This is a genomic window from Pleomorphomonas carboxyditropha (assembly GCF_002770725.1).
In the GTDB taxonomy this organism is placed as follows: Bacteria; Pseudomonadota; Alphaproteobacteria; order Rhizobiales; family Pleomorphomonadaceae; genus Pleomorphomonas; species Pleomorphomonas carboxyditropha.
In genome coordinates, this window is the sequence record NZ_NQVN01000001.1 from 114,543 (window position 1) to 169,303 (window position 54,761).

A 54,761-nucleotide genomic window follows, 5' to 3' on the forward strand; every position below is an offset into this window, starting at 1 on the left:
AGGCGTCAAGGCCAGGATGGAGGAGCTGAAGGCCCGCTTCCCGGCCGGCATCGCCTACGCCATCCACTACGACACCACGACCTTCGTGCAGGCGTCGATGGACGACGTGTTGAAGACGCTCGGCGAGGCGCTGGTGCTGGTCATCGCCGTGGTGTTCATCTTCCTGCAGAGCTGGCGCACCACCGTCATTCCCGCCATCGCCATTCCGGTGTCGCTGGTCGGCACGCTGGTGGTGATGGAGCTCCTGGGTTTCTCGCTCAACATGCTGAGCCTCCTCGGCATGGTGCTGGCGATCGGCCTCGTCGTCGACGACGCCATCGTGGTGGTGGAGAACGTCGAGCGGCAGATCGAGGCCGGCCTCAAGCCGCTCGAAGCCACCCGCAAGGCGATGAGCGAGGTGACCGGGCCGATCATCGCCACCACGGCGGTGCTGATGGCGGTGTTCATCCCCGTCGCCTTCATCCCCGGCGTCACCGGCCAGCTCTACAACCAGTTCGCGCTGACGGTGGCGATCTCCGTCGGCATCTCCGCCTTCAATTCGCTGACGCTGAGCCCGGCGCTGTCGGCCGCCTTCCTGCGCCACCAGGGGGCGACGCGTTTTGCGCCGTTCCGCTGGTTCAACGCCGGATTCCATGTGATGTCGCACGCCTATGCCGCCAGCGTCGGCCTGCTGGTGAAGCTGCGCTACGTGGTGCTGGCGCTGTTCGTCGTCGCGCTCGGCGCCACCTATTGGCTCTGGAACCGCATTCCCTCCACCTTCCTGCCGGTCGAGGACCAGGGCTATTTCTTCGTGGTGGTGCAACTGCCCGACGGCGCCTCGCTGGAACGCACCAACAAGGTGGCCGAACAGGTGCGCGACATCCTGGAAAAGACGCCGGGCGTCGAGATCGTCGGCGCCATCTCCGGCCTCAACTTCCTGACCTCGGCGGCGCAGTCCAACTCGGCCGTTGAGTTCGCCATCCTGAAGCCGTGGGAGGAGCGCGGGCCGGAGCAGAACGCCTCACGCATCGTCGAGGAGGTCCGTCCCAAGCTGATGGCCATCCCCGACGCCTTCGCGCTCTCCTTCGATCCGCCGTCGATCCCCGGCCTCGGCGCCACCGGCGGCTTCGAATTCCAGGTGAAGGACCTGACCGGCCGCGGCAGCCAGGCGCTGAACGACGCGACGCAGGCGCTGCTCGCCGCCGCCCGCCAGCAGCCCGAGCTCAACGCCCAGCAGATGTTCACGAGCTTCGGCACCTCGACGCCGCAATTCGTCTACGATCTCGACCGCAACAAGGCCAAGCTCCTCGGCCTCAGCCTGCCGGACATCTTCAACACGCTGCAGATCTATCTCGGCTCGCTCTACGTCAACGACTTCAACCTGTTCGGCCGCACCTTCCGCGTCACCTTGCAGGCCGACGAGGCGGCGCGCTCGACGCCCACCGACCTGACGCGCCTCTACGTGAGGAATGCCAGCGGCGGCATGGTGCCGCTCTCCACCCTCGGCGAACTCAGGCCGACGGTGGGGCCGGAGACGGTGCCGCACTACAACTCCAACGCCTCGGCGCTGATCAATGGCGGCCCGGCGCCCGGCTTCTCGTCGGGGCAGGCGATCGCCGCCATGGAGCGGGTGGCGCAGGAGAGCCTGCCGCGCGACTTCGGCTACGAGTGGACCGGCATCACCTTCCAGGAGCTGAAGGCGGGGTCGGTGGCGACGGCGGTGTTCGTGCTGGCGCTGGTGTTCGTGTTCCTGATCCTGGCCGCGCAATACGAGAGCTGGACCATGCCCTTCGTGGTGCTGCTCACCGTGCCCCTGGCGCTGTTCGGCGCGCTCGGCGCCATAGAGCTGCGCGGCATGCAGATCGACGTCTACTCGCAGATCGGCTTCGTCATGCTGATCGGCCTCGCCGCCAAGAACGCCATCCTGATCGTCGAGTTCGCCCGCCGGCGGCGCGACGACGGGCTCGGCGTCGTCGAGGCGGCGACCGAGGCGGCCCGGCTGCGCCTCAGGCCCATCCTGATGACGGCGCTGGCCTTCATCCTCGGCGCGGTGCCGCTGATGATCGCCACCGGCGCCGGCGCCGCCAGCCGGCAGTCGCTCGGCACGGCGGTGGTCGGCGGCATGCTGGCGGCGACGCTGCTGACGATGGTGTTCACGCCGGTGTTCTACGTGATGATCGAGCGCCTCAGGGAGCGCATGAACCCCGCCGCCGTCAATCACGGCGATTCCCATCAGTCCCCCGATTCCCATCAGGCCCAGGCGGCCGAATGAACGGAGTTTTTCCGCCATGCGTTTCCTGAAGAGACGACCCATCAGTTCGCTCCTGAGCGTCGCCGTGGTCGGCGCCGGCGCCAGCCTGCTGCATCCGGAGGTGCGGGACTACCTGCACTTGTCGAGTCTTGCCGCCGAGCCGGCGGCCGAGACCGCTCAGGCCGCGCCGCCGGCCATGCCGGTTCCGGTGGAGCGGGTGAGCCGGCGCACGCTGCCGGTCTATCTCGACTACCCCGCCCGCACCGAGGCGATCCGCTCGGTGTCCTTGCAGGCCAAGGTCACCGGCTATCTCGAGGAGCAGACCGTCGCCGACGGCGCCGACGTCAAGGCGGGCGACGTGCTCTACGCCCTCGACGGCCGCGACTTCGAGACGGCGCTCGATCAGGCGAAGGCGCAGCTCCAGCGCGACAATGCCCAGGTCGACTATCTGCGCTCCAACCTCGCCCGCGGCGAGGCGCTGTCGCAGAAGGGCTTCCTCGCCAAGGACGGCTTCGACCAGCGGACCAGCGCGCTGCGCCAGGCCGAGGCGGCGGTGGCCATCTCCAGCGCGGCGGTGCAGGCGGCCGAGCTCGACATCGAGCGCTCTGTCCTCCGCGCGCCGTTCGCCGGCCGGGTGGGCCGCAGCGCCGCCTCGGTCGGCACGCTGGTCACCTCGGGCAATACCGTGCTCAACACGCTGGTGCAGCTCGACCCGATCTACGTGACGTTCAACCCGAGCGAGAAGGAACTCGCTTCCATCAAGGCGGCGCTCGCCAAGGGCGAGGTGACGGCCGAAATCAGCCTGCCCGGCGCCGAGGGGAGCGATAACGACAGGCATTATGCCGGCAAGCTGACCTTCGTCGACAACCGGCTCGACCCGTCGACCGGCACGGTGGCCGCACGCGCCACCATCGGCAACGGCACCTTCGACCTGCTGCCGGGCCAATACGTCCACCTCCGCCTCAGCGTCGGCGACGAGCCCAATGTGCTGATGGCGCCGCAGGTGGCGCTCGGCTCCAGCCAACTGGGAAAATTCCTCTACGTGGTCGGCAAGGACGGCAAGGTCGAGCAGCGCATGGTGGAGATCGGCCGCACCGACGGCGATCAGGTGGCGGTGCTCTCCGGCCTTGCCGAAAACGATCTCATCATCTCCGGCAACCTGCAGAAGATCTGGCCGGGCGTGCCGGTCGAGCCGCTGCCGGTGAAGGTTGCCTCGCGGTAATCCGCCGACACCCGCGAGCGACATCCCCGCCGCCACCTCGCGAGAGGCTGGCGGCGGTGGTGTTTTGGGGAATCGAATGAGTTGCACACGCCCCTCCTCAGGCGATCGCCCTCTCGCCGTCGCCCTGCCACCTCAGAGATGTGTGCATGCCATGGCGTCTTCGCGGGAATGAGAGCATGATGGCAGCGATCGCGAGCGATCAGCCACGTACTCCATATCTATCATTTACCCCTTCTCGCTGACGTGCAGCCCGAAGCCCGACATTCCCGCGCCCAGCCCCTCCCGCAGCTCCATCGTCGGTATCTCATAATCCCCGCCGTTCTGGCGTCGGTAGGCGATGGGCGTTGTCGTTTCCAGCGTCCGCATCCGCTCGCGCAAGCCCTCGGCCGCCGCCTCGAAGCGGGCTGCGTCGAAGCGGTCGGCGCTGTAGGTGACGAAGGGCGGCAGCACGTCGTAGCCGGGGTAATAGAGAATGCCGTGGTTGATCGGGAACAACAGGTCGTCGATCGGGCCGTTGACGCCGCGCGGACCGTAGTGCTCCCGCCAGCCGCCGGCCGTCACGATCAGCATGGCGCGCTTGCCGGCCATCCTGCCCTCGCCGTAGCGGTCGCCCCAGCGCCTGTCGCTGTGCTCGCCGACGCCGTAGGCGAAACCATAGGCGAACACCCTATCCACCCAGCCTTTCAGGATGGCGGGCATGGTGAACCACCAGAGCGGGAATTGCAGGATCAGCGCATCGGCTGAGATGAGCTTGTCGATTTCGGCCTTCACGTCCGCCGTCAGCGTGTCGGTCGCATAGGCCTGCCTGGAGGCCGCGACCGGCAACAGTCGTTCGTCTGGTGCGAGCGCCGGGAAGTCCGCCCGGTCGATCTCCGATTTCCAGCCCATAGCGTAGAGGTCGGACAGCAGAACCTCATGGCCATCGGCCTCAAGCTGGGCGATCGCCACGTCGCGCAGCGAGGCGGTGAGCGATTGCGGTTCGGGGTGGGCGAAGACGAGAAGAACCTTCATGGCAGGACATCCGGTTGCCGTTGTTGCTGACCGGCAAGCTAGCCCCGCCGCGAATGATCCGGTATATAGCGGCAGTGAATAGGATATTGCCGAATAATGGATAAATCGGACGTCACGCTCGAACGCATGCGCACCTTCGTCCGCGTCGCCGAGCGCGGCAATCTCACGGCCGTGGCGCGGGAGCTCGGCACGGGCCAGTCGACCGTCACCCGCCACCTCAGCGAGCTGGAAGAGGCGGTCGGTGCGCCGCTCCTCAGCCGCACCACCCGTCGCGTCGCCATGACCGAGGAAGGCAGCCGCTACTACGATCAGTGCGTCCAGATTCTCCGGCTGGTCGAGCAGGCGGGCGAGGAACTGCGCGACACGCGCGGCGCCCCCGCCGGCACCATCCGCGTTTCCTGCACCGCCGCGCTCGGCGTTCTGCACATCACGCGGCTGCTCCTGGCCTTTCAGGCGCGCTACCCCGATATCCGCATCGACCTCAGCCTGACCGACGAACGGATCGACCTCGTCAAGGAGGGCGTCGACATCGCGATCCGCCTGGGGCCGCTCACCGACAGTTCGATGAAACTGCATCCCCTCGGCGAAAGCACCCGGCTGCTGGTGGCCGCGCCGGCCTATCTCGCCGCGTACGGCCGGCCGGAAAAGCCCGGCGACCTCGCCGGATACAACGTCATCCGCATGTCGAACGTCGCCGGCAGCGAAACCCTGACGCTCATGGGGCCGGACGGCAGGACGCACGCCGTTCCGGTGACGGGAAATCTCCGCGTCGATCACGGGCTGGCCGCGCGGGAAGCCTTCCGGGCCGGCCGCGGCATCGGCCCCACCCATCGCTGGCTGGTCGACGACCTCCTCGAGAGCGGCGAGCTGGAGCCGCTGTTGCCGGACCATGCGCTCACGCCGACGCCGCTCAACATGCTGATCGTGCCGGAACGCGCCAAAGTGGCCCGCGTCCGCCTGTTGATCGATTATCTGGCGCAGGAGGCATCGGCTCTGCCGGGGATCGATTGAACGCCCGGTTGGCGAATAAGCTCACATGCCCAAGGGCGCCCTATATTCCCCTCTCGCCCTTTTCGGCCCGAGGTCCTGCGCCTGCGCGCAGGATGACGCCTTATTCTTTTGTTTTCATTATATAAATCTGTCATCCCCGCGAAGGCGGGGACCTCGGGCAGGATAGGGCGATCGGCCGATATCGACCTCCCCCCCTCCGTCTTTGCCATGCCTTCAGTCGGTCGGGCGGTTCACCAGGGCGATGTCGATGTCGCGCTCGGGGTAGAAGTCGTCGGCGGTCAGCTCGAAGGTGGTGGGGCCGGTCTTCTCGACGCCGTCGCCGCAGAAGGACACCAGCGTGTCGGGATCGCCCTTGTCGACCGTCAGGTGGAAGCGGCCGATGGTGCCGCCCCAGTTGGCGCCGGTGGTCAGCACGTAGGAAATCCAGCTTTCCTGGAGGTAGGAATCCGCGGCCCTGGCGGCGTCGAGGCGGCTTGCCACCGCCTTGATGAAATCGTCGTCGAAGCAATAGCGCCGCTGCTCCCGCTCGAAGTCCTCGCCGGTAAACGGGGCATTTTCATCGGAGCCGATGAAGTTGAGGCCGGCGGTGGAGCCGACGCTCGGCGTGTAGCGGTGGGCGACGCGAATGTCGCGGCCGGCCGGGAAGGTGGTGCGCCACCAGTAGGTGGTCTTGAGCTTCCACACCGGCACGTAGTCGGTCTTCCAGCCGCTGCCGTCGTCATAGTCCATGGGAATGACGATGCCGCGGCTGATCCAGTCGGCGATCAGGTCCTTCGGCAGGGCGGCGAGCGCGTTGCCGGTGGCGTCGCCGAACGGCAGCAGCGGAACGCCGTGGTCCTGAAGCTCCCCGGTGACATCGACGTCGACGGCGAAGGCGTGGCGGTCGACTTCCGGCGTCACCGGCCGGCCGTCGACGGCCACCGAGAAGTTCATGAAGTTGTCGGAGTCCGGGTCGGGGACCGACACGATGAAATCGCCGCTGCCCTCGACGTCCGGCATGGGGAAGGCGACCACGGTGGTGCGGTCATGGTCGCCGCCGTTGTGGAAGACGTAATCGACGCGCACCTCTTTCGGCGAGATGTAGAGATCCTCGCTCTGCATGGTGACGTCGTCGGCGGTGACGAAGGTCAGGCCGCCGGCCGCCAGCTCCGCCATGGTGTCGTTGGCGTCGGCGAAAGTGGGCATGCCGGTCAGCAGAACGGCGATCCCGGCGGCGGGCAGTCTCATCACACGGCGACCTCGGCCTTGATGTGCGGATGCGGATCATAGCCCTCGATCGTGACGTGCTCGAATCGGAAATCGCGGACGTCGGTTATCCCTTCGGCGAGCTTCAGCCGGGGCAGGGGGCGCGGCGCCCGCGTCAATTGCAGGCGGGCCTGGTCGAGGTGGTTGCTGTAGAGATGGGCGTCGCCCAGCGTATGCACGAAGTCGCCCGGCCGAAGGCCGGTCGCCCGCGCCATCATGGCGGTGAGCAGCGCGTAGGAGGCGATGTTGAACGGCACGCCGAGGAATACGTCGGCCGAGCGCTGGTACATCTGGCAGGACAGGCGGCCGTTGGCGACATAGAACTGGATCAGCAGGTGGCAGGGTGGCAGCGCCATCTTCGGCACGTCGGCCGGGTTCCAGGCGGCGACGATCATCCGCCGGGAATCGGGATTGCGGCGGATCGTCTCCTGCACCTCGGCGATCTGGTCGATGGTGCCGCCGTCCGGCGTCGGCAAGGAGCGCCACTGGTGACCGTAGACGGGGCCGAGGTCGCCGCGCTCGTCGGCCCACTCGTCCCAGATGGAAACGCCGTTGTCCTTCAGGTACCGGATGTTGGTGTCGCCCTGCAGGAACCAGATCAGCTCGTGGACGATCGACTTGATGTGCAGCTTCTTGGTGGTGAGAAGCGGGAAGCCGTCGGCGAGGTCGAAGCGCATCTGATGGCCGAACACCGACAGCGTGCCGGTGCCGGTGCGGTCCTCCTTGGGCGTGCCGGTGTCGAGGATGAGCTTCAGGAGATCGAGATACTGCTGCATGACGGTCCGCCATCGTGACAGGGGCCGAAAGATTAGCCCGAGTCGGCCGGCGAGTCAGCCTTGGCCGGTGCGGCGAAGTTGCGGGCGAGGGCGTGATAGACGCCCTCCGGCGCGATCAGGCTGGAAATCTTGCCGGCGATCAGCGCCACCAGCATCAGCGGCAGCAGCATGGCGTGGTTGAGCGTCATCTCCTGGACGATCACCACCGAGGTCAGCGGCGCCTGCACCACCCCGGCGAGATAGGCGCACATGCCGAGCAGCGCGATGGCCGGGGCCGCGTCGACGTCGAGGAGGTGGGCGACGTCGAGCCCGAGGCCGGCGCCGATCGACAGCGACGGCGAGAAGATGCCGCCGGGAATGCCCGACAGCGTCGAGGCCAGCGTGGCGATGAGCTTGGCCGGGCCGTACCACAGGCCGACGTCGGCCGGCGTCTGGTGGATGGCGGCGCGCGCCGTCTCGTAGCCGGTGCCGCTGACGTCGCTGCCCGAGGCAAAGCCGAGGAGGGCGACCACAAGGCCGAGCAGGGCGGCGGTCACCACCGGACGGCGGCGGACGAAGGCGCCGGCCCGGCCCGGCAGGCCGCGCGACCAGGCGACGTTGAGGCGGTTGAACAGGCCGCCGAGCGCGCCGCCGACCACGGCGACCATGGGAACGGCGATCCAGGCGATGCCCGGCGCCAGCGTCACGTAGGACGAGCCGAAATAGGTGTAGTCGCCGAGCAGCATCTGGGCGGTCAGGCCGGCCAGCATCACCGTCATGATGACGATGCCGCTCGCCTTGCTGTCGAACGACCGGCTCAGTTCCTCGATGGCGAAGACGATGCCGGCGAGCGGCGTGTTGAAGGCGGCGGCGACGCCGGCCGCGCCGCCGGCCAGCAGCAGCGACGAGCGGCGGATGGACGCGACGCGGCCGGCCGCCTGCATGATGGCGGCGCCGACCTGCACGGTCGGTCCCTCGCGGCCGAGCGCCCCGCCGCTGAGGAGGCCGAGCAGCATCAGCAGGATCTTGCCGCCGGCGATCCGGAGCGAGACGAGGTGCTCCGACGGCTCGGCGGGTTGCAGCTTGCGGGCGGCGATCACCTGGGGAATGCCGCTGCCCTGCGAGCCGGGAAACAGCCGGCGGGCGAGAAAGCAGGAGAGCGCGAAGCCGGCCGGCGTGACGATCAGCGGCAGCCAGGGCAGCGCCGCGACACCCGCGCGGAAGGCGGCCTGGGCGAGGTCGGCGGCGCGGGCCATCAATACGGCGGCGATGCCGACGCCGATGCCGCCGGCCAGGAACAGCATCTGGCGGCGGAGGTGGGCCGCCTCGGCGCGCGAATAGCGGGCATAGACTTTCGGGCGATGCAGTCGCGGCATGGGGGCTCGCCGGTTCGGTGCGTTTCAGGCGCTTCTATCGGCCCCGGAGCGGCGTCCGGTCAAGGCGGCGGGGCGCATGGCGGCGTCCCGCGATGGGGACGGATCGTTTGCCGCCTCTTCACAGGCGGGCCGCTTCACCCTATATGTCTTCCTGCCGGAGCAATCCGGCTATGGTGATAAACGGACTGCGTAATAAACCATTCGGACCCGGGGGCGGTACCCGGCGCCTCCACCCAAGGCCTTGCGAGCCACCTTGTGGGCAAGGCCTTCGGCGGGGGCGAAATAGGATCGACGGGGGCGTAAAGGCGGCTCTTTCACTCGGCATTGTACCACCGTTATCGGGCTAAACCTATAGTTGCGAATGACAACTATGCTCCGGTGGCCGTCGCCGCGTAATGCGGCGCCCAAACTGGGAATCAAGCCCTGAGGGGTAGCACCTTCAGGCGGGGTTCGGAGGCACCTGGCAACAGAAGCCTCCACTCAATCCTTTTCCATAAGATATTGATCTTGCTGCGAAGGCACTTCGCGGTGTTGGGCCTTTCGCGTCGGCTCAGATCCTCTTGATCACTAAAAAATCGTCTCTCGGCACGTACCACCAGCGTGCGCGAGGCTTTGCATCCGGAAACCGAAGCCGGAACTGTCCGGCGAAGCGGTGACGCCTCGGGACCATCTCGACGCGGTGGATCTGGTGGAAATCGGCACTCCATTGCCTGAGGCGGATCTCGTAGAGGCCGGGACCGTCATATTCGATGACCGGCGGTTCGGACGACGAGGCCCGGGAAAAGATCAGGAAGCCGAAAACGCCGCATGGATCTTTGCCGGGGACCGACGGAAACGGACAGAAGTCGAATTCGGGAAAACTGGCGGCGGCGAGGCGCTGCGCCTCGGCAAGAAGGCAATGAAGCCGCTCGAAGCGAGAGGGGGCGGCCGAGGAGGCCACCGTTTCGGGGCCGAGAGGCGCATGAGGCAGCGCAAGTGCGGGCGTGACGGCGCCGGCCAGCTTGCCGATGAAGGCCCGACGGGAAAGCGGCGACAGGCCATGATCAAGTCTCCGTCGGATGACGTCGGGCATGGCTCCGCCTTTCACGCAAACGCATATTCATGGCGCACTCTGTGTGCTAGAAGTGGATCAGGCGATAGGAAACCTATCACTCAATGTCGATCGCGTCAATATCGGATCAGGTGATATGAATACGATCACTGGCGCCCAGCTAAGAGCTGGCAGGGCGCTTATTCGCTGGTCCGCAAACGACCTTGCAAAGGCGGCAAACGTTGGGGTTGCGACCATTCGACGAGCCGAAGCAACCGACGGCGCTGTTACAATGGTGCCTAACAATCTAGTGGCAATCCGCGCTGCGCTCGAAGCTGCCGGCGTCATCTTCGTCGATGCGAACGGCGAAGGGCCGGGCGTTCGATTGAAGAAAGTCCATGGCTGATGGCGATTCAATATCCCGTCAGTCCCGGAACCGTGCTTTTGTGCGACTATTCCAAAGGTGGCTTCCTTGAACCGGAAATGGTCAAGCGTCGTCCCGCCGTCGTAGTGTCGCCCCGGCTTCCCTACCGGGACAAGTTGTGCACCGTCGTGCCGCTGTCGGGTAGCGAACCGGAACGACCCGTTTCCTATGTCGCCCGGATCGATCTGGCGAGCCCGCTGCCGGCGCCATTCGAGCACAATGTCTGGTGGGCGAAGTGCGACATGCTGGCGACGGTGAGCTTCGACCGCCTCGATCTGTTCAGGACGGCCAGAGACCAGACCGGCAAGCGCAAGTATCTCCAACCGAAGCTGCCGGAGCCTGCGTTCCGCGCCATTCAGGAGGCGATTTTGGCGGCGCTCGGCATCCACAGGACTTGACTTTTGAACGGAAGGACTCACTTTAGAAGCGATTGCTCGTGACCTCGGTCATTGAGCCTCAAGACCCTGCAAGGGGCAGCCCCGCCACGGCGATTCCAAGCCTGGCGGGGTTCTTGTTTCGGGAGCGCACGGTCTCGCATATCGGCGCCCTCCGTCTTCGCCGCCGTGATCCGTGCCATGCCAGCGCCGCCATGCCGGCGATGCGCCGCCGCCGTCCATCCGCCGGGCTTGCGATTGCCGTCGGTTCGGGCCTGCCAAGCCGTTTACACCCTTGCGCCCGATGCTTTAGACTGTCGGGCGACGACGCGGCCGGATCGGTCGCCCCGCGGTTTTCCTCAAGGCGGAGCCTCAATGCCCAAGGACATGATCCGTTACGACGTTCTGGCTCAGGAGGCTTTCCGCGGCCTGGTGAAGAAGGTGCTGGCGGAAGTGGCGCACGCCGGCCTGCCGGGCGAGCATCATTTCTACATTATCTTCGATACCCGGGCGCCGGGCGTGCGCATTTCCGCCCGCCTCAAGGAGCGCTACCCGGACGAGATGACCATCGTCATCCAGCACCAGTATTGGGAGCTGGTGGTGGGCGAGACCAGCTTCGAGATCGGCCTTTCCTTCTCCGGCGTGCCGGAAAAGCTGGTGGTGCCGTTCGCGGCGATCCGCGGCTTCTTCGACCCGTCGGTGGAATTCGCGGTGCAGTTCCCGCTGGTCGACGAGAGCGGCAACGCCGCCGACATGCCCGGCGAGGGCCCACTCAAGGCGATCGGTCCGGCGGGCGGCGAGCCCAAGGTGGCGCCGCGCCCGGCCAGGGCGCCGGCCGCCAAGGCGCCGGCCAAGCCGGCGAAGCCGGCCGCCGAGACGGCCAAGGCGCCGGAAGAAGCCAAGCCGGAAGAGAAGCCGGACGACGAGCCCAAGGGCCCGACGGTGGTCTCGCTCGACGCCTTCCGCAAGAAGCCCTGAGGCGGCGATGGGCGACCTCGTCAACCTCCGCCGGGCGCGCAAGGACCGCGATCGCCGCCGCCGCGAGGACGAGGCGGCGGAGAATCGCGTCAAGTTCGGCCGGACCAAAGTGGAGAAGCTGACGGCCAGGGCGCAGGACGAGCTGGAGGCGCGCCGGCTCGACGGTCATCGCCTCGCTTCCCCCGCCGATCCGGAGCCGTCGCCGGATTCCTCGACATGAACGTCAAGCGGTCGCTGTCGCTGGCCGGCCACCGGACCAGCCTGGCGCTGGAGCCGGAGTTCTGGACGGCGGCCGAAAGCCTCGCCGGGCAGCGCGGCCAGAGCCTTGCCGCCTTCGTGCTCGACATCGACCGGACGCGCGGCGCCCGCAACCTGGCGAGCGCCGTCCGCGTGGCCGTGCTCGCCGACCTCACGGCGCCGCAACGCGCCGTTTCCTCCTCCTGAATGGGCGCATCTTGGTCGATCTCTCCCTGCATCTTCTGACGGCGCTGTTCTTCGCCGCCCTGCTCGCCGGCTTCATCGACTCGATCGCCGGCGGTGGCGGCCTGATCACCGTGCCGGCGCTGATGCTGGCCGGCTTCTCGCCGATCCAGTCGCTCGGCACCAACAAGCTGCAATCGCTGTTCGGCTCGGCGTCGGCGACGCTGGCCTATACGCGGGCGGGGCAGGTCGACCTCAGATCGCAGTTGCCGATGGCGCTGATGTCCGGCGGCGGCGCCGTGCTGGGGGCATTGCTCGCCACCGTGCTGCCGGGCGACTGGCTGCGCGTCGTGCTGCCGGTGATGCTGATCGCCATCGCCGTCTATTTCGCCTTGAGGCGCGGCCTCAACGACCAGGATCGCCACGCCCGGCTGACGCCCTTGCTGTTCACCCTGACCTTCGTGCCGGTGATCGGCTGCTACGACGGCCTGTTCGGGCCGGGCACCGGCTCGTTCTTCATGCTGGGCTTCGTGTCGCTGGCCGGCTTCGGTCTCCTGAAGGCGACGGCGCATACCAAGCTGTTGAACTTCGCCAGCAACGTCGGCGGCTTCCTGGTGTTCCTGGCGTCCGGCGTGGTGTTCTGGAAGCCCGGCCTCGTCATGGGCGTCGGCCAGTTCCTCGGCGCCCAGATCGGCTCGCGGCTGGCCGTCCGGGGCGGCGCCAGGATCATCCGGCCGCTGCTGGTGATCACCTGCATCGGCCTCGCCATCCGCCTGCTCGCCGATCCCGCCAATCCTGTGCGGATGTGGGTGATGGGGCTTTAGGCGAGCCCTATATTCGCGTTGTGCCTCTTTCTGCCTGAGGTCCCCGCCTGCGCGGGGATGACAATCTATATATTTGTTTTATTTATATAAATCTGTCATCCCCGCGCAGGCGGGGACCTCAGGCAGGATAGAACGAGAGGCTGATATAGGTCGCTCTTGTGGCCGAAGAAGCCTACACCGTCGCGAAGTCCTCGCGGGCAAAGCCTTGCAGGTAGAGCACGGCGGTGAGGTCGGCGTGGCGGATCGACACCTGGGCCGCCTCGGCCACCTTCGGCTTGGCGTGGAAGGCGACGCCGAGGCCGCTTTCGTTGATCATGTCCAGGTCGTTGGCGCCGTCGCCGATCGCCACCGTCTCGTGATGGGCGAGGCCGCGCGCCTCCCGGAGCTCGATCAGCGTGGCAAGCTTGGCCGCCTTGCCGAGGATCGGCTCGGCGACGAGGCCGGAGAGACGGTCGCCCTCGGTCATCAGGCAGTTGGAGCGGTCCTCGTCGAAGCCGATCTTGTCGCGGATACGGTCGGTGAACAGGGTGAAGCCGCCGGAGACCAGCGCCGTGTAGGCGCCGTGCGCCCGCATGGTGCCGATCAGCTCGCGGCCGCCCGGCGTCAGCGTGATGCGTTCGCGCAGCACCTCGTCGATGACGCCGGTGTCGAGCCCCTTCAGCAGGGCGACCCGCTCGCGCAGCGCCGGCTCGAAGGCGATCTCGCCGCGCATCGCCCGTTCGGTGATGGCGGCGACGTGCTCCTTGAGGCCGACGAAGGCGGCGAGCTCGTCGATGCATTCCTGGCCGATCATGGTGCTGTCCATATCGGCGACGAGCAGCTTCTTGCGCCGCCCCTCGGCGGGAAGCACGGCGAAATCGACGGCCGCCTCGCCGATCACCTCGGCAATTCGATGCACCGCCTCGTTATGGGAGAGATAGTCGCCGACGGCGATATCGGCGGCGATTCCCTCGGCCAGCACCTTGTGGGCGTCGCCGCCCAGCCGCCGCGACAGGCTGGCGATCAGGCCATCGGTCACTTGCGGATCGGCCGGAGATGAGACAAGCGTTGCGACGAGCGACATGGGAGGCTCCAGGCGTGACGGCGGAGACAGCGGAAAGACGAGCGGTTCTGATAGCCGGCCCGACGGCGAGCGGCAAGTCGGCTCTGGCGCTTGCCGTCGCCGAACGTTGCGGCGGCGTGGTGATCAACGCCGATTCGATGCAGGTCTATCGCGAGCTGCGCATCCTGACGGCCAGACCGTCGCCAGAGGACGAGGCGCGGGCGCCGCACCGCCTCTACGGCCATGTCGGCAGCGGCGACGGCTATACCGTTGCCCGCTATCTCGACGATCTCGAAGGGGTGCTGAAAGAGACGGCCGGCCGGCCGGCGGTGATCGTCGGCGGCACCGGCCTCTATTTCAACGCCATGACGCAGGGCCTTTCCGACGTGCCGCCGATCGACGAGCGGGTACGCGCCTTCTGGCGCGAGCGGGCGCGGACGACGAGCCCGGCGGCGCTGCACCGGGAACTGGCGGTGGTCGACCCGGTGCTCTACGGCCGGCTGCATCCCAACGACACGCAGCGCGTGCTCCGGGCGCTGGAGGTGGCCGACAGCACGGGCCGGCCGCTCTCCGAGTGGCAGGAGAAGCGGTCGCGACCGCCGATTTCCGGCGGGCGCATCGCCCGCGTCGTCATGGCGCCGGCCCGCGACTGGCTGCACGACCGCATCGACGAGCGCTTCCGCGCCATGGCGGCGGGCGGCGGGCTCGACGAGGCGCGGGCCTTTTCCGCCCTCGGTCTCGACCCGGCGCTGCCGGCCATGAAGGCGATCGGCGTGCCGGACATGATGGCGGCGGCGCGGGGAGAGGTCGCCGTCGAGGAGGCCATCGAGGCGGCGGTGACGGCGACGCGGCAATATGCCAAGCGGCAGGAAACCTGGTTCCGCAACCAGATGGCCGACTGGCCGCGCCTCGATCCGGCGGCGGCGCGACATTTTGTTGCGGTGGCCGACGATATCGCGCAACGAATGAAATAGGCTCTTGACCGGCCTGCCGGCTGCCGCTAGGTTGCCGGCCATTCCGGGGCGGTCCCGGCGTTCGAACCAGAGGGCGGCATGCGTTTCTCGTCGGTAGTACTTAGATGGCGCACCGTGTCGGAGGTCTCTCACTGAGATCTGCCGGTCAGTCATGGTGCGCGGAAGTCGGGTCCCTAACGGGGCCTTTTTTATTACCCGAAAAACGCAGTAAAAGCCCGGGACGACGGGACGAGAGCTTGAGGTAACAGGCGATGACACGGCAGATGACAGGCGCGGAAATGGTCATCCAGGCGCTGATCGATCAGGGCGTCGACACCATTTTCGGTTACCCGGGCGGCGCGGTGCTGCCGATCTTCGACGAGCTGTTCCAGCAGGAAGACGTCCGCCACATCCTCGTCCGCCACGAGCAGGGCGCCGGCCATGCCGCCGAAGGGTATGCCCGCTCCACCGGCAAGGTGGGCGTGGCGCTCGCCACCTCCGGCCCCGGCGCCACCAACATGGTGACGGCGCTGACCGACGCACTGCTCGATTCGATCCCGATGGTCTGCATCACCGGCCAGGTGCCGACGACGCTGATCGGCACCGACGCCTTCCAGGAGGCCGACACCGTCGGCATCACCCGGCCCTGCACCAAGCACAACTGGCTGGTCCGCCGCATCGAGGACCTGCCGGCCATCCTGCACGAGGCGTTCCGCATCGCCACCACCGGCCGCCCCGGCCCGGTGCTGGTCGACATCCCCAAGAACATCCAGTTCCAGACCGGCACCTACGAGAACTGCAAGGACAAGGCGCTGACGCAGTATCATCCGGCGGTGAAGGCGCCGGACGCCGCCATCCGCGAGGCCGTCGAGCTGATGGCCGCCGCCAAGAAGCCGATCCTCTACACCGGCGGCGGCGTCATCAACTCCGGCCCCAAGGCGGTGGCGCTCCTCCGCGATTTCGTCAAGCTGACCGGCTTTCCGATCACCTCGACGCTGATGGGCCTCGGCGCCTACCCGGCCTCGGGCAGGAACTGGCTCGGCATGCTCGGCATGCACGGCACCTACGAGGCCAACCTCGCCATGCACGACTGCGACGTCATGGTGTGCGTCGGCGCCCGCTTCGACGACCGCATCACCGGCCGCATCGACGCCTTCTCGCCCAATTCCAAGAAGATCCACATCGACATCGACCCGTCGTCGATCAACAAGAACGTCGTCGTCGACCTGCCGATCGTCGGCGACGTCGGCCATGTGCTGGAAGACCTGATCGCCGCCTGGAATGCCCGCAAGCCGGTGCAGGACAAGGCGGCGCACGCCGCCTGGTGGAAGCAGATCGACGGCTGGCGGGCGAAGAAGTGCCTGACCTACCGTCCCTCGGCCGAGGCGATCATGCCGCAATACGCCATCGAACGCCTGCATGCGCTGACGGCCGGCCGCGACACCTACATCACCACCGAGGTCGGCCAGCACCAGATGTGGGCGGCGCAATATTACCATTTCGACGAGCCGAACCGCTTCATGACGTCGGGCGGCCTCGGCACCATGGGCTACGGCCTGCCGGCGGCGATCGGCACCCAGCTCGCCCATCCCGGCGCGCTGGTGATCGACATCGCCGGCGACGCGTCGATCCAGATGAACATCCAGGAGATGTCGACGGCGGTGCAGCATAACGCGCCGGTCAAGGCGTTCATCCTCAACAACCAGTACATGGGCATGGTGCGCCAGTGGCAGCAACTGCTGCACGGCAACCGGCTCAGCCATTCCTACGTCGATTCCCAGCCCGACTTCGTGCGCCTCGCCGAGGCCTATGGCGCCGTCGGCATCCGCTGCTCGAAGCCGGCCGACCTCGACGACGCCATCGAGGAGATGATCCGCATCGACCGCCCGGTGCTGTTCGACTGCCATGTCGTCAGCCTCGCCAACTGCTTCCCGATGATCCCCTCGGGCAAGGCGCACAACGAGATGCTGCTCGGCGCCGACGTGTCCGACGAGGAGATCGAGACGGCCATCGGCACCGCCGGCAAGGTTCTGGTGTGAGGCGCGGCTGCTGACGCAACCCCTCGCATCCTTCGCAACGCTTTATCGGAATTGACATCATGATGATCGTCGCAGGTCAGTCCCAGTCCGCCTACTTCCTCGAGGAAGAGCTTCCCTCCACCGAGCGCAGCCACACGCTGTCGGTGCTGGTCGACAACGAGCCCGGCGTTCTCGCCCGCGTCGTCGGCCTGTTCTCGGGCCGCGGCTACAACATCGAAAGCCTCACCGTCTCGGAGATCGAGCACTCCAGCCACATGTCGCGCATCACCATCGTGACGACGGGCCGGCCGCCGGTCATCTCGCAGATCATGCATCAGCTCGGCCGTCTGGTGCCGGTGCACAAGGTGGTCAACCTTACCTGGGCCGGCGACGCGCTGGAGCGCGAGCTGGCCCTGGTCAAGGTGTCCGGCAAGGGCGAGATCCGCGACGAGGCGCTACGCCTCGCCCAGGCGTTCAGCGCCCGCATCGTCGACGCCACGCTGGACTCCTACGTGTTCGAGATCACCGGCGCGCCGGCCGACATCGACCGCTTCGTCGGCCTGATGAAGGACTGCGGCCTGGTGGAGCTCGCCCGCACCGGCCTGGCGGCGCTCGCCCGCGGCAGGACGGGCATCTGAGGCATATGGCCGGCACCATGGCGGAACTGCCTGTCGGCCTCTCGCCCGGCCGGCGGTTGCGTCTGCCGGCGTTCACGGTCGCCTGAAGGCTGCTTGTGCGGTGAGGGCGAGCGGACTATCGTCGCGCGTCCCAAATTTCAGGCCGCACGCGATGACCCACACCAAGCTTTCCGTCAACGTCAACGCCATCGCCCATCTGCGCAACCGGCGCGACCTGCCGTGGCCGTCGGTCGCCGGCCTTTCCCGCATTGCCCTCGAAGCGGGCGCCGCCGGCATCACCGTGCATCCGCGCCCGGACGAGCGGCACATCCGCCGCACCGACGTGTTCGCCTTGCAGGAGATGCTGCGGACCGACTGGCCGGGCCGCGAATACAATATCGAGGGCTATCCGACCGAAGAGTTCCTGAAGCTCTGCGAGGCGGCCCGCCCCGATCAGGTGACGCTGGTGCCCGACATGCCCGGCCAGAACACCTCCGACCACGGCTGGGACTGCGTCACCAACCAGTCCTTCCTGTCGGACGTGGTGCGGCGCATCCAGGGCCAGGGCATGCGCGCCTCGGTCTTCATCGACGCCGATCCGACGCAGGCGGCGGCCGCCGCGCTGACCGGCACGCGGCGCATCGAGATCTACACCGGCCCCTATGGCCACAGCTTCGACCCCGCCGAGCAGCGGGCGCGGCTCGAGGAGGTGGCGGTGACCGCCGACGCGGCGGTCAAGCTCGGCATGGCGGTCAACGCCGGCCACGACCTGACGCTCGACAACCTGCCGCCGCTGGTCAAACGGACGCCGCATATCGCCGAGGCGTCGATCGGCCACGCGGTGATCGCCGACTGCCTGATCTACGGCATGGCTGAAACGGTGCGCCGCTACCGCTGCGCGCTGGGTGACGCCGACGCGTGAGCGCGTGGGGGTGCCCGATATTTTCGGTGTGCCCCTGTCTGCCTGAGGTCCCCGCCTGCGCGGGGATGACAGCTTATATTGTTGATTTTATTATATAGTTCTGTCATCCCCGCGCAGGCGGGGACCTCAGGCAGGATAGGGCAAGACGCCGATATAGGGTGCCCTTACTCCGCAGCCGCTTTCATCTGTCCCGCCAATGCGAAATCCACCGCGGCGGCGGCGTGGATCGCGGTGCTGTCGTACCCGGGCAGCGGCAGGGCATCGGGATCGAGCAGCAGGCAGATTTCCGTGCAGCCGAGGATGACCGCGTCGCAGCCGTCGTCCTTCGCCCTGGCGATCAGGTCGAGGAAGGCGGCGCGCGAATCGTCGCGGACGACGCCGGCGCACAGTTCGTTGAAGATCACGTCGTGAACCACGGCTCGTCCCGCCTCGCCGGGCGTGGTCATGGCAAGGCCGTGGGCGGCCATGCGGCGGGCATAGAAGCCCTGTTCCATGGTGTAGCGGGTGGCGAGCAGCAGCGGCCGGCGGACGCCGGCGGCGGTCAGCGCCTTGGCCGTCTCGTCGATGATGTTGAGGAGCGGGATCCGGACGGCGGCGGCCACCTCGTCGGCGACGAGATGCATGGTGTTGGTGCAGATCAGCGCGCAATCGGCGCCGGCCCGCTCAAGCCCTTGCGCCGCCTTGCCGAGGCGCGCGGCGGCATCGTCCCAGCGTCCGGCCGTCTGAAGGTCGACCACCGGCTGGAAGTCGACGGAATGCAGGACGATCTCGGCCGAATGCAGGCCGCCGAGACGCGCCCGCACCGCCTCGTTGATCATCTTGTAATAGACGACGGTGCTCTCGAAGCTCATGCCGCCGATGAGGCCGATGGTGCGCATGACGGTTCCCCTTTGTCGCGATGACCGATCATAGCCCCGGTCCGGCGCCCGGCGTTTGCAAGGATCGGCGCCGCTGGATCATGTGGCGCAAACTTCTGGCGCTTTCGCATCAATTCATGCAAAATAGGCGCGCAATCCTCCCTGCATAAGGGAATCGAGGGCGCATGCTGGACGAACGCGACCGCAAACTCCTGGAGCTCCTGCAACGCGATGCCGGCCTTTCGGTGGTCGACCTCGCCGACCGGGTGGCGCTGTCGGTGTCGGCCTGCTCGCGGCGCATCCAGCGGCTGGAGGCCGATGGCTATATCTCCCGCCGCACCGTGGTGCTCGACCGTATCAGGCTCGGCGTGCCGACCACCGTCTACGCGCTGATCCGCACCGCCCATCATTCGGCCGAGTGGATGGAGCGCTTCGCCGCCGTCATCGCCGACACGCCTGAGGTGGTGGAGGCGCATCGCCTCACCGGCAACGTCGACTACATCCTGAAGCTCGCCCTGCCGCGCGTCGAACACTATGACGTCATCTACAAGAAGATCATCCGCAAGGTCGAACTGTTCGATGTTTCGGCGTCCATTTCCATGGAGACGCTGAAGGACGGCGCACCGCTGCCCGTCGACTATGCGACCTGACGTTTTGTCCTGGCGCGGAAAGCACCGTCAGCCGATCATCGGCCGTTCGATGCCGAACCACAGGCAGGAACGGGAAAGATCGACGAAGCGGCGCTCGTCGGCCGTTACCTCGGCGACGGCGGCGAGGCCCTCGGGCGTCGAGCGAACGGCGCGATAGTCGTCGAGGCTGTCCCACCAGAGCTCGCCGAGACCGTCGAAATCGACGGCAAGGGTGCCGCGCGCCTGCCGGAGGGCGTCCTGAACCGGATCGCCGGCATCGACCGTCGTCTGGACGTAGCGGCGAATGCGCAAGGGGAGCGCGAGGCTCGTCACCAGCGGGCCGTGCGTTTCGCGCCAGTAGCGGTCGAATTCGTCGTGATCGAGCGAGGGCAGGCGGCGGACGAGCATGGTCATCTTCAGCATGATGCTTCCTTTCGAGCGGAAAGGCGGCCATGCTAGGGTCTGACACATATGTCAGGGTCAAGGGACTGGTCATGCAGATCGGCGAATTGTCGCGGCGGACCGGCGTCAGCATCCGCATGCTGCGCCACTACGAGGCGGTCGGGCTGATCGCGCCGAAGCGGACGGCGGCCGGCTACCGGCGCTTTGCCGCCGCCGATGTCGCCACCATCCGCCGCATCGCCGTGCTGAGCGAGGCCGGGCTGACGCTCGCCGCCATCCGCGGCATCCTGCCCTGCGCGCGCGGCGCCCTGGCCGGCGAGGCGCCATGCCCGGCCTTCCGGGCCGGCGTGCGGGCGAAGATCGCCGACATCGACGCCAAGATGAGCGCGCTTGCCGAAAGCCGGCGCATTCTCAGCGAATGGGCCTGAGGTCTGCTGCCGGTCCCTGACAACGGCATCGGTCAGTCTGTCGCCATAGGAGCGCAGAATGATCAGCCTTCACGACATTTCCGTGCCGGTGTTCGGCCGCTATCTCGATCGGCTCGACGCGCTCGTCGAGAAATCGGCGGCCTATGTCGGCGACCTCGGCCTGCCGGAGGTGGCGCTGCTTGGCGCACGCCTTGCGCCGGATATGCTGCCCTTCGAAGCGCAGGTGCGGATCGCTGCCCGCTTTCCGTTGCGGGCGCTCCGACCGCTGGTGCCGCGTCTGCCGGATCTGGACTTTCCGGAGGCCATTTCCTTCGCGGAGCTCAGAGCAGATATCGACGCGGTGCTCGACGCGCTGGTGACGCTGAGCCCCAGCGATCTCAACGGGCGCGAAGGAGAGATCGTCACCGATCGCGCCGGCTTGGCCGATGTTGCCCTGTCGGCGGCGCGCTTCGTCGCCGAATACGCGCTGCCGAACATGTTCTTCCATCACACCACCGCCTACGCCATCGCCCGCTGGGAAGGCGTGAAGCTCGGCAAGGCGGACTTCGACGGCTGGCACAGGTACTAAATCTACAGCCTATTGTTTTTCACCGGCAGATTTTCTACTGAGTTGTAAGCTTGGCCAATCAACCGTGCCAATGCGCCGATTCTCGAAAAGCAATCTGATGGGAAAGTATAAAATGCGCTTTCGGTTGGAAATTGCTGTCGCGATACTTTCCGTTGTGGCTGTTTCCTCTGCCAGTCTCGCTGACGATATTCCCGGCCTTTTGGAGGCACCGCCTGGGTTTAATAATCTGCCCTTTTCGCTACCCACCGGTGATGCACGCTGGTGCTACATGCTTCGCGATGAGCTCAAGCCAATTTTGAAGGAAGAGGCCTCCTTTTTCTTTGAGGGTCGAAAAGAGTACCTTGCGGAACTCTTAGCTAATACCAATGCAAGAATGTTTCACTTGCCGCATTCCGACCTAGCGGTAGTCGCAAGGCACGGTTGTAAAAAGACTTGCAAAGTCGATATCGCGATCAGGTCAACCTTCAACGTCGAGATATACGAAGATGTATCCCTCGGAAAATCGCCTCGCGTTGAAGCCATAACCTCTGGCGATGACTGGAAGACGCGCTTCGGTTTCAGCGTTTGGATAAACGATCTTAGGCGTAAAGGCGTAGAGTCGGCCTTCGTCTACTACATGAGCCGAAGTGCTGACCGATCGAAGGTCAAAGACGGCGTGGAATACGGCTTTCAGTCGGCTGACGAAACGGTTTGTCAGGATCTGTAATGCAGGGGAATCTCCCCTGCACCTTGTCTAGTGAACTGAATGATCCGCTCACTCCGGCCCGATCATCCGCTCCGGGCGGACGAGGGCGTCGAATTCGGCGTCGGTGACGTAGCCGCCGCCGACCGCCTCCTCGCGCAGCGTGGTGCCGTTGGCATGCGCCGTCTTGGCGATCTTGGCGGCGATGTCGTAGCCGACCTTGGGAGCCAGCGCGGTGACCAGCATCAACGAGCGGTTCAACGCCGCCTTGATGTTGTCCTCGCGCGGCTCGATGCCGACGACGCAGTTGTCGGTGAAGGAGACGGCGGCGTCGGCGAGCAGCGTCACCGATTGCAGGAAGTTGTAGGCCATCACCGGATTGTAGACGTTGAGCTCGAAATGACCCTGACTGCCGGCAAACGTCAGCGCCGCGTGGTTGCCGAACACCTCTACGCAGACCATGGTCAGCGCCTCGCACTGGGTCGGGTTGACCTTGCCCGGCATGATCGACGAGCCCGGCTCGTTCTCCGGCAGCGACAGTTCGCCGAGGCCGGAGCGCGGGCCGGAGCCCAGGAGGCGGATGTCGTTGGCGATCTTGAACAGGCTCGCCGCCACCGTGTTGAGGGCGCCGTGGCTCATCACCATGGCGTCGTGGGCGGCCAGCGCCTCGAACTTGTTGGGGGCGGAGGTGAAGGGATGGCCGGTCAATTCGGCGACGCGGGCGGCGATCTTCTCGGCAAAGCCCTTGGGCGCGTTGAGGCCGGTGCCGACGGCGGTGCCGCCCTGGGCGATCTCCATCAGCATCGGCAAGGTCTGCTCGATGCGCTTGACGCCGTTCTCCACCTGCCTGGCATAGCCGGAGAATTCCTGGCCGAGGGTCAGCGGCGTCGCGTCCTGGGTATGGGTGCGGCCGATCTTGATGATGTCGGCCCAGCGCTTCGCCTTGGCGTCGAGCGCCTGATGCAGGTGGCGGAGCGCCGGCAGCAGCTTCTCGATCACCTCGCTGGCGGCGGCGATGTGCATGGCCGACGGATAGGTGTCGTTGGACGACTGGCTCATGTTGACGTGGTCGTTGGGATGCACCGGCTTCTTGGAGCCGAGCGTGCCGCCCAGGAGCTCGATCGCCCGGTTGGAGATCACCTCGTTGGCGTTCATGTTGGTCTGGGTGCCGGAGCCGGTCTGCCAGACGGCGAGCGGGAAATGGGCATCGAGCTTGCCGTCGATCACTTCCTGCGCCGCCGTGACGATCGCCTCGCCGAGCTTGGGATCGAGCTTGCCGAGATCGCGGTTGACCTCGGCGGCGGCGCGCTTCAACACGCCGAGCGCCTTGACGATGGCCTTGGGCTGCTTTTCCCAGCCGATCTTGAAGTTGCCGAGCGAGCGCTGCGTCTGGGCGCCCCAATAAACCGAAGCGTCGACGTCGATGGGGCCGAAGGTGTCGGATTCGATACGGGTGGACAAGCGCTCACTCCCTGTTGTTCTACCTGTCGCCGGGGCAACGCCGAATGAGGCGGCCGGACGCCGGCGCATATTCCCGCAGGCCGAGGAATACGCAGAAGCGATTGACTCTAGAGCATTTCCTTACCGGTCGGACGATTTCATCCGATCGGCAAATGCTCTAGGCGATTTTCATCAGGGATTCCACCCATGCCTAAGGAGAAAAGCGGCGTTTCACCGAAATGTGGTCGAGGCGCCGGGGTGCTTGACAAGGCGGGGCGGGCGGACTAAAACCGCCGGAACCGTACCGTACGGTACATAGATTTCATCCGCAGACAGAGAGCGACATCCCGCCATGGAGCCCTTCACGCCCCGCCAGAATGCCGTGCTGGAATGCGCGCTGCAGCTTTTGGTCGCCGGCGGCGAGCGGGCGTTGACCACCGCCGGCCTCGCCCGGGCGGCCAACTGCTCCAAGGAAAGCCTCTACAAGTGGTTCGGCGACCGCGACGGCCTGCTCGCGGCGATGATCACCTACCAGGCGAGCAAGGTGAGGACGCCGGGGCCGCGCGAGAGCATGCCGACGCTCGACGATTTCACCCGCAGCCTCGCCGTGTTCGCCGAGGACCTGCTCGGCGTGCTGTCGGGCGAGGTGTCGCTGGCGCTCAACCGCCTCGCCATCGGCCAGGCCGACCGCGACGGCGCCGAGCTCGGCGCCCTGCTGCGCGAGCACGGCCGGCTGCCGATCGAGCTGCGCGCCAAGGCTCTCCTGGAGCTTGGCCGGCGGCACGGCTACCTCAAGTTTTCCGACACCCACGAGGCTTACGAGACGCTCTACGGCCTCATCGTGCATGACGGCCACGTGCGGATGCTGCTCGGCGAGGCGCCGGCCAAGGTGGCCGACGATCGTCCGCGCCGGGCGCGACTGGCGATCTCGCAGTTTTTCCGTCTTTATGGGCAGGGCGCCCAGGACATCCGGTAATCCGGCTTGAAGAGTGAACCGCGACCGGCGGGGGTCGGTCGCCTCAATAACGCCAGCGGCGAGGAAGGAAGACAACATGCGCGTCTATTATGATCGTGATGCCGATCTCAACCTGATCAAGGGCAAGAAGGTGGTGGTGGTCGGCTACGGCTCGCAGGGCCGTGCCCACGCGCTCAACCTCAAGGATTCCGGCGCCAAGGACATCGCCATCGCCCTGCGTCCGGGCTCGGCGACGGCCAAGAAGGTGGAGGCCGACGGCCTGAAGGTCATGTCGGTGGCCGAGGCGGCCAAGTGGGGCGACTTCCTGATGATCGCCACGCCGGACGAGTTGCAGGCCGACATCTACCGCGACGAGATCGCCCCCAACATCCGCGACGGCGCCGCCATCGCCTTCGCCCACGGCCTCAACGTCCACTTCGGCCTGATCGAGCCGAAGGCCACCCTCGACGTGGTGATGATCGCCCCGAAGGGCCCCGGCCACACGGTGCGCGGCGAATACCAGAAGGGCGGCGGCGTGCCGTGCCTGGTCGCCGTGGCGCAGAACGCCTCCGGCAACGCCCTTGAACTGGCGCTGTCCTACGCCTCGGGCATCGGCGGCGGCCGTTCGGGCATCATCGAGACGACGTTCAAGGAAGAGTGCGAGACCGACCTGTTCGGCGAGCAGGTGGTGCTGTGCGGCGGCCTCGTCGAGCTGATCCGCAACGGCTTCGAGACGCTGGTCGAAGCCGGCTACGCGCCGGAGATGGCCTATTTCGAGTGCCTGCACGAGGTGAAGCTGATCGTCGACCTGATCTACGAGGGCGGCATCGCCAACATGAACTACTCGATCTCCAACACCGCCGAGTGGGGCGAATACGTCTCCGGCCCGCGCATCATCACCTCGGAGACCAAGGCCGAGATGAAGCGCGTCCTGAACGACATCCAGTCGGGCAAGTTCACCTCGGAGTGGATGCAGGAATACAAGGCCGGCGCCGCCCGCTTCAAGGGCATCCGCCGCAACAACGACGCCCACCAGATCGAGGCGGTCGGCGAGAAGCTGCGCGCCATGATGCCGTGGATCGCCAAGAACAAGCTGGTCGACAAGGCCCGCAACTGATCGCCTGAGGCGATCCACGCTTGAAGCTTTGCGCCGGGCGACTTGTCGCCCGGCGCCGGCATTTTATAGCCGCCGGATATGGGTGGGGTGTTCTTTCCTGCCCGAGGTCCTCCGCCTTCGCGGAGGAAGACAGAATTATATAATGAAAACAAATACATAGATTGTCATCCTCCGCGAAGGCTGAGGACCTCGGGCCGAAAAGGGTCCGGAGAGTTGTCTCGTCGCCTGGCTGTCGAAGACCTGTGTTCACGGTCATCGAACTCCGTGTCGTCCTGATGCGCGAGGCCCGCGACAGCTTCATAGTCGATCTTTGCAATCACCAGGCCGGAAAGCCTCAGGGCTGAACTGACCCCCGAAAGTTGGACACCAACGTTCGGGGGTTTTCTATGTCCAAGTACAGCGTTTCTTTCAAAGAACGCGTCGTTGCGTTTTATGGGGGTGGCGAGCGTAGCTACACAGATGTCGGGCTACAGTTTGGCATCGACCATTCGACGGTGCGCAAATGGATCGGCCTTTATGCGGCGCACGGTTCGGCTGGGCTGACGAAGCAGCACAGCCACTACGACGCCGCATTCAAACTGTCGGTCTTGCAGCGGATGTGGACTGAGGGGTTGTCCTATCGGCACACGGCTGCGATCTTCAACATTCGCAATGCCAGCTGTCTTCCGGATTGGGAGAGAGGCTATGAGCAGGCCGGGATCGAAGGCTTGGCTCCTCGCCGCAAAGGGAGGCCACCGCGCATGAAGAAGCCCGAACCGCCCTCCGAGACGCCTGATCCATCGGTGGATTCGGCCAAGAGCCGTGAGGAGCTGTTGGCGGAGCTGGCGTATCTGCGCATGGAGAACGCTTACCTAAAAAAACTGGAGGCCTTAGCGCAGGCGCGTCAAACGCCGAACGGACGCAAGCCGTCCAGGCGTTAAGGCCACTCCACTCGTTCGACGGGCTGCTGAAGCTTTCCGGGCTTGCGCGCAGCACGTTCTATTATCAGCGGAAAGCGCTGTCGTCGGGCGACCGGCGCGCGGCGTTGAAGGTGACGATCAAATCGATCTTCGAGACGCACAAGGGGCGCTATGGCTATCGTCGGGTGGCGGCGGCGATCCGTGGCCGCGGAGAGGTGGTCAATCACAAGACCGTCCAGCGGCTGATGGTCGAGATGGGATTGAAGTCTCTGGTCCGGCCAAAGAAATACCGCTCCTACAAAGGCGAGAAAGGGCATGTGGCGCCAGACCTTCTCCAGCGCCAGTTCACCGCCGAACGCATGAACCAGAAGTGGACGACGGATGTAACCGAGTTCAATGTCGCCGGCGAGAAGCTCTACCTGTCGCCGGTGATGGACCTCCACAACGGCGAGATCATCGCCTTCGAGACGGCAAGGCGGCCTATCTTCAAGCTGGTCAAGGACATGCTCGACAAGGCATTGAACACACTGGGCGAGGCAGACGGGCCGATCCTGCATTCCGATCAGGGATGGCAGTACCGAATGCCCGCCTGGAGCAGCCTGCTCGAAAGCCGTAACATCGCACAGTCCATGTCCCGCAAGGGAAACTGCCTCGACAACGCCGCCATGGAGAGCTTCTTCGCCACTCTCAAGTCCGAGTTCTTCCATCCCAATCGTTTCGACAGCATCGAAAGCCTGCGAGACGGTGTCGAGGACTATATCCGCTACTACAACAATGACCGCATCAGGATGAAACTCAAAGGGCTGAGCCCCGTACAATACAGGACCCAGCCCTTAAATCGACCCAGCCTATGAACCGTCCAACTTAATGGGGTCAGTTCAGGGCTCTCCGGCCTTTTTTATTCGGGAAGAAAAATCGAGGATCCTCAACCAAAGGTAGCCGTATGCCGGCGTCATTTCTTTTGTATTGCATGCGAATAACTAGATGAATCAATTCTCAGTGCGACTTTTGTTTATATCTTGCCGAAAAAACGCTTTCGATACGGATGCCGTTCAATGAAAATATTCCATCCGTTAATAAAGCAGCAATGGAAATATTTCTATCGTTCGGGGTAGGCAGCCAACATCGTCAAGGCTGGTCTTGTTGCGGAATCTCGAGAATGAAAATCCAAGGAAAGCTCTATTCGATCGTTGCCCTGCTCGGCATCATCGCCATCGGCGTGGCATTGTTCGGCATTCGCCTGATGCAGGGGTACAACGAACAGGTCGATGCCTTCCAACTGGCCTCGCAGCGCGCCTATGACGGCGAGCATCTCAACCGGCTGATCACCGCGGTGGTGATGGATTCGCGCGGCATCTATGCTGCGAAGGACAACGAGACGGCCAAGCCCTTCGCCGACGGCATCGGCAAGAGCCTGAAGGCGATCGACACGCTGCTCGACGAATGGTCGGCGCGTGTGCCCGCCGACCGCAAGGGCGCATTCGACGCCGTGGTCGCCAAGTCCAAGGAATTCCGGACCTTCCGGACCGAGACCGCCCGGCTCGGCACCGAGGTGTCGCCGGCCGCCGCCAACGAGCAGGGCAACAACGAAGCCAACCGCAGCAACCGCAAGCAGCTCCAGGCCGACGTCGACAAGCTGATCGACCTCGACCGGCAGGATCTCGAAGCGGTGCGCGCCTCGATCGACGACTATTACGTGGCCGGCCGCCGTACGCTGATCATCTTCGCCGTCGTCGGCATCCTCGCCGGCATCGGCATCGCCTCCTGGATCGGCACGGCCAAGATCGCCGGCCCGCTCAATCGCGTCAACGGCGCGCTGGCCGACCTGACGCAGGGCAAGATGGACGTTGCCATTCCCGTGAGGATCGGACGCGACGAGATCGGCCTCCTCTGGAGCACGGTCGCCACCTTCCGCGACACGCTGGTCGAGACGGAACGGCTGAAGGCGGCGCAGGCCGACGCGGAGGCCGAGCGGCGCGCCGAGCAGAAGGCGCTGCTCGACCGGCTGGCCCGGGAGTTCGAGAGCGAAGTCGGCGAGGTGCTCGCCGCCGTGACGCAGACCGCGCAGTCGACGCTGAAGGCGGCGGAAATGATGGTCACCGACGCCGAGGAGACTTCCGGCCGCTCGGTTGCCGTGGCCAGCGCCTCCGAGCAGACGTCGGCCAACGTGCAGGCGGTGGCCGGCGCCTCGGAAGAGCTGTCGTCGTCGGTTGCCGAGATCGGCCGCCAGATCGGCGAGGCGTCGACGCTGATCGGCGCGGCCGTCGAGCAGGCCCGCCGGACCGACCACGACGTCCGGTCGCTGGCCGACAGCGCGTCGAAGGTCGGCACCATCGTCGCCATGATCCAGGCGATCGCCGAGCAGACCAACCTCCTGGCTCTCAACGCCACCATCGAGGCGGCTCGGGCCGGCGAGGCGGGCCGCGGCTTCGCCGTGGTCGCCTCGGAAGTGAAGGCGCTGGCCAGCCAGACGGCCAAGGCGACGCAGGACATCGAGGCGCAGATGGGCACCATCCAGGGCGCCACCCAGCAGTCGGTGGAAAAGATCGCCGACATCTCCCGCCGCATCGCCGAGCTCGATCACATCACCTCGTCGATCGCCGGCGCCGCCGAGCAGCAGAACGCTGCCACCGGCGAGATCGCCCGCAACATCTCCGAAGCGGCCGTCGGCGCCGCCGAGGTGGCCTCGACCATCGTCGGCGTGCGGACCACCGCCGAAAAGAGCGGCGCGGCCTCGCGCGATCTGCTCGACCGCATGTCGCATCTCGCCCGGCAGTCGGAGGCGCTGGAGCAGAAGGTGTCCGCCTTCGTCGGGACCATCCGCGCCGCCTGACGCCGATTCTCCCGACTCTTCCGATCCCCGCCGGCCTCCGGCGGGGATTTTTCCTGCATGGAAGGTCGCGTCTTCCCGTGGTCGCATTGCACGGCTAGAGTTCATCGGTCGGTCAGACAGGCTGACCTTTCCGGAACGCGACATGCTCCACGACATTACCGACATCCGTCTTCGCCTGCGGCCCGGTGCGTGGCCCATCGCCGACGACCTGCGGCCCAAAATCGAGGCGCACTGGGCGACGTGCCTTGCCGCCAACCCGCATCTCTGGAACGGCCGGGTGCTCGGCACCATCGCGCCGGGCGAGCCGGGCGGCATCGCGGTCGGCGGTGGCGTGCTGACGGGCGAGGCGGTCGAGGGCGATTTCGCCAGCTTCCTTGCCTGGCGCGACTGGGGCTTTCCGGAGATCGGCATCCGCAACCTGTTCGGCTCGGCGCTGGTGCTGTCGTCGGACGGCGCGCTGATCCTCGGCGTCATGGGCGCGACCACGGCCAACGCCGGCCGGATCTATCCGCCGGGCGGCAGCCTGGAGCCGGCCGACGTCGATGCCGACGGCAATGTCGACGTGATCGCCTCGATCGAGCGGGAGCTGCGCGAGGAGACCGGGCTGTTCGCCGCCGAAGCCGTGATGGAGGGAATGATCGCCGCCTTCGACGGGCCGCGCGTGTCGGTCGGCCGGGTGTTCCGCTTTGCCATGAAGGCCGACGATCTGGTCGCCGCCGTCATGGCCGAGCTCGACCGGCAGGCGGAGCGGGAACTGGAACGGGTGGTCGCCTTCCGCAGCATCGCCGAGCTCGACCGGCCGGAGGTCACCGCCTACAGCCGCGCCTTCGCGGCCCGGCTGCTTGCCGGCTGAGGCGACAAAAAAACCGCCCACCGGGAGGTCGCGGCGAGCGGCTGAAGGTACTGCGATCTGCCTGGGGTGGTGGCTTTTCCGGTCAGCCGCCGAAGTACGGCGACTGGCAGGGGCGCAGGTTTCCGCGGTTGTCGACCCACGTATTGTCGTAAGCGTTATAGGAACGATAGCGGCCGGAGCACCAGGCCTGATGCGCTGCCGGCATCGATACGGCGTAAACCGGCGCGGGCTGCTGGTAGATGACGGGCGGCGGCGGCGGCGCATAGACGACCGGCGGCGGATCGTAATAGACCGGCGGCGGAGGCGGCGAGGCCAGCGTCGCGCCCAAGAGCGCGCCACCGAGGAGGCCGATGGCGCCGGCAGCGGCGACATCGCCGCCATCATAGCGGTGATGATGCCTGTAGTAGCCATCCGCCATGGCCGGCAGCGCCAGCGAGGACAGGACGGCGGCAATGGCAACGGGGGCGGCAATCTTTGACAGCCTGGACATTTCTCGTCTCCACGTCCGGTCCCGGAAAGTTGGCGGACCGGTGCATCCTTTCCATTAGCCATAGCTGGTAATTTTGGTCGCATTTTGGAAGGGCCGTGGTGAAATTCGGGTGATAACCGACGTGGACTAACGCCACCGCCGCCACTATGGTGACCGGCACCCGTGCGCCTCAGGAGAGACCAAGTGGCTCGTCGATATGCGATTCTCGATGTTTTCACCGCGAAGGGACTGACGGGCAATCCGCTGGCGGTCGTGCTGGACAGCGATGGCCTCGACACGGCCACCATGCTGGCGATCACCAAGGAATTCAACCTGTCGGAGACCGTGTTCGTGGAGCCGCCGTCGCGGCCCGGCACGTCGGCGAGAATCCGCATCTTCACGCCCGGCCGCGAGCTGCCGTTCGCCGGCCATCCGACGGTCGGCACGGCGGTGCTGCTCGCCCACGAGCGCCTGCAGGGCATCGAGCGCGAGACCGACGCCATGGTGGTGCTGGAAGAGCAGGTGGGCGTCGTCCGCTGCGGCGTCACCATCTCGCCGGAGCGTTCCGGACGCGCCGTGTTCGACCTGCCGAAGCTGCCGGAGGAACGGCCGTTCCACGGCGACATCGGCCTCGCCGCCTCGGCGCTGGGGCTCAACCGCGGCGACATCGGCTTCGAAAACCACGTCCCTTGCGTCTTCGACGGCGGCGGCCCGGTGTTCGTCTTCCTGCCGCTGGCCGGCCTCGACGCCATGCGCCGCATCCGCGTCGACAAGTCACACTGGGCGGGCGCCTTCGGCTCGGCCGAGCTCGACCTGTTCGTCTACAGCCGCGAGGTGGTGACCAAGGGCCACGACTTCCACGCCCGCATGTTCGCGCCGCATCTCGGCATCGGCGAGGACCCGGCCACCGGCTCGGCGGCCGCCGCCTTCTCGGCGGTGGTGCGCCGCTTCGACCGGCCGGCCGACGGCGAGCAGAAGCTCGTCATCGAGCAGGGCTTCGAGATGGGGCGGCCGAGCCTGATCGAGCTCGAGATCATCATCGAAAAGGGCAAGCTCGCCGGCGGCCGCATCGGCGGCGAGGCGGTGATCGTCGCCCGCGGCGAGCTCTACGTCTGACGTTCGGCGATGCCGATCCCCCGGCAATGACGGCGGCCCCGGCAGGAGCCGCCGCTGTTTTTCGCGCCGGGAAGGGATCGCCTCTTCGGCGCATATTCTCGGCTAACTTATTGAAATGAAATCATATTCATTTTTTTCGCCCGGCGGGGCGAAAAGGGCTTGCGCCCAATCTCCGGCATGGTTATAAGCCGCCATCGCTTCCGGACGACACCAACGTCCGGCGAGAAAAGTGGGCGCGTAGCTCAGTTGGTAGAGCAGCTGACTCTTAATCAGCGGGTCTACGGTTCGATCCCGTACGCGCCCACCACTTTTCCCTTCTAGATCAATAAGATAGCGGGCTTCCAAAAAGGAACGGCCCGCGAACGGTTTACCCGTTTACAGGCCGTTTACAGCGGTTTCCAGGGCTTTCGTTCACGCGGTGTTCTGCGATTTCTCGGCTTTCTTCGACGAGAACGCGACAAGCTTGTCCATAGCGTTTTTAGCCCTGCGCTTGTCTGACCCGAGGTAGTGCCCTCTCAGGATTTTATCGATCGTTTTGAGCGACAAACCAGTCACCTCATGGATCTCCAGAACGGTGCATCCGGCCGTCGCGAGGTTTGTGATTGCGGTCCCTCGGCTGTCATGAAAATGCAGTTCGTCGGAGCCCTCGATGCCAGCCGCCGCAAGCTGTCGACGCCAAGTAGCTCGGAACCCAGACGCCCCTTGGACGGCAGACACGACATACGGACGGCACGACCGCGTTGCGATGATCGTGCTACACCTTGGCACCTGGCGACGCCGCATGTTGCGAGCCGCAAAGTCCCGCTGCCACCGTCTATTCCGCTCGATCACGGCTTGGACCGGCGTGCCGTTCACGGGGATCGAAACGACGATGATGTCGTCATGGCGTTTGCCGATCCGGACATTGAGACACTCGCCGTCGTAGTCGTCCCATTCGAGCTTCAAAATGTCCGCCTGGCGCAGTCCCGTCCACAATCCAACCTGCAACACATCCTTGAGCTGCTGATCGATCTCCGTCGACGACATGAAGGATGACACGATGTCGTCGGTCCAAATGAACTCGTTCCTTTCCGATTCATAAATCGGACGCTTCTTCTTTCCGCCCTTCCGCGCCGTCAGCAGAATGTTGACAGACAGGCATTTAAGCTCGTCAACGCCGTATGAGAGTATCGCCCGGAACACTTGCCACACATACAGCGCGGTCCGGCTGTGCTTCTCGCGGATCGCGTCACGCCAGGCCACGATGTCCCCGCGCGCAGCCGGGTCCTCCAGCGCGGCTTTCGGCATCGAGCCATACTCAGCCCGGATGCGCTCGATGTAGCGCATGTAGTCGACCTGGGACTTCGGCGAGAGACTCGTGAAATCGGACGACCGCATGTAGGCAGTGATGAGATCGCCCAACGTCATGTCGCCGAACACGCTCGACTGTCGCGCAGCCGCGTCAGCATCCCTACGATTGATCGCAGCTTGAAACTCGATGTCGAACGCGGACGTGCCGTATTCGGCTTTGAGCGACGGACCTCCACGCCACGCGTAGTAGTGCGTCGCCGAGGATCCGTCGGCTCGCATTCGGCTGACTTTGTGCAGTCCAGGGTAGCGGATGTTCGAGTTCACGTTCATCGCTTATCCTTGCTGTTCTTCCACGCGGCGAAAGCACTGGCACTGGCGGACATTTTGTTGTCGTTGAGCAGTCCGGATTTGAGATCTAGAAACCGCTGGATCGCCTCGCGGTCCCAGCGATTGGTGCCCTTGAGCGCAGCCGGAATCCGGCCCTCGGACACCCACTGACTGAAGCGACTTGGGGAAATAGCGCAGAAAGCAGCCGCTTCCGCACGGCTCATAAGTCTGCTGTTTGACACGTTATCGTTCACGCGCTCACTCCGTAACTCAAGCGCAGACGGTTCCCGGTCTGCTAATCCCCGCGCGGCTTTTCTTTTCGCTCGTTCGCGGTAGACTTACATCATCGATCGGATTCGAAATTCGTCAACCCATTGATTGCATTTTGTAATTTGCAACTTGCAAATTACAAATAAGGTCAACGCCTCCGACACGTCGACAGTTACACATTCGATTTCAAAGACTTGCAAGGTCATCTCGGTTATTTATCTTTGTTAAGCGTCGGAACAATCGGCAGTCTATTCGGATTTGTGCTTAACAAATCTTGCATCGTTCCCGCCGGCGATTCACCATGGTTGTGCGGCCCGGGGAGACCGCAGGGGAGAACATCATGACAAAACTCACGAAATCGTCCGACACGAGCCTCGTCACGTTTGTTGACGGCAACGGCTGTCTGGAAGGCTCTGCGTACGTCGACGAAAACACCGCCGAGCGGCTCGAATGCTATCGCGATCGCAGCCTGTCCGAGTTGCTTGAAATGCTTGTTCGCGCAGAAGAAAATCTCGCACGGCATCTTGTTCGCTCCGGCTACGATCCCGCGACGATCAAGCGCAACGACATCGAATGGATGTCTCGTGAGGTCGCGGACGACGGCATCATCGACTACGACGAAGCCGCATATGCGCTCTGGAGCGCGAACGCCCTCGACGCTTCGTGTTGAACCCTTCGGAAAATCCGAAGAGTTTCCTAGGCCGCCGAGATGATCGGCGGCCTAGTTTTTTTATAGTTCGACGACAACGGGCCGGAACCTATCGACACTCGGCTCGATCCCGACGTAGCCGCGCGGATTCGAGATCAGGCGCGTCGTTCCGAGATCGTCGTCGACGCCGTAGTGCGCGTGGCCCCAACACCAGAGATCCGGCCGCCATGACTCGATTTCGGCGCGCATATCCGAGGCATACGCCGCCGATATCCACTCACCGCTGCTCGACGGCCGGATCGCATCAGGCGTCGGAGCATGATGCGTTGCGACCACGATTGCCGAATCCGGATCGTTTGCTCTCACTCGCGCGATCTCATATGCGAGCCACGCACGGCTTACGGAATGCAGCTGGCGAGTGATCTCTGGATTCAGCGCTTCACCGCCGTACCGAATGCGTCGGTAGTCCGTCATCGTCGAATTCGCTTCATACATCGACCGCGTGATCGTGCCCTCGGTTTCACCGAGCAGCTCGAAATCCGTCCAGAGCGTCGCTCCGAGTACCTGCACGAACCGACCGCGCACCTCGATCTCAGTCGACCGATTTTCGAGAAACCGAACTCGACCGGCGGACGCGTCGGACAGCTCCCGCATCTCGCGCTGAAAATCGAGGATGTCGGAGCGGTCGTAACACTCATGATTGCCCATCACGACGACCACCGGCGCGCCGACATACCGCGACACAGCATCAGCATATGCATGCACATGCCTCGTTCCGACATCCGTGTCGCCAGCAAGCACAACGACGTCGCACTCACCGCGCAGGTCTCCGAGCCACGGTCCGACCACTGGATGACCAGGCTCCCGCCGTCGACGGCGGAGCAGTTCGAGCCACGCACCCGATGGCTGATCCGGACCGCGGGTCCGTTCAAATTCGTTGTGCAGATCGCTCATCACCGCGATCCGGATTCCTGTGTTCGTCATTTTCGCCACCCGTTCATCAGAGCGGCGTTTTCCGCCGCGTTAATAGTAATTATCAGGCCACTTGAGGTAATGTTTCATGCAACAGCACTTGTACCAGTACGGTTCAGCTTTCGGCAGACGGACTTCACCCGGTTTGCCGCAGGCTTCGCAAGTAACCAGAGAGTCATTCTCGGCGGTCCTCACGATTTCACGAAGCCTTTCAACCTTCTCTCCGTCATACGAATAGTACGCCCTCAGTCCGCCAAACTTTTCCTTGATCTGAACGATCCGGTATTCGGCGACATTTGACGCCTTGATCTCCTCGGCGAGGTCCGCGCACATCCGCTCTAGGATCGACCTCCATCCGTCACCGACGCTCGGAAATCCGCCGTGCCGTAAAAACGGGTATCGGTCGCAAAGCTGTTGACGCCAGTCCTTTTGTTCGGCCATTTTCCTGACCTTTCGATTTCATAGAGAAGCTAATGTGCGTTCCGTTCTCAACATTCGTATACGATAACCTTTAACTATGGGCTCACGACAACGCTCATATTGCTGGCGTTTGCCCTTATCCAGCGTTCGAATTCGTACGAGCATTAGGAACAGAATGCGACTTAGCTTCCGTAAGCTTGATGGTTGCCAGCGTTTGCTGGGGTTTTGATGGTGGCCTCCGATTGCGAGCCGGAGGCCGTTTAGTGGGTTAATGCGTGATCAACCGCAGCCGAAGTTGCCGATCGACGATCTCAGCGATCTCGCTGCCACTGACACGGCCGTGCTCAACCAAGCGCTCGGCGATGTCGTCGATGGCGTCGCGATGCTCAGTGACGAGATTGCGAGCGCGAGCAAGGCAGCCTTGCAGGGTCTCTTCGACGGCCCTGCGTACGTCGGGATGCCGGAGCATCAGTTGAGCGTCGTCCGATAGGAGTCCCACGAGCGTCAATTGCCTGCCGAGGCCGTGCGTACCGTGCAGACCGGCAGCAATCGACGTTGCACGGGCGAGGTCGCTTTGCGGATGTCCACCGGATCCGGTGTATCGACGTCCGAGCACGACTTCTTCGGCGGCGATACCCCCGAGCAGGACCGTGATCTCGTCAATCAGTTGCTCACGCGACAGATTGCCTGGCTGATAGTCCGCTCGCGACAGACCGCCTCCGGGTTGCGCTTCGACGTCGACGAGCAGCTCGCGAACGATCGAGACATCGACAATCTCCGCCCCGCCGAGGAGCTGAGCGACCACTGCGTGTCCAGCTTCATGAACCGCATAAATGCGTGACGCAGCTGCGCTCACCGGCCGAACAGCTGGAAGTTCCGCGGCGATGTCATCGATAGTCACCGCGCGATTGCCGTCACGACGAGCACGACGACGAGCTCCCCGACAGGCCTTTTCGAGATCAGCACCAGAGAGTCCGTTCGTCCGGTTTACGAGCGGCGACAGATCGAGATCGTCGGCGACGCCCCTGAGATACCAGCGCATGATTGCTACTCGTGCCTCGGCATCCGGCAGGGGAATCCGGATGTGACGGTCGAGACGCCCTGAGCGACGAAGTGCGGGGTCGACGTCGTCGGGGTAATTCGTCGCTCCGACCACGACGACACCAACGCGCTGCTCGAATCCGTCAACGCACTCAAGCAGCGCGTTGCAGAAATCGTGCATCCAGCGCGAATTCTTGTCAGTCTCCCCGCGAGTTCCAATCGCGTCGATCTCGTCAATGAACAGCACGCACGGCGCAGACTTTGCGGCGTCGGAAAACGAGCGCTTCATTTCGCGAACGCACGGTCCGAAGCTGCCATCGCCCTTTGCTGGGCTCATCCAGTTCGTCACGCTCGTTGCGATCAGCCGAACGCCGGCGCTCTTCGCAAGCGATCTCGCGAACGTCGTCTTTCCGGAACCCGGAGGGCCGGACAGAAGCGCACCGCGGTCGATCTCGGACCACGGCAACTCTCCGCGACCGTACGCCGCGAGGTCTTCGATGAGTTGCCGTGCCCACTCACCGGCTTCGCCGAGGCCGTGCATCTCGTCGAGCGTCGGCGTCTCCGACAGGTCCACGGTCGGCACAGCAGCCGTCGCCGTCTTGAGAATCTCCCTCGCGGCTTCATGCTCCCGGGCGTCGAGTACCGCGATCATGCGTGTGAGAGCGTCACGCAGATACGTGCGCTGCGCCATGCACGCGCTCCAAAGCTCAACGTCGCCGCGGTACGCCTCGACGACGTCAGCCGACGTGACGACCGCGCCAAAAACGGAGATCATTGCACCACGCAAATGCTCAATGTGCGGACGCTCAGACATCGTGACATCGCCGTCCATCATTGCGCGGACGTCAACGTGCAAGTTGCTGAAATCGTCGAGCTTTCCGACGAAAATGATCCTCCGGAAACGTGTCTGCAGACGTTGTAGAGCGCGCAATGCACCGCTACCGCGACGTGAGTCAAACTCTGAGGTCCATCCGCCGTTGTCGACGCCGATGACCTTGAAATCAGGAACTCGTCCGACGCGGCTGAGCATCAGCAGCAAATGCACCGCCGAATCCACGGCATACGCCTGCACGTCCATAGCGTCTGGAACGACCACGGCGTAGACGCCGCGCCGACCGTAGATCAGAGGGGCAGCAGACGACCGCCGAACATCTCGGCGCAGCATACCGAGCATCGCGAGGGTGCCGACGTCCATTGATTCAGCGTCGTCAGCCGTCAGACGGTGACGAGTTTCGACTAGAGTGACCATGACGGTCCTCCCTGTTTTCAGTTGGAAAAATGAGTGCGTGGGATCAGATCAGCAGATCGCGCGGCCGATGTTTTTGCTGCCGAGCCTGTAGGCTCCCGCGAGTGTCCGGACGACGCCGAGTTTGAGATCTGCGGCGACAAGCGGCTGCGAGACAAATCGCGCGGCTGTCCCGTCTGGACGCATCAGCCTGCCCACAAGCGCTGGAAACAAGCGGAATTCGGCTGACCAGTCATCGATCACTGGAGACATCGCAGCGCATTCGTCACTGACGATCGGCCCTCCGCGTACTACAGCACGTAGTGATGCGGCTGCGATCTCAAGAGCACTCGCGCGCTCAAGAATTCGACGGGAGTCTGGAATAGACGGGATGACGCCGGAATTGACGAGATACATGATAGCGATATCCGGTATTGATCGAATGCGAAAACCTGACCTTTAGGAGGTCATTTTTTGCTTATTTTCTCGATCAATCCGAACCGCGTAAACATAATTGCTCTCCGAACGTGTTGAGAGCGTTATAACCGGCTATAGTTGTGCAATCAAGTGACGCCCGGAACTGCAGTTAATGGAACCCTGGTATCACTCAGTCCTCGCGCTTTCCGCGAGCCACTATCTTTAGCGTGCCGTCGGGGAGCGGTCGTTGTAGCGACTTGGCTTCCGACCATGGGGCACGCAGCCAAACGTTCATTTCGTCGAGGTTAGTCAGGATTACCGGCATCGCTTTCGGGTGTATAGGTGCGACCTCGGCGTTCGCGTCGGTCGTCAAGAATCCGTAGAGCTTGTGTTCGCCCTCGATCGGTGCGGATTTCGGACCACGGGTGCCGTGCCATGTGGTCCAAATTCCGGCGAACGCGAACAAAGGTCTGTCGTCATTGAGAGCGAACCAGGTCGGGATTTTCTTGGGCTTCGCGTCTTCGTACTCACAGAACGATGTCACCGGCACGAGACATCTGCTCTCTGGACCGAGCCACCGCCGCCAGTGCGGCGATTGAGTATTGCGGATGTTAGTGATCGGAGGGCCGGCATATTGAGGTGGGGACGGCATTCCCCAGCGCATCATGAGAAGCTCCCTGCCATCGGCGCCTTCGCGGACCACTGGTGCGACGTAGTCAGGAAAAATGCCGGGAAATGGCGGCAGGTTGCCCGTTTGATCGATCATCGCACGCGTGAATTCGCGCACGGCTGTTTGCGATTTTGTCATCGAGTACAAATTGCACATTCGGTGATCTCACAAAGCGTGATCTGTCTCGCACTCTATCTCGTCGTCAGGATTGTAGACATAGCCGTCCGGGTTTCCGTCAGCATTGTCGTCGTCGTAGAGCTGCGACCAGTCGACGTCGTCCGACAGTACGGCGGCGTCGCCGATCTGCTGTGGCGTCGGCTTGTAACCGTCGACGATCTCATTCCGTTTGAGTTGCTCGATCGACGACTGCCGCTGACTCTCGCCCCAGGTTCGTCTCGTTGCGTATGCCAGCATCAAGCGCGGCTGCTCAATTTCCGCCCTCGACCAGGCGGCGAATGCGACACGAGCGCCTCGTGTCTCGATCAAATTCTGGAGTGCAGAACCATAAATGTGTTCGACACTCGGATCCTTGGCGTTTGAAAGCGTTGCGCCGCAATAGGCCTCGTCCAAGGCAAACTTCCAAAGCAACGACATCACCGCGAGATTGATGCGTTTCTTGCCGTAAATCTCAGCCTGCATGCGCGCGATGCGACCGAGATCCGGCGCAGTCGGGAACCGATAGTTCGGATGTATCGGATCGATGTCGTGCATTGCGTGGATGGCGATCGCGGCGAGTTCGCGCTTGCAGTTGTCTCGTTCCGGAATGCCGGGATTGATCTCGGGCTCAAGCAGCGGATCGTAGTGAACAGCGAACCGAACGGCTGCGATCGGAGCCCCGCGGCCCTTGCCGCGGACTTCGGACCACTCCGTTATCGACAGTCTTCGAGAGGCCTCGGCGATGCCTTCGATCGCGGGGATCAGCGTGCGGCGTTTCAATTGTCCGTAGCCGTCGCTAGACCCGAGAACGTCCGCCAGCTCGTCAACTGGGACGTCAATTGTAACGTCGCCTCCGGAAACGTTTATTGGCCGATACGACGCGAGGAGCGAATAGAGCCGTCCGGCAAACTTGCTCCTGAATCTCGGCCAGGCGGCGAGCTCGACATAGCTGTAGTCAGCATACGAGCCGAGAATATCGCGGAGTTTCGCCGGAATCTGAAACCTGACATATTTTTGGCCAGTCCTGCGGTTGATCTCGACATAGCACAGCACAATGGGCATCACGCCGAGACGCTTGAAATAGTCCGTGTCGACGTCGAATGAGATCATCGTGCGCGCCAACCGCTTCACGCTGTCAACGAGCCGCCTGTCGTCGCTGATGTTGAGATAGCGCATCGCGATGTCGAACGGCAGTTTGTGTGCATCGTCATCGAGTTCGCGGCCGTGAGCTTCATCGTCACGGTGCTGCGTGATCATGAGATGCCACAATGCTTGATCCTGCGCCGTCAGGTTATCCGGCGGCTCGACTCTCATGCGTTGAAGAATGAGCCGCTGCACCGGCGTCGTCGGAGACTGCGCGGCCATCTCTGCGTCGTCCGACAGCGCCTTAGGCAGCGATGCCGCATGTACCCGGAGCTTATATCGACGCTGACGCTGAGCGAGCGTGTCGAGGCTGCGACTACGAACGTAGACATTGCTCGATCTCGTATCGTTCGTAGCGCGTGTCGATGATGATTGTGTGCTGCGTGTCATGTTCTCTCCCCGACCGAGAACAATGCTTGATCACCGGCGGGGATGAAGCAACACGCCGACACGCGTTCTGATGTCAGATTCGTCAAAGTGTCATGAAATCGTTTTTTGACGAGAGCAGACGCTGACTGGACATTAATCGGTTTAGGCAAGACCAACTTTGATTGCCCATTCTATAGAAATATCAGGACCCAATGACCGTCACGACGAACGACCTCCGAACCGGTGCCAGTTTCGTCAACTTGTCACCGAAACATTTGTTGACGACGACAGACTACGTCTGGAAATTAAACGATTTAGGTTAGGCCCGTCTCGATTGCCCATTCTATAGTAATCTAGACGACCTCTGTCCGTCGTCACGACGACACCCCAGAAACCTTCAACTTCCCGCCGAACCCGAAGCGCATCTGGACCGAGATTATATCCCGATGTCCGCTATCTGAATCTGGCATCAGTCGTCATGCGCCGCAGAGCCGGGGTCGTCGCTGCGCTCCTCGTGGAGAGTGAAACATAAGCCGTCGAGAAACCCCGACCGTCGAGCTAAACGAGATTCAGACCTCCCGCCTATCCGCATCCGCTCTCCCAAAGTCCCCAGATGTCGATGACCCCAAAAGGGAATGGCATCCGCGAACGCTATGCGCCGCAAGAACAGCTAGGGGGCGCTGTCCACATTTTTGGCCTGCGTGCTTTCAGATGAAAACCCCAGCATTTGCCATGCAGATTAGTTCGGATTCCGAAATGATATGCTTCGAATTTCGAAATGATTTCAGCCTGTTGACGTGTTCGGCGTGACGGATGGTCTGGTTTTATTTTTCGTAGTCGGACATGTCCGACAATAGTTCTTGAAATGGTGTTGTGGGGAGTCCGCCGGCGATTCATGCTCGGAGTCGGGGAGGAGCCGACATGACGACTGTCAGAGAGATGACCGACGACGAACGCAGAGCTTACGACCGTGAGAAGCGGCGGGCGCTGAGGCTGAAAAGAAAGGCCGAGAAGGCGTCCGGACGGCTCAACGACGACGAGGCGACGATCAGGGAGGTATTGGCTGATGCGGCTCTCGTGGTCCTGCGTGCTGGCGGTACGGATCCGGCTGCGGTGGCGCTGGCCAATCTTGTTCGTGGGGCGTTTCTGGATCGGCCGGGGATGTTCATGTGCGGAGTTGGCGCGACGCTGGCACAGAGAAAGATGAAGCCGAAAGTCCTCAGCGCGAGGCGGTGAGAGCCGTGGGGGCCGTACCGAATAAGTTCGGTACGACGGCAGGGAGCGGCGGGAGGACGGAATGGCACGGAGATCGACACGAACTAAAACGGCGGAGAGGACGGCGAGATACCGTCAGCGTCTCGCTGAGAGGCATGTGCCGGAAGCCGCGGCGGTTGATGCCGCCATTCTGTCGGCGCTTGCGGTCGAGGCTCGTGCTGCGGCGGAAAAAGCGGTCGCAGTCGACGTGTCTGAATCTGATCGAGCCGTCGGTGAACTTATCGTCCGGATCATGACGACGGCCGCGACTAACTTGTCTACCTTGGGCTTCGATCACACGGCGTCGGCGCTACGCGTTAAGCGCAGATTGCGTAGACCACCAAAGCGTCGCGAAGCGTCACGAGTCTCCGCACAGTGAGTTGCTGATCTACCCCCGTTACTTCAGTGACGACGACATGCTCGACATCACGGCTCGTCGTCACGTCGTGACAACGACTTCATGCCACGTCCTCTGCGTCATCGTCGCTAGATCCCACAACGCGCAACTGTCCTGACTCGCCAGGCGGCGGCAATTGAACGATTGCGTTTCCCTCGTATAAGCTTTTGATCTTATTCGCAATTCCGAGACAGGTGAAACACGGAGTCGTGCATCGTTTCGGGTCTCTGCACACAGCCATGGCGACCTCATTGCGATGCGGCTGAGTTGCATATGCCCGGAGCGCGGCGACGACGACGAACGCAGTTTCGGGAGTCAGTTTCGCGATCTGGTCCGCTCGGGCCTTCTTCCCCAGCAGTTCGATCAGATCTTGAATGCAGCGATGTAGCCTACGCGACGAGTCACTCATGATGTTCGTGTTATGTTCTCGCAATGCGATACATGCAAGAGACAGAATCTGACAGTGGTAGCCTCTGCCGGCGGTTTGATCGATGCCGAAGGCGATGACCAGAATATGGATTGGAGATTTAAGGCGGGGCGTGGAAATGGCGACGACAACACCAGCAGATAATGTAAGCCTGTCGGCCTGGGTGTCGTTTTTACGCGAGAAAGTCACGCAACTTGAGAGTTCGGGTGGCGGTTCCGGATCGACAATTTCCGCGAATGACTGGGCCGACCTGCTTGCGTTTGTGAAGTCTCTGTACGTGTCTCTCTATTCAGTCGAGGTCGGAAGCCCAGTTTTCTCGAACATGACACTCGCCAGCCTGAAAATTTTCGGCGGCGCGAACCGTGCAACCGATTTTCGGATAAACGTCGGGCATAGCGGAGACTCATACGCTGTCCCGGCCGCGTGGTATCTATTCGGTGACGTGGGGCCGATTGGGGCCAATTCCGGCAACAAAAACATCAGCTTGCTCGGCCATGCGTTCGGTGGTGAGTACTACTCGTCTGGAACGCTGACGTCGGTGCAGTCGTTCGTCGATTTCAACGGCGACACACTCAACAACTCAAGTCACTATTTCGCGTACGTCGTATCTATCGTCAGAAAAGATCAAGATACCACGAACAACAACGTAACGGCTCTCGGCACGCGAGTGACGACGGCCGAGTCGACGGTCGCGGGATATAACGCCCGCATTGCTGCGCTTGAATTAAAAGTCGCCGCGCTTGAGGCTTGGAAGGCGACCGTGATCACGCAGATCGATTAATGTCTCAACTACGTCAACAATCACCCAGACTGATGTGACGTCATGAAACTCTCCGCAAAAACCTCCGAACGCGGACTATCTGGACTCGCATCGAGCGTGCGATCGACGATCGTCAGCGTCGCGCGGCACGCGATCGACGAGATCGCGTTTGACGCACAGCGAGAGCTAAAATCTGAGGTCGATCGAGTTTTCGACCGTCCCGTCAAATTCACTCAAAGCGCATTTCGCGTCGACAAAGCGAAGGACAACGGCGACGGCACGGTGTCAGGCCGGGTTTACATCCAGCCGATTCAGAGTGCGTATCTGCGGCGCGAAATCGAAGGCGGCATCAACCGCGTCGGCGATCCCGGCTCTGGTCCGCACTCTCTCATCGTCTACTCGCTCAAGCGCTCGTCCGCCGGCGGCGTCCCTCGGCGGGAGACCCGACGCTTGTCCGATATGCTCCGCAAGGAGATGAGCGAACGCGAGGAACTCCGTCGCGCTCGGGAAGTGCTGAGGTCTCGGCGCCTGGCCGGAGAGCATGTCACACACGATGAGTATGTCGCGGCGAGCTGGCCGGGACGACACGGAAAAAAGCAGGGCTTGTTCTTTGGCGGGCTAGGCGGCGTGCTTGGCTACTGGCGTCGTCCGGATCGTCGTGTCGTCAAATCGAAGCGGCGCGGAAGCCGCATGTCGACTGCCGCTGGAGCGTCGAAAGCGCCCGAATTGCTGCTTCAGTTCAAGCGCGAGACCAAGCCGTACCGCCCGATTTTCCGCTACGACCGCGTCGTCATCAGAGCCGGCAACAGGCTTCCGCTCGAAGTCCAAAAGAAGCTCCGGAGAGCCCTACAGAAGTAAAACTCGTAGTACCATTTCGACTGTGTTGATGGCGTCTTCGACATCAGCTCTTACGACAGGACCGGGATTATGCGCACCGGCACTCAACTTTTGATGTTGGACGTCGAGGAGTTCGCCGGCTTTCAAGGCTATGGATAGGTCGGTCTCCGACATTCCACGGCTCCGTTTCATAATCGCATACTTGTAGCGCTGCTTCCTTGTGATGAGAGTTGGCTTGTTTTTGTCAGCTACGAACCATGGCTGAGACCTCACCTCGTCGTCAGGACTCACAACGTGTAGCACCTGTGACACGAGTTCTCTCGCGGAATGCGCAGCCTGCCTCATCGCGTCTGGTGTTGCAGAGTTCAGCGCTATCAGCGCACCGCGGCGAGCCGAAACAAACTCATGCGACAACTTCCACAGTGCGGCATCGAGTTCGTCTAGTGCACCGCGCTTCAATGCGTCGCGCCCCTCTGCGGTGATCACTCTCCACTCTTCCGGGCTAACCAAATCCGAGTATGTCGGCACGACAAGTCCGCGAGCCATCAGCTCGGCAGCGCACCGCATCGCTTGAGCACGCTCCTCGACGCTGAATGACTCGCAGCCAAGCGAACGCTCCAAATCCGATTGTGAGTACCCTTTACCGACGATGTTGCCGAGCGCCAGCTGACGGTCCGAACGAGCGTAAATGTCTAGTATCGCCATCATGATTTGGTAGTCGGTAAAGTGCGTCGTCATGCTGGCCTCCACTGAGTCCGCCGACGCTAGCCGCAAACCTAGTCAACCGCAATTTGCACCATGCTCGCCGGCGATTCATCATCCCGCTGGGAGGTGACTCATGACGACATCGACATCGACGCAACCGGCACACGCTACCGCGGCTCTGCCCCTCGCATTCGATTTCCGCGATGGCGCCCGCCTGCGCAACTACGTCAAGATGTTGCTCAAACTCTGCAGAGCCCGCCGTCTGCCGGCGGTTTTCGAAGACGTCGTCGACGACGCGCAACGGTGCCTGGACTGGCGCATCGGAGACGCCCCAGATGCCGTCGAAACAGCCGCGAGGCTTTAACATCTGGCAGACTGCGCCCTCGCACACTGGTGCCTGGGCAAATCCGCGAGCGGTCTCTCGGACAATCAGCTCCGCGTTCTCTCCGACGGATTCCGCGCACTGTCTGTGGCTCTCGTGCTGCACAGCACCAGAGTTCCGACGTTCTATTATGTTGCGCCCGGAGAGGCCTGGTGGCTGCCGGATAATGTCGCGGATGTCGACTGGCCGGACGACGACGGCGAGTTTCAAGGCGACCTCGACTGAACGTCGCAGAAATCAAAACGGCCCCCGATTGGAGGCCGTTGTGGCTGATATTACCGTGAACTCAGTTCGTCTTGATGACATACAGCGCCGTGTATAGATCAATATTCCGTCGGCACATTGCGTAGATCGGGCTGGAGTAGTATTTAAACAGCTCGTGTTCCTGCTTAATACTGACTGAGTCCTCGCCCGATTTGACCATTTCGACCAACTTATCGGCATGAGTCGTAACGTAATCTATATAGCGAGACAGATATAAATCTCCGTCTTCCTTGCAACCGCGCAGCTTCTCGACGCACTCAGATATATTTCTCGACATCAGCTCGACCTTCTCGTTCGACGAGAACAGCATGTTGATGATCGTTCTCGCTAGTGCATGGAGATTGTCGACAACACGGTGCGACCGGCTGCACGAGACCGAGTGCAGATCTCTGATGTTCGTCGCGATGCGGCTCGAACTCGTCTCGAAATAATCTAGCCGGAACAGCTCTCTATACAGCGAGCCAAACTTGTCGACGCAGAGCTTGTAAACCGCGTCCTCGATCAATTTGATCGTAGCGTCGCTCTCATAACTCGCGCTCGGCTGAAGCACATGCTTGATCGTGCTCACGGAGTGCCCGCAGGCGTTCGCAACGTCGGCATATTTCAAGCCGGCGATCTGGATGCGATCACGAATGATCTCAATCTTCTCGCGGCGTTCGTCGTCTCGCGCAGACTTCACGTCGTGGACCATGAATCCGCCTACAACTCCTTGATTGATGATGGTCATACTCTCCATTCGTCCCCTCCATTTTATATTGTTCCGGATCGCTCTTGCTGGCTCTCCTAGATGCGGTCGGCGCGTGTCGGCCGCATGTGAGCAGAGTCAGTTACGCACTCAGTTTTGAGACCGGTTTGCAGCTAGCGACGAGTTCATTGATAAGACGCTGTCTGTGTATCGGCATCATCGCATTACGCCCGGCAGACTGTAGTCTCGAAATAAGCGAGTGATCCAAACCATCAATAATTTGTAATGCTTTGTAAGTATTGTGACCGCTCATATTGTAGGCGCTTGATATTACGCCTAAATCCTCGCGCGACAAATCAACCAGAAAATTATGATTATTTGATACAATCAATTCAACGGAATAACGAACGTCTTCATAAAAGCGGCAGAAATTTGTATTAATCTTCGACTTATATTTAAGTCCGTCAGACTCTATATATACTCTAATTTTCTCATCGGTCTCATCTCTAGTTCCTAGCCAAATATCCATGTCTCGGCTGTCAATCTCTTTTGCGCAAGCTTCAAATAGATTATTCGACCGTTCAATCGACTGTTCAATGGTTGTCATTGATCCTCTCCCAATTCTTCAAGATATCTCGTTCTAACATCGGTCATTCCTGCCGACACTTATATTGAGCCCACCGATAACCGCTCGGTGCAATAGCGCCGACAAGATATTTATTATCAGACAGAATACGTATTCCACGCCGTCGGTCTACGCATAGTCGTATCCATTGCATGTCAACATAGTTTACCTGCCGAAACGGCATTAACTACGCCGAAAACACGTTAACACGCTGGCATCCGGCTAATTTCTGCCGGCGACTTGCGTGATGCCGAATGCGGGGGCAGCATGATCTGACGGGAGGGACGCATGACGCTCAACAACGATCAATCAGACTGCATCGTCGTCGATCAACGCAAGCGTGGTTCCGGTGAGCCGCCGCTAGTTCTGGATGTCATGAAATGGGCGGCCGATGAGTTCGCTGAGGACATGGGCTGGACGGATGAAGCTGGGCAGCCGTGGACGTCGAATCCGATCAGCATTGATTTCAAGAGAGGGAGATCATGGCGCTCAACAACGATCATTCAGACGGCATCATCGTCGATCAACGCAGGCGCGGCCGGCTGAGAGCGAGCTGCACGCCGAAGTGGGTCGTTCCGGAGGTCGTGGAGCGGGCGGTCAGAGAGTACGCGCCGCTGTTCGATGCGGTCGCGGCGGACCTGGATGGAATCGAGACGCGAGGGAGGTGAATGATGGACGAGATCAGAACTCAGAACACGACATACGCCGACTACATGCGCGCGATGCGACGGGAAGCCGAGGACGTTGTGAGAGATGCGTCGTCGGACATGTCCGACATAAACGCAAATCGGCATCAGAGGCGTGTCCGGGCGGCGGCCGATCGGAAGATGCGTAGGTATTCGGTGAGGTGAATGGGGGAGGACGGGATGAAGACGATATCGGCAGACGCAGATCGCAGAATAAAAGAAGCTCACAAAGAAGTCACTGATATGATCACTGAGTTCATAGTCGAGAGAGCTAATCGTCAAGATGATGACACTAAAGAGCGTCGTGAAGTTCGAGTAGGATATGGCGTCGAGACGTGTTTGCACTATCGCGACGAGTTGAAACGCGAGTGGGATATGAAGCTGATCGAAAAGCTTGGGGAGGTGTTTTGCAGCTGCAAGACTGATCACAGGCAATACGGTCGCGCGCCGGTATACTACACGTTCTGTCACAAGGACTTGATCGCGTTCGGTAGGCGGCTGGTTGCTGAGTACGCGAAGCTCGCAAGTGACGGCAACACGGACTACGACCAGAACAAATTATACTTCGGTATCCTCTCCGAGTTGAAGTCGTCCAAAGTGGATTCCGCCAGAAAGCACGAAGTTCTAGAGGAAATACAGAAGTCGATTTGAGTACGTCCGACATACGCGGCAATTGGCACTAGAACTGAAGGAGGCGAGGATGACAAATTTTGGTGACAACGCTACGGAACGTCAAAGAGAAATAGACGCTGTATTTGCGATAGCGGATCGCAGGGCAGAACAATTCATAGACCATGTGCGTAATGATGTAATTCCTTATTGGCAAGCGCTGATCGCGCAAAGGGACAATGTCGGAGTCGGTCTAGAGACCACTGATAACAGCGCAGACATTTCAAGTAATTGTTGCAATGAGAACGCTCAGTCGAAGAAAACTCTCGTTAAGGTAATTTATCCAGAGCGGAGTACGAAGTAACTAGTCTAGTTCAGAGGGTCCCTGAGGCCTTGAATACTGTGGGTTACTCGCGGCTCGGCACTAGCTCACGCACTGCAAAAATTCGATTTTAGATTCATCATCATCACCCTTGAATCTTGCAAGCCGATGCTGCGAGGCTATCGCATTGATTTTGCGTGGAGTTTCAAATGTCGGACGACTTCGAAGACGCTGACGAGGTGCTGAGTTCTGGGGGTGATGAGTACTCACCAGGATCAGCATTCGGTATGTCTGCTGAGGTCGCTAGCGTTCGGGTTGTATCTCTCGAAAAAATTGCAACCTTGCTCGACCGAGATCGGAACACTATCAGCGCTTGGATAAAGAAAGGCGCGCCGGTTCTCATGCGTGGTGATCGGTCGAAGGGTGTTCCTTGGAGAATTGACGTCGCCGACTTCGTGAAATGGATGGTCGACCAGGCGAAGCCATCTGGTGGCCGCGCGCCGGATGAGAACGATGACGATTTCGATTGGGATGCGCTGCTTACAAAGAACTCGCCGACTGCTCTCGCCTATCGCGACGATTATGCCGCCACACGAACGCGAGAATACAAGTTCGCTGAGCTAGAACGTTCGCTTGCCCGGATACAGCCGCTTCTGGATCTGATGGCAGCCGATCGCGCCATGATCGCTGCGAAGCTTCACGGCATTGGCCGGCAGGTCAGTCAGAAGGATCTGTCAGATCTACCGAGGGAAACGATCCATAGGGTTCAGGAGACTATCGACAAGCGGATCCGTGAAGCTCTCGAAGGAATGCGTGACGACAACGAGATGATGGAGGAGGCGCTTGCTCTCGCCGAATCCTGATCTTGCGGGACCGCCGCCGCTTAATCGCCGCTTCCGCGATGCGCCTGCGCTTCGCGCGTTCGCGGATGGTCTTCGCAACATCCGGGCGACTATCATGCAGCCGCCGGAGGATATCGACGGCCTGACTTGGATAGAGAAGAATTGCGTCTTCTCGGTAGAGACAACAGGGACCACGGACTCCGCGGAACTCTACGGCTATCAGCGCGGCATCGTTTCGGCGATGTGCGACGACATCAACGACATCATCGTCGTCTCAAAAGCTACAAGAACCGGAATAACCCAGTGCGCCGCATTTGCGACGGCATATTACCTCGCGCACAAGCGCACTCAGGTCGCGTTCATCCAGCCGACTGAGGCGAAGGCGAAAGATTTCGAGAAGTGTTACGTCGAGCCGATGCTTCGCGACGTGAAGCCGCTGTCGGCGGTCCGGCGCAAAGCAAAGAAGGGCGAATCTCAAGACACATGGTCGTTGAAGCTATTCCAGAATGGATCGGTGTTCCGCTGCTACTCGGCCGAAGCAGCCGATAATTTCCGATCGTACACTGGTCAGATCAACATCGGAGACGAGGTCGCAGCCGACGGGTGGATGTCGGACACGACGAAGGCGCAGGGCTCGAAGGAGAAGTTGCTCGAAGAGCGTTCAAGAACTTTTCCGACCCGCAAAACCATTTTCATGTCGAGCCCCCGTCGACGCGGAACTTGTCGCATCACCGCGCTGCTCGAACAGTCCGATAAGCGCCGATATTTCGTTCCGTGTCCCCATTGCGGGGGCATGCAGTACCTACAGCTCGGGTCGGCCAAAACCGAGTACGGCATGAAGTGGAGGCTCGACGATGCTGGTCACGTGCTCGACGTCAAATATCAGTGCGAGCACTGTCATGAGCTGATCGACGAGTCGTGCAAGCACGACATGGACCGCAACGGCGAATGGATCGCGACCGCGGTACCGAAACGCCCGGGTGTCGCTGGGTTCGTCGTCACCGCGTTCATGTCGAGATTCATGGGCGCGAACTGGAAAAGTCTAATTCAGGAATGGCTCTCAGCGCAGGCGAATCCTGAAGAGCTAGAGACTGTAGTCAACAATATACTGGCCGAGCCGTGGGACGAGGTCGGCGGTGTCACTGTCGAGCCAGAGGGACTGGCAGCGCGTGCTGTTGATCTCCCGGCTGAGGTGCCGGACTGGGTAGGACTGCTCACATGCGGCATCGACAATCAAACCGGCAACACGGACCAAACGAAGGTTGAATCTCGTCCGCCACGATCAGAAGCGCAAGTTGTCGGCTGGGGTCCAGAAGGCCGTTTCATTCCGATCGCATATCGCGTGTTCGACAAGCATGTCCCGTTCACCCCAGAGGCAAATGTCGAACTCGACGAGTTCCGCCGGCGGCTCTGGACGAAACGCGACGGGACGACGCTCCGGATCGAAGCGACGTGCATAGATATGGGCGGCACGAACTCAGACGGCGTCGGATATGCAGACGACGTCCGGGCCTACTGCAACGACCGCTCGCGCCGCGGCGAAAACTGCTGGGCAATTAAGGGCAACAACACGCGGCTGAACAAAGCCAGGTCATCCGACAAGCCTATCTGGCCGCGTAAAGCTAGCCGCAAGACCGGCACCGGGCAATGGTTCCAGGTCGAGACGCAACGGGCGAAGTTCAAGATCGACTATTTGCAGAAGCTGACGATCGCCGGCGGGGGATTCCTATTCCAGATCCCACGTTCGCTCGTAAACACGGCCGGATATCTCGACAGCCTCACGGCCGAAAGCATTCACGGAAATAAAAGAGGCGACCGCTGGTTTGCGCCGAAGGGCCGAAACACGGGCGAGGCATGGGACACGCTCGTCTATGCGTATATCGCCCGCTGCGGACTACAAGCCACCTACAAAAAATGGGCCGACTTGAATCTTGCACTGCGCGATGCCGGAATAAAATCGACCGGAGAAGTCTATGTCGGCGACGACCGTTCGTTCAACTCGCCACGGCGGCAAGCTGAACTTGGATATTCTCCGCTTGTTGATGCGATCGACGCTGCGAATGGTGCTGGAGAACAGATGACGAACAATATTGAGCAGCCGAAGCCGAAAGTCGTCCGTCCGCGTCGTCCGGTAGTCAGGTCGTCGTTCATGAGCAGGTACTGAGGAGCGGTCCGATGGCGTCACGCTTATACAGATATTGGACCGACGACGAGCTGAAAGAGGCCATTCGGGCGCTTGAAGAAGCGAAGATGTCTGGTGCTCAGTCAGTGGCATGCTCGAATGGCCAGTCAGTTACCTACATCGCGCGGGCGAACATGAACAATGTTCTTGCCGAACTCTATGATGTTCTCGACGACCGACTGGGAATTACGACAAGCAAGCCGATCCGACGCATTCAGCTAATCTACGGTCCGAAGGGATATCGCTCATGACAACTAAGGTAGTCCAGCGAGCATATGCCCAGCGTCCGCGCATGATGGCTCCGTTGCTTGAATCCAGGTTCATGTCGAACAACATTTCGAAGCGGTCGCTTGATCCCTTTAGAATCGGAAACGACAACAATAAGCGCGAGATCGGATGGACTGGTTCCAGTGCAGGTCCGAATGCGGCCATGCTTCGCGGCATCGAGCAAGTCCGGGCGCGGTCGCACGAGGCAATTGCATCCGACGTCTATGCTCGCCGTCTTCTTTACAATTTTGTCTACAACACAGTTGATACGGGGATTAGGCCGCGCTCAAAGTTCAGGGATCTTCAAAGACTTTTCGAGGAGTGGACCGACGAGGCTGACTCGCGCGGACAGCTCGACTTCTATGGTCTTCAGCAGCTCGCCGCTGCGAGCATGTTTGAAGGCGGTGAGTCATTCACGCGGCTTAGGAGTCGTCGCGAAGGCGATATGGACACAGTGCCGTTGCAGCTCCAGGTCTGCGAAGCCGAACTCGTTCCGAGCAACAAGTCCGAACTCCTGCCGAACGGCAATTTGGTGATCGGCGGAATCGAGCGTGACGGAACTGATTGGCCGGTCGCTTTCCATATGTATCGCGTCCATCCGTCGGATGTCGGAATTCCGACCCGTGATCCTGCGGCATCGACGTTGTTGTCGAGGGTTCCGGCGACCGATGTCGTTCAGCTATTCAATCCGAGGAGACCCGGACAAGTTCGCGGCGAACCATGGCTTCGCCCGATCTTGATGAGGCTCCGCGACATCGACCGCTACGACGATGCCGAGCGCGTCCGAAAAGCGGCCGCTGCTCATATCGGAACATGGATCAAGCCGCCCGGAGATCCAAAGGACAACGACACGATTAAAGATGCATTTGGCGACGGCACGACATTCGAGGACATCTCGATTCAAGCTATGGAGCCAGGAGCGTGTCCCGTGCTTCCTCCAGGTTGGGAAGTCGAGAACTCACAGCCAGCGGACCTCGGAGGTCAGTACGAGCTCTATATGAGGCAGCAGCTGTCTGCGATTGCGATCGGCGTCGACGCGACATACGAACAAATTTCGATGGACTGGCGCGGAACCAATGATCGTACCTATCGCGCGTCAATGCTCGAATTCTCACGCGCAGTTCGGTCGTGGCAATGGCACCTTCTGGTGTTTCAATGGTGCCGTCCGATCTGGCGCCGGTTCGTTCTCGAAGCGGTGACGAGCGGCCGTTGGTCTTTGCCGGACGGCGTGACGCTTCGCGAAGCGATGCAGTGCGCATGGGACTGCCCTGTCAGAGGCTATATCAACCCGCTCCAGGAAGTTTCGGCATACGTTGCCGCGATCTCCGCGGGCATCACGAGCCGTGATCGGGCAGCGAACGAGCTGGGCAACGACGCCGAAGAGATCGATCTTGAGAACGCTCGCGGGAAAGCGCGCTCTGAAGCGGCAGGGCTCACATACACCGTCTACAATCCAGAAGCCGGAGCCGCAATGCTGTCCGCAGCTGCCGCCGTGAACGCCGCTTCGGATACGACAGACGTCGTCGACGAGCTCGCGAACACCGAAGAGGAGTCACTGCAATCGGCACTCGACAAAGTCCCGCCGCCGGCCGACCCAACGAATCCGCAGCCGGAGATTCCCGTCGAGGTCGATGCTTAGATCGCCACCGGCCTCCAATCATCATCTCCGGCGTCGATCTCATACGCCGCGCGGATCGACGAGATCGGCATGTCGCCGATGTGGGCGGCTTCTATGTGTGGCATGCAACGACGTCCGTGCCCGTAGTCTTCGCACTCGGTCCAGACTGTCTCGCCGTCCTTAATTTGTGCGGCCTGCGCATCGCGGTCGATCTCCAGCCAAACGGCGTGTCCCCATGCCTCCGCATGGGGGATGAAGGCCTCGGGCGATGACCAACGGCACCGCTCTCGATATGCCAGGATATCGAAGCCCAATGGGAAGTCGAAGAGGCTAAAACCGCCTATCGACCGAACAAAAGGATAGTAATAAGGCCCGCGCCGTGTGCTCCACCGTTCTTTGTCTGGGATCTTCGGTTTAGCGCGAATAAACCCGTCGCGACGAATGGACTGGAAGCGCTCGCGACTGGTGACATGCCAAAGGCGGCCCAGTAGCCGATTGGTAATGAACTCGTCACACCTCATCGCCGCTGCCTAGGTTCGAAGTGGAATGTTCGATGGCTTGATAATCGACATTGCGTCGTCGACGCCAGCTCGGCTTAGTACCATTGAGATCGCATCCCAAACGACAAACGGAAACTGCGTAGGCCCTATAATAACTCCTGACAGCAACTGCGGAATATCTATTCCGACGATACCCAGATTTGGCTGAGACTGTAGAGGCATCTTGTAGACAGGCTGAGGAATTCCATTCACACACTCGACGTCTACTTCTAAAACACCCTGCTCGTCGATGCCCTCGGTATGCATAATGCGCCATTCCTTCTCTTCGACGAACCCTGGATGTTTAGTGCACATCGCAATGGACCGAAGCAAAATGCAAAGGAACCCGTGAACCATTTCCCTGCCTTGTCTCTCAACGTAGTCCCTGTTCTGTGTTATATTTTTCGATATCTCTATAAAGACATCGCGAAGCTCAATATCTGTGAAGTAATAAACAGGACTGCTGAAAGCGCCATACGAGGTAGTCACGCTATATAAGGGCATGGGATTGATCACCAAGCCCACGCCAACCTGGTTCGACGTATAGGACCTCCACATAGACAGGCGGCCATGCTCAAGCTCGTTTGGAGCATGCTCCGACAAGCACGTAATGTACGTCTTGTTTGATAGCCTAAAAACGTTGTCATCAAACCACTTGATTGCGGCACCAGAGGTATCCGGGAAGACGGAGTCTACCGCGCGAAATACAGC

The 54,761-nt window shown here is 62.2% G+C and carries 57 protein-coding genes, 1 tRNA gene and 1 other RNA gene (2 of these 59 cut by a window edge); 36 read left to right on the plus strand and 23 right to left on the minus strand.

All coding sequences use genetic code 11. From position 1 onward, the window contains the following. On the plus strand, positions 1 to 2,251 hold the 3' portion of the coding sequence (locus CJ014_RS00505; protein WP_100078565.1) for an efflux RND transporter permease subunit. 917 nt of this gene lie to the left of the window's left edge; only the last 2,251 of its 3,168 coding nucleotides appear in the window; its start codon lies off the left edge, out of view; the stop codon is at positions 2,249 to 2,251. A 16-nt stretch (positions 2,252 to 2,267) separates the two neighbouring features. After that, the gene (locus CJ014_RS00510; protein ID WP_245426936.1) at positions 2,268 to 3,452 is read left to right on the plus strand and encodes an efflux RND transporter periplasmic adaptor subunit; all 1,185 of its coding nucleotides are present in this window, start codon (positions 2,268 to 2,270) and stop codon (positions 3,450 to 3,452) included. A gap of 225 nt (positions 3,453 to 3,677) precedes the next feature. On the opposite strand, the gene CJ014_RS00515 is transcribed toward CJ014_RS00510, so the two are convergent. Further along, the gene (locus tag CJ014_RS00515; RefSeq protein ID WP_100078566.1) at positions 3,678 to 4,463 is read right to left on the minus strand and encodes an NAD(P)H-dependent oxidoreductase; all 786 of its coding nucleotides are present in this window, start codon (positions 4,461 to 4,463) and stop codon (positions 3,678 to 3,680) included. A 96-nt stretch (positions 4,464 to 4,559) separates the two neighbouring features. Between CJ014_RS00515 and CJ014_RS00520 the strand changes: the two genes are divergently transcribed. Further along, positions 4,560 to 5,474: a LysR family transcriptional regulator gene (locus CJ014_RS00520; protein ID WP_100078567.1), complete on the plus strand. Its 915-nt coding sequence runs from the start codon at positions 4,560 to 4,562 to the stop codon at positions 5,472 to 5,474. A gap of 213 nt (positions 5,475 to 5,687) precedes the next feature. On the opposite strand, the gene CJ014_RS00525 is transcribed toward CJ014_RS00520, so the two are convergent. Genes CJ014_RS00525 through CJ014_RS00535 form a run of 3 tightly spaced genes read right to left on the minus strand, consistent with a single transcriptional unit; the run spans position 5,688 to position 8,850 of the window. Further along, complete coding sequence (locus CJ014_RS00525; protein ID WP_100078568.1) at positions 5,688 to 6,701, minus strand: DUF4424 domain-containing protein; 1,014 nt, start codon at positions 6,699 to 6,701, stop codon at positions 5,688 to 5,690. Then, entirely contained in the window at positions 6,701 to 7,495 is a 795-nt protein-coding gene (locus CJ014_RS00530; protein ID WP_100078569.1) for a thymidylate synthase, read from the minus strand. Before CJ014_RS00530 ends, CJ014_RS00525 begins: the two co-directional genes overlap by 1 nt. Positions 7,496 to 7,527: 32 nt before the next feature. Then, entirely contained in the window at positions 7,528 to 8,850 is a 1,323-nt protein-coding gene (locus tag CJ014_RS00535) for a chloride channel protein (protein ID WP_100078570.1), read from the minus strand. Positions 8,851 to 8,963: 113 nt separating this feature from the next. On the opposite strand from CJ014_RS00535, the gene ssrA reads away from it, so the two are divergent. Continuing rightward, positions 8,964 to 9,331: a transfer-messenger RNA gene (gene ssrA, locus CJ014_RS00540) on the plus strand. Positions 9,332 to 9,400: 69 nt separating this feature from the next. Here ssrA and CJ014_RS00545 read toward each other — a convergent pair. Next, positions 9,401 to 9,922 carry a hypothetical protein gene (locus tag CJ014_RS00545; protein WP_100078571.1) on the minus strand — a complete coding sequence of 174 codons (522 nt, stop codon included), beginning with the start codon at positions 9,920 to 9,922 and terminating at the stop codon, positions 9,401 to 9,403. Here CJ014_RS00545 and CJ014_RS00550 point away from each other — a divergent pair. The 6 genes from CJ014_RS00550 to CJ014_RS00575 all read left to right on the plus strand — a co-directional run bounded on the left by CJ014_RS00550 (position 9,921) and on the right by CJ014_RS00575 (position 12,900). Continuing rightward, entirely contained in the window at positions 9,921 to 10,286 is a 366-nt protein-coding gene (locus tag CJ014_RS00550) for a transcriptional regulator (protein ID WP_342588496.1), read from the plus strand. The genes CJ014_RS00545 and CJ014_RS00550 overlap by 2 nt on opposite strands. Next, a complete protein-coding gene (locus tag CJ014_RS00555; RefSeq protein WP_100078573.1) occupies positions 10,286 to 10,702 on the plus strand; it encodes a type II toxin-antitoxin system PemK/MazF family toxin in 417 nt (138 codons plus the stop codon). Before CJ014_RS00550 ends, CJ014_RS00555 begins: the two co-directional genes overlap by 1 nt. A 351-nt stretch (positions 10,703 to 11,053) precedes the next feature. Continuing rightward, positions 11,054 to 11,656 (plus strand): SspB family protein, encoded by a 603-nt coding sequence (locus tag CJ014_RS00560; RefSeq protein WP_100078574.1) that lies wholly within the window; start codon positions 11,054 to 11,056, stop codon positions 11,654 to 11,656. A gap of 7 nt (positions 11,657 to 11,663) precedes the next feature. Then, positions 11,664 to 11,876, plus strand: coding sequence for a DUF4169 family protein (locus tag CJ014_RS00565; RefSeq protein ID WP_100078575.1), 213 nt, complete (start codon positions 11,664 to 11,666; stop codon positions 11,874 to 11,876). Continuing rightward, positions 11,873 to 12,100 carry a ribbon-helix-helix domain-containing protein gene (locus CJ014_RS00570; protein ID WP_100078576.1) on the plus strand — a complete coding sequence of 76 codons (228 nt, stop codon included), beginning with the start codon at positions 11,873 to 11,875 and terminating at the stop codon, positions 12,098 to 12,100. The genes CJ014_RS00565 and CJ014_RS00570 overlap by 4 nt, the downstream gene beginning before the upstream one ends. A gap of 11 nt (positions 12,101 to 12,111) precedes the next feature. Then, positions 12,112 to 12,900 carry a TSUP family transporter gene (locus CJ014_RS00575; protein WP_100078577.1) on the plus strand — a complete coding sequence of 263 codons (789 nt, stop codon included), beginning with the start codon at positions 12,112 to 12,114 and terminating at the stop codon, positions 12,898 to 12,900. A gap of 172 nt (positions 12,901 to 13,072) precedes the next feature. Here CJ014_RS00575 and serB read toward each other — a convergent pair whose 3' ends face one another. Next, entirely contained in the window at positions 13,073 to 13,963 is an 891-nt protein-coding gene (serB, locus tag CJ014_RS00580) for a phosphoserine phosphatase SerB (protein ID WP_165790693.1), read from the minus strand. Between the two features lie 14 nt (positions 13,964 to 13,977). Between serB and miaA the strand changes: the two genes are divergently transcribed. From miaA to CJ014_RS00600, 4 genes are all read left to right on the plus strand, one after another. Continuing rightward, entirely contained in the window at positions 13,978 to 14,916 is a 939-nt protein-coding gene (gene miaA, locus CJ014_RS00585) for a tRNA (adenosine(37)-N6)-dimethylallyltransferase MiaA (RefSeq protein ID WP_245426939.1), read from the plus strand. Positions 14,917 to 15,167: 251 nt separating this feature from the next. Next, the gene (locus CJ014_RS00590) at positions 15,168 to 16,934 is read left to right on the plus strand and encodes an acetolactate synthase 3 large subunit (protein WP_100078580.1); all 1,767 of its coding nucleotides are present in this window, start codon (positions 15,168 to 15,170) and stop codon (positions 16,932 to 16,934) included. A 59-nt stretch (positions 16,935 to 16,993) separates the two neighbouring features. Next, entirely contained in the window at positions 16,994 to 17,551 is a 558-nt protein-coding gene (ilvN, locus tag CJ014_RS00595) for an acetolactate synthase small subunit (RefSeq protein WP_165790694.1), read from the plus strand. Between the two features lie 151 nt (positions 17,552 to 17,702). Continuing rightward, complete coding sequence (locus CJ014_RS00600) at positions 17,703 to 18,452, plus strand: pyridoxine 5'-phosphate synthase (protein ID WP_100078581.1); 750 nt, start codon at positions 17,703 to 17,705, stop codon at positions 18,450 to 18,452. A 164-nt stretch (positions 18,453 to 18,616) separates the two neighbouring features. On the opposite strand, the gene CJ014_RS00605 is transcribed toward CJ014_RS00600, so the two are convergent. Then, the gene (locus CJ014_RS00605; protein WP_100078582.1) at positions 18,617 to 19,330 is read right to left on the minus strand and encodes an aspartate/glutamate racemase family protein; all 714 of its coding nucleotides are present in this window, start codon (positions 19,328 to 19,330) and stop codon (positions 18,617 to 18,619) included. A 164-nt stretch (positions 19,331 to 19,494) separates the two neighbouring features. Here CJ014_RS00605 and CJ014_RS00610 point away from each other — a divergent pair, with 164 nt between their 5' ends. After that, positions 19,495 to 19,959, plus strand: a complete 465-nt coding sequence (locus CJ014_RS00610; protein ID WP_100078583.1) for an Lrp/AsnC family transcriptional regulator — start codon at positions 19,495 to 19,497, stop codon at positions 19,957 to 19,959. Positions 19,960 to 19,986: 27 nt separating this feature from the next. Here the strand turns inward: CJ014_RS00610 and CJ014_RS00615 are convergent, their stop codons facing one another. Continuing rightward, entirely contained in the window at positions 19,987 to 20,361 is a 375-nt protein-coding gene (locus CJ014_RS00615; protein WP_100078584.1) for an EthD domain-containing protein, read from the minus strand. A gap of 29 nt (positions 20,362 to 20,390) precedes the next feature. Between CJ014_RS00615 and CJ014_RS00620 the strand changes: the two genes are divergently transcribed. From CJ014_RS00620 to CJ014_RS00630, 3 genes are all read left to right on the plus strand, one after another. Further along, positions 20,391 to 20,768, plus strand: a complete 378-nt coding sequence (locus tag CJ014_RS00620) for a MerR family transcriptional regulator (protein WP_342588497.1) — start codon at positions 20,391 to 20,393, stop codon at positions 20,766 to 20,768. Between the two features lie 58 nt (positions 20,769 to 20,826). Next, positions 20,827 to 21,336, plus strand: a complete 510-nt coding sequence (locus CJ014_RS00625) for a DUF1993 family protein (RefSeq protein WP_100078586.1) — start codon at positions 20,827 to 20,829, stop codon at positions 21,334 to 21,336. A 112-nt stretch (positions 21,337 to 21,448) separates the two neighbouring features. Continuing rightward, positions 21,449 to 22,042, plus strand: coding sequence for a hypothetical protein (locus CJ014_RS00630; protein ID WP_133121773.1), 594 nt, complete (start codon positions 21,449 to 21,451; stop codon positions 22,040 to 22,042). 48 nt (positions 22,043 to 22,090) lie between these two features. Here CJ014_RS00630 and fumC read toward each other — a convergent pair whose 3' ends face one another. Further along, complete coding sequence (gene fumC / locus CJ014_RS00635; RefSeq protein WP_100078588.1) at positions 22,091 to 23,548, minus strand: class II fumarate hydratase; 1,458 nt, start codon at positions 23,546 to 23,548, stop codon at positions 22,091 to 22,093. A gap of 262 nt (positions 23,549 to 23,810) precedes the next feature. Between fumC and CJ014_RS00640 the strand changes: the two genes are divergently transcribed. The 5 genes from CJ014_RS00640 to CJ014_RS00660 all read left to right on the plus strand — a co-directional run bounded on the left by CJ014_RS00640 (position 23,811) and on the right by CJ014_RS00660 (position 30,115). After that, the gene (locus CJ014_RS00640; RefSeq protein WP_100078589.1) at positions 23,811 to 24,434 is read left to right on the plus strand and encodes a TetR/AcrR family transcriptional regulator; all 624 of its coding nucleotides are present in this window, start codon (positions 23,811 to 23,813) and stop codon (positions 24,432 to 24,434) included. A gap of 76 nt (positions 24,435 to 24,510) precedes the next feature. Then, the gene (ilvC, locus tag CJ014_RS00645) at positions 24,511 to 25,530 is read left to right on the plus strand and encodes a ketol-acid reductoisomerase (protein WP_100078590.1); all 1,020 of its coding nucleotides are present in this window, start codon (positions 24,511 to 24,513) and stop codon (positions 25,528 to 25,530) included. 386 nt (positions 25,531 to 25,916) lie between these two features. Then, positions 25,917 to 27,283 (plus strand): IS3 family transposase gene (locus tag CJ014_RS00650; protein ID WP_425351880.1). Its coding sequence is split into 2 segments (ribosomal slippage): positions 25,917 to 26,412 and positions 26,412 to 27,283, totalling 1,368 coding nucleotides; the frame shifts between segments, so codons are not numbered across the junction. A 305-nt stretch (positions 27,284 to 27,588) separates the two neighbouring features. Further along, a complete protein-coding gene (locus CJ014_RS00655; protein ID WP_165790695.1) occupies positions 27,589 to 29,262 on the plus strand; it encodes a methyl-accepting chemotaxis protein in 1,674 nt (557 codons plus the stop codon). A 142-nt stretch (positions 29,263 to 29,404) separates the two neighbouring features. Further along, the gene (locus tag CJ014_RS00660; RefSeq protein WP_100078592.1) at positions 29,405 to 30,115 is read left to right on the plus strand and encodes an NUDIX hydrolase; all 711 of its coding nucleotides are present in this window, start codon (positions 29,405 to 29,407) and stop codon (positions 30,113 to 30,115) included. An 82-nt stretch (positions 30,116 to 30,197) separates the two neighbouring features. On the opposite strand, the gene CJ014_RS00665 is transcribed toward CJ014_RS00660, so the two are convergent. Then, positions 30,198 to 30,605: a BA14K family protein gene (locus CJ014_RS00665; RefSeq protein ID WP_100078593.1), complete on the minus strand. Its 408-nt coding sequence runs from the start codon at positions 30,603 to 30,605 to the stop codon at positions 30,198 to 30,200. Positions 30,606 to 30,788: 183 nt separating this feature from the next. On the opposite strand from CJ014_RS00665, the gene CJ014_RS00670 reads away from it, so the two are divergent. Both CJ014_RS00670 and CJ014_RS00675 read left to right on the plus strand, forming a co-directional pair. Continuing rightward, complete coding sequence (locus CJ014_RS00670; protein WP_100078594.1) at positions 30,789 to 31,700, plus strand: PhzF family phenazine biosynthesis protein; 912 nt, start codon at positions 30,789 to 30,791, stop codon at positions 31,698 to 31,700. A gap of 231 nt (positions 31,701 to 31,931) precedes the next feature. Continuing rightward, positions 31,932 to 32,007: transfer RNA gene (locus tag CJ014_RS00675), tRNA-Lys, on the plus strand. A 104-nt stretch (positions 32,008 to 32,111) separates the two neighbouring features. On the opposite strand, the gene CJ014_RS00680 is transcribed toward CJ014_RS00675, so the two are convergent. Continuing rightward, positions 32,112 to 33,320, minus strand: a complete 1,209-nt coding sequence (locus tag CJ014_RS00680; protein WP_100078595.1) for a tyrosine-type recombinase/integrase — start codon at positions 33,318 to 33,320, stop codon at positions 32,112 to 32,114. Further along, the gene (locus CJ014_RS00685) at positions 33,317 to 33,571 is read right to left on the minus strand and encodes a helix-turn-helix transcriptional regulator (RefSeq protein ID WP_133121774.1); all 255 of its coding nucleotides are present in this window, start codon (positions 33,569 to 33,571) and stop codon (positions 33,317 to 33,319) included. Before CJ014_RS00685 ends, CJ014_RS00680 begins: the two co-directional genes overlap by 4 nt. 356 nt (positions 33,572 to 33,927) lie before the next feature. Here CJ014_RS00685 and CJ014_RS00690 point away from each other — a divergent pair, with 356 nt between their 5' ends. After that, complete coding sequence (locus CJ014_RS00690) at positions 33,928 to 34,257, plus strand: hypothetical protein (protein WP_100078597.1); 330 nt, start codon at positions 33,928 to 33,930, stop codon at positions 34,255 to 34,257. A 60-nt stretch (positions 34,258 to 34,317) separates the two neighbouring features. On the opposite strand, the gene CJ014_RS00695 is transcribed toward CJ014_RS00690, so the two are convergent. The 6 genes from CJ014_RS00695 to CJ014_RS00715 form a co-directional block, all read right to left on the minus strand. Then, positions 34,318 to 35,220, minus strand: a complete 903-nt coding sequence (locus CJ014_RS00695; protein ID WP_100078598.1) for a metallophosphoesterase — start codon at positions 35,218 to 35,220, stop codon at positions 34,318 to 34,320. Positions 35,221 to 35,259: 39 nt separating this feature from the next. Continuing rightward, positions 35,260 to 35,649 carry a hypothetical protein gene (locus tag CJ014_RS00700; RefSeq protein ID WP_100078599.1) on the minus strand — a complete coding sequence of 130 codons (390 nt, stop codon included), beginning with the start codon at positions 35,647 to 35,649 and terminating at the stop codon, positions 35,260 to 35,262. Positions 35,650 to 35,896: 247 nt separating this feature from the next. Beyond that, positions 35,897 to 37,918: an AAA family ATPase gene (locus CJ014_RS00705; RefSeq protein ID WP_100078600.1), complete on the minus strand. Its 2,022-nt coding sequence runs from the start codon at positions 37,916 to 37,918 to the stop codon at positions 35,897 to 35,899. A 48-nt stretch (positions 37,919 to 37,966) separates the two neighbouring features. Further along, the gene (locus CJ014_RS27425) at positions 37,967 to 38,311 is read right to left on the minus strand and encodes a hypothetical protein (RefSeq protein ID WP_133121775.1); all 345 of its coding nucleotides are present in this window, start codon (positions 38,309 to 38,311) and stop codon (positions 37,967 to 37,969) included. A 190-nt stretch (positions 38,312 to 38,501) separates the two neighbouring features. Beyond that, positions 38,502 to 39,137, minus strand: coding sequence for an SOS response-associated peptidase (locus tag CJ014_RS00710; protein WP_100078601.1), 636 nt, complete (start codon positions 39,135 to 39,137; stop codon positions 38,502 to 38,504). Positions 39,138 to 39,146: 9 nt separating this feature from the next. Then, complete coding sequence (locus tag CJ014_RS00715; protein ID WP_100078602.1) at positions 39,147 to 40,670, minus strand: replication initiation protein; 1,524 nt, start codon at positions 40,668 to 40,670, stop codon at positions 39,147 to 39,149. Between the two features lie 900 nt (positions 40,671 to 41,570). Here CJ014_RS00715 and CJ014_RS00720 point away from each other — a divergent pair. From CJ014_RS00720 to CJ014_RS00730, 3 genes are all read left to right on the plus strand, one after another. After that, positions 41,571 to 41,885 (plus strand): hypothetical protein, encoded by a 315-nt coding sequence (locus tag CJ014_RS00720; protein WP_100078603.1) that lies wholly within the window; start codon positions 41,571 to 41,573, stop codon positions 41,883 to 41,885. A gap of 906 nt (positions 41,886 to 42,791) precedes the next feature. Next, complete coding sequence (locus tag CJ014_RS00725; RefSeq protein WP_133121776.1) at positions 42,792 to 43,508, plus strand: hypothetical protein; 717 nt, start codon at positions 42,792 to 42,794, stop codon at positions 43,506 to 43,508. Positions 43,509 to 43,550: 42 nt separating this feature from the next. After that, positions 43,551 to 44,345, plus strand: coding sequence for a hypothetical protein (locus CJ014_RS00730; protein WP_133121777.1), 795 nt, complete (start codon positions 43,551 to 43,553; stop codon positions 44,343 to 44,345). Here the strand turns inward: CJ014_RS00730 and CJ014_RS00735 are convergent. Beyond that, the gene (locus CJ014_RS00735; protein ID WP_100078606.1) at positions 44,334 to 45,062 is read right to left on the minus strand and encodes a pPIWI-associating nuclease domain-containing protein; all 729 of its coding nucleotides are present in this window, start codon (positions 45,060 to 45,062) and stop codon (positions 44,334 to 44,336) included. The two genes, CJ014_RS00730 and CJ014_RS00735, sit on opposite strands and share 12 nt — an antisense overlap. 100 nt (positions 45,063 to 45,162) lie before the next feature. On the opposite strand from CJ014_RS00735, the gene CJ014_RS00740 reads away from it, so the two are divergent. Further along, on the plus strand, positions 45,163 to 45,393 hold the full coding sequence (locus tag CJ014_RS00740; RefSeq protein WP_100078607.1) for a hypothetical protein: 231 nt from the start codon (positions 45,163 to 45,165) through the stop codon (positions 45,391 to 45,393). Between the two features lie 304 nt (positions 45,394 to 45,697). Here the strand turns inward: CJ014_RS00740 and CJ014_RS00745 are convergent, their stop codons facing one another. Next, positions 45,698 to 46,402, minus strand: a complete 705-nt coding sequence (locus tag CJ014_RS00745; RefSeq protein ID WP_133121778.1) for a hypothetical protein — start codon at positions 46,400 to 46,402, stop codon at positions 45,698 to 45,700. 100 nt (positions 46,403 to 46,502) lie between these two features. After that, positions 46,503 to 46,967, minus strand: a complete 465-nt coding sequence (locus tag CJ014_RS27430; RefSeq protein ID WP_133121779.1) for a hypothetical protein — start codon at positions 46,965 to 46,967, stop codon at positions 46,503 to 46,505. Between the two features lie 306 nt (positions 46,968 to 47,273). On the opposite strand from CJ014_RS27430, the gene CJ014_RS27435 reads away from it, so the two are divergent. The 6 genes from CJ014_RS27435 (at position 47,274) to CJ014_RS00775 (ending at position 53,532) form a co-directional block, all read left to right on the plus strand. Further along, positions 47,274 to 47,531, plus strand: coding sequence for a hypothetical protein (locus CJ014_RS27435; protein ID WP_133121780.1), 258 nt, complete (start codon positions 47,274 to 47,276; stop codon positions 47,529 to 47,531). Between the two features lie 320 nt (positions 47,532 to 47,851). After that, positions 47,852 to 48,322, plus strand: a complete 471-nt coding sequence (locus CJ014_RS00760) for a hypothetical protein (protein WP_133121781.1) — start codon at positions 47,852 to 47,854, stop codon at positions 48,320 to 48,322. Positions 48,323 to 48,811: 489 nt separating this feature from the next. Then, positions 48,812 to 49,465 (plus strand): hypothetical protein, encoded by a 654-nt coding sequence (locus CJ014_RS00765; protein ID WP_100078612.1) that lies wholly within the window; start codon positions 48,812 to 48,814, stop codon positions 49,463 to 49,465. Beyond that, the gene (locus CJ014_RS00770) at positions 49,446 to 51,608 is read left to right on the plus strand and encodes a terminase gpA endonuclease subunit (RefSeq protein ID WP_133121782.1); all 2,163 of its coding nucleotides are present in this window, start codon (positions 49,446 to 49,448) and stop codon (positions 51,606 to 51,608) included. Before CJ014_RS00765 ends, CJ014_RS00770 begins: the two co-directional genes overlap by 20 nt. An 11-nt stretch (positions 51,609 to 51,619) precedes the next feature. Then, complete coding sequence (locus CJ014_RS27440; protein WP_133121783.1) at positions 51,620 to 51,877, plus strand: hypothetical protein; 258 nt, start codon at positions 51,620 to 51,622, stop codon at positions 51,875 to 51,877. After that, positions 51,874 to 53,532 (plus strand): phage portal protein, encoded by a 1,659-nt coding sequence (locus tag CJ014_RS00775; RefSeq protein WP_100078614.1) that lies wholly within the window; start codon positions 51,874 to 51,876, stop codon positions 53,530 to 53,532. Before CJ014_RS27440 ends, CJ014_RS00775 begins: the two co-directional genes overlap by 4 nt. Here the strand turns inward: CJ014_RS00775 and CJ014_RS00780 are convergent. Then, on the minus strand, positions 53,529 to 54,032 hold the full coding sequence (locus CJ014_RS00780) for a hypothetical protein (protein WP_100078615.1): 504 nt from the start codon (positions 54,030 to 54,032) through the stop codon (positions 53,529 to 53,531). The genes CJ014_RS00775 and CJ014_RS00780 overlap by 4 nt on opposite strands. 9 nt (positions 54,033 to 54,041) lie before the next feature. Next, positions 54,042 to 54,761, minus strand: partial view of a DUF2971 domain-containing protein gene (locus CJ014_RS00785; protein WP_165790696.1) — the 3' portion only. The gene runs 258 nt beyond the window's last position; 720 of the gene's 978 nt are visible here — the last part of the coding sequence; its start codon lies beyond the right edge, outside the window; the stop codon is at positions 54,042 to 54,044.

Bases quoted from the DNA above. Each gene is read 5' to 3' on its own strand.
- CJ014_RS00510 (WP_245426936.1), top strand. From the start codon at position 2,268: ATGCGTTTCCTGAAGAGACGACCCATCAGTTCGCTCCTGAGCGTCGCC.
- CJ014_RS00515 (WP_100078566.1), bottom strand. From the start codon at position 4,463: ATGAAGGTTCTTCTCGTCTTCGCCCACCCCGAACCGCAATCGCTCACC.
- CJ014_RS00520 (WP_100078567.1), top strand. From the start codon at position 4,560: ATGGATAAATCGGACGTCACGCTCGAACGCATGCGCACCTTCGTCCGC.
- CJ014_RS00525 (WP_100078568.1), bottom strand. From the start codon at position 6,701: ATGAGACTGCCCGCCGCCGGGATCGCCGTTCTGCTGACCGGCATGCCC.
- CJ014_RS00530 (WP_100078569.1), bottom strand. From the start codon at position 7,495: ATGCAGCAGTATCTCGATCTCCTGAAGCTCATCCTCGACACCGGCACG.
- CJ014_RS00535 (WP_100078570.1), bottom strand. From the start codon at position 8,850: ATGCCGCGACTGCATCGCCCGAAAGTCTATGCCCGCTATTCGCGCGCC.
- CJ014_RS00550 (WP_342588496.1), top strand. From the start codon at position 9,921: ATGGCTCCGCCTTTCACGCAAACGCATATTCATGGCGCACTCTGTGTG.
- CJ014_RS00545 (WP_100078571.1), bottom strand. From the start codon at position 9,922: ATGCCCGACGTCATCCGACGGAGACTTGATCATGGCCTGTCGCCGCTT.
- CJ014_RS00555 (WP_100078573.1), top strand. From the start codon at position 10,286: ATGGCGATTCAATATCCCGTCAGTCCCGGAACCGTGCTTTTGTGCGAC.
- CJ014_RS00560 (WP_100078574.1), top strand. From the start codon at position 11,054: ATGCCCAAGGACATGATCCGTTACGACGTTCTGGCTCAGGAGGCTTTC.
- CJ014_RS00565 (WP_100078575.1), top strand. From the start codon at position 11,664: ATGGGCGACCTCGTCAACCTCCGCCGGGCGCGCAAGGACCGCGATCGC.
- CJ014_RS00570 (WP_100078576.1), top strand. From the start codon at position 11,873: ATGAACGTCAAGCGGTCGCTGTCGCTGGCCGGCCACCGGACCAGCCTG.
- serB (WP_165790693.1), bottom strand. From the start codon at position 13,963: ATGTCGCTCGTCGCAACGCTTGTCTCATCTCCGGCCGATCCGCAAGTG.
- CJ014_RS00590 (WP_100078580.1), top strand. From the start codon at position 15,168: ATGACACGGCAGATGACAGGCGCGGAAATGGTCATCCAGGCGCTGATC.
- ilvN (WP_165790694.1), top strand. From the start codon at position 16,994: ATGATGATCGTCGCAGGTCAGTCCCAGTCCGCCTACTTCCTCGAGGAA.
- CJ014_RS00600 (WP_100078581.1), top strand. From the start codon at position 17,703: ATGACCCACACCAAGCTTTCCGTCAACGTCAACGCCATCGCCCATCTG.
- CJ014_RS00605 (WP_100078582.1), bottom strand. From the start codon at position 19,330: ATGCGCACCATCGGCCTCATCGGCGGCATGAGCTTCGAGAGCACCGTC.
- CJ014_RS00610 (WP_100078583.1), top strand. From the start codon at position 19,495: ATGCTGGACGAACGCGACCGCAAACTCCTGGAGCTCCTGCAACGCGAT.
- CJ014_RS00615 (WP_100078584.1), bottom strand. From the start codon at position 20,361: ATGCTGAAGATGACCATGCTCGTCCGCCGCCTGCCCTCGCTCGATCAC.
- CJ014_RS00620 (WP_342588497.1), top strand. From the start codon at position 20,391: ATGCTAGGGTCTGACACATATGTCAGGGTCAAGGGACTGGTCATGCAG.
- CJ014_RS00625 (WP_100078586.1), top strand. From the start codon at position 20,827: ATGATCAGCCTTCACGACATTTCCGTGCCGGTGTTCGGCCGCTATCTC.
- CJ014_RS00630 (WP_133121773.1), top strand. From the start codon at position 21,449: ATGCGCTTTCGGTTGGAAATTGCTGTCGCGATACTTTCCGTTGTGGCT.
- fumC (WP_100078588.1), bottom strand. From the start codon at position 23,548: ATGCGCCGGCGTCCGGCCGCCTCATTCGGCGTTGCCCCGGCGACAGGT.
- CJ014_RS00640 (WP_100078589.1), top strand. From the start codon at position 23,811: ATGGAGCCCTTCACGCCCCGCCAGAATGCCGTGCTGGAATGCGCGCTG.
- ilvC (WP_100078590.1), top strand. From the start codon at position 24,511: ATGCGCGTCTATTATGATCGTGATGCCGATCTCAACCTGATCAAGGGC.
- CJ014_RS00655 (WP_165790695.1), top strand. From the start codon at position 27,589: ATGAAAATCCAAGGAAAGCTCTATTCGATCGTTGCCCTGCTCGGCATC.
- CJ014_RS00660 (WP_100078592.1), top strand. From the start codon at position 29,405: ATGCTCCACGACATTACCGACATCCGTCTTCGCCTGCGGCCCGGTGCG.
- CJ014_RS00665 (WP_100078593.1), bottom strand. From the start codon at position 30,605: ATGTCCAGGCTGTCAAAGATTGCCGCCCCCGTTGCCATTGCCGCCGTC.
- CJ014_RS00680 (WP_100078595.1), bottom strand. From the start codon at position 33,320: ATGAACGTGAACTCGAACATCCGCTACCCTGGACTGCACAAAGTCAGC.
- CJ014_RS00690 (WP_100078597.1), top strand. From the start codon at position 33,928: ATGACAAAACTCACGAAATCGTCCGACACGAGCCTCGTCACGTTTGTT.
- CJ014_RS00695 (WP_100078598.1), bottom strand. From the start codon at position 35,220: ATGACGAACACAGGAATCCGGATCGCGGTGATGAGCGATCTGCACAAC.
- CJ014_RS00700 (WP_100078599.1), bottom strand. From the start codon at position 35,649: ATGGCCGAACAAAAGGACTGGCGTCAACAGCTTTGCGACCGATACCCG.
- CJ014_RS00705 (WP_100078600.1), bottom strand. From the start codon at position 37,918: ATGGTCACTCTAGTCGAAACTCGTCACCGTCTGACGGCTGACGACGCT.
- CJ014_RS27425 (WP_133121775.1), bottom strand. From the start codon at position 38,311: ATGTATCTCGTCAATTCCGGCGTCATCCCGTCTATTCCAGACTCCCGT.
- CJ014_RS00710 (WP_100078601.1), bottom strand. From the start codon at position 39,137: ATGTGCAATTTGTACTCGATGACAAAATCGCAAACAGCCGTGCGCGAA.
- CJ014_RS00715 (WP_100078602.1), bottom strand. From the start codon at position 40,670: ATGACACGCAGCACACAATCATCATCGACACGCGCTACGAACGATACG.
- CJ014_RS00720 (WP_100078603.1), top strand. From the start codon at position 41,571: ATGACGACTGTCAGAGAGATGACCGACGACGAACGCAGAGCTTACGAC.
- CJ014_RS00725 (WP_133121776.1), top strand. From the start codon at position 42,792: ATGCCGAAGGCGATGACCAGAATATGGATTGGAGATTTAAGGCGGGGC.
- CJ014_RS00730 (WP_133121777.1), top strand. From the start codon at position 43,551: ATGAAACTCTCCGCAAAAACCTCCGAACGCGGACTATCTGGACTCGCA.
- CJ014_RS00735 (WP_100078606.1), bottom strand. From the start codon at position 45,062: ATGACGACGCACTTTACCGACTACCAAATCATGATGGCGATACTAGAC.
- CJ014_RS00740 (WP_100078607.1), top strand. From the start codon at position 45,163: ATGACGACATCGACATCGACGCAACCGGCACACGCTACCGCGGCTCTG.
- CJ014_RS00745 (WP_133121778.1), bottom strand. From the start codon at position 46,402: ATGACCATCATCAATCAAGGAGTTGTAGGCGGATTCATGGTCCACGAC.
- CJ014_RS27430 (WP_133121779.1), bottom strand. From the start codon at position 46,967: ATGACAACCATTGAACAGTCGATTGAACGGTCGAATAATCTATTTGAA.
- CJ014_RS27435 (WP_133121780.1), top strand. From the start codon at position 47,274: ATGACGCTCAACAACGATCAATCAGACTGCATCGTCGTCGATCAACGC.
- CJ014_RS00760 (WP_133121781.1), top strand. From the start codon at position 47,852: ATGAAGACGATATCGGCAGACGCAGATCGCAGAATAAAAGAAGCTCAC.
- CJ014_RS00765 (WP_100078612.1), top strand. From the start codon at position 48,812: ATGTCGGACGACTTCGAAGACGCTGACGAGGTGCTGAGTTCTGGGGGT.
- CJ014_RS27440 (WP_133121783.1), top strand. From the start codon at position 51,620: ATGGCGTCACGCTTATACAGATATTGGACCGACGACGAGCTGAAAGAG.
- CJ014_RS00775 (WP_100078614.1), top strand. From the start codon at position 51,874: ATGACAACTAAGGTAGTCCAGCGAGCATATGCCCAGCGTCCGCGCATG.
- CJ014_RS00780 (WP_100078615.1), bottom strand. From the start codon at position 54,032: ATGAGGTGTGACGAGTTCATTACCAATCGGCTACTGGGCCGCCTTTGG.